At 70.8% G+C, this 51,452-nt stretch carries 50 protein-coding genes and 3 pseudogenes (1 of these 53 only partly in view); 29 read left to right on the plus strand and 24 right to left on the minus strand.

Annotation, left to right across the window (positions count from 1 at the left end; all coding sequences use genetic code 11):
- Positions 1-506, minus strand: the 5' portion of a protein-coding gene (locus IE107_RS28690) for a TIGR03084 family metal-binding protein (protein WP_189547253.1). It extends 292 nt beyond the left edge of the window; 506 of the gene's 798 nt are visible here — the first part of the coding sequence; the start codon lies at positions 504-506; the stop codon falls past the left edge of the window.
- A gap of 174 nt (positions 507-680) precedes the next feature.
- On the opposite strand from IE107_RS28690, the gene IE107_RS28695 reads away from it, so the two are divergent.
- Complete coding sequence (locus IE107_RS28695) at positions 681-1,199, plus strand: hypothetical protein (protein ID WP_189547254.1); 519 nt, start codon at positions 681-683, stop codon at positions 1,197-1,199.
- A gap of 28 nt (positions 1,200-1,227) precedes the next feature.
- Here the strand turns inward: IE107_RS28695 and IE107_RS28700 are convergent, their stop codons facing one another.
- Both IE107_RS28700 and IE107_RS28705 read right to left on the minus strand, forming a co-directional pair.
- Positions 1,228-1,656: a DUF3592 domain-containing protein gene (locus tag IE107_RS28700; protein ID WP_189547255.1), complete on the minus strand. Its 429-nt coding sequence runs from the start codon at positions 1,654-1,656 to the stop codon at positions 1,228-1,230.
- A gap of 81 nt (positions 1,657-1,737) precedes the next feature.
- On the minus strand, positions 1,738-2,706 hold the full coding sequence (locus IE107_RS28705; protein WP_189547256.1) for an EamA family transporter: 969 nt from the start codon (positions 2,704-2,706) through the stop codon (positions 1,738-1,740).
- Between the two features lie 150 nt (positions 2,707-2,856).
- Between IE107_RS28705 and IE107_RS28710 the strand changes: the two genes are divergently transcribed.
- The 3 genes from IE107_RS28710 to IE107_RS28720 all read left to right on the plus strand — a co-directional run bounded on the left by IE107_RS28710 (position 2,857) and on the right by IE107_RS28720 (position 7,748).
- A complete protein-coding gene (locus IE107_RS28710) occupies positions 2,857-3,786 on the plus strand; it encodes a LysR family transcriptional regulator (RefSeq protein WP_229867304.1) in 930 nt (309 codons plus the stop codon).
- Positions 3,787-4,356: 570 nt separating this feature from the next.
- The gene (locus IE107_RS28715; RefSeq protein ID WP_189547258.1) at positions 4,357-6,756 is read left to right on the plus strand and encodes an SdrD B-like domain-containing protein; all 2,400 of its coding nucleotides are present in this window, start codon (positions 4,357-4,359) and stop codon (positions 6,754-6,756) included.
- A 311-nt stretch (positions 6,757-7,067) separates the two neighbouring features.
- Positions 7,068-7,748, plus strand: coding sequence for a hypothetical protein (locus IE107_RS28720; RefSeq protein WP_189547301.1), 681 nt, complete (start codon positions 7,068-7,070; stop codon positions 7,746-7,748).
- Positions 7,749-7,755: 7 nt separating this feature from the next.
- Here IE107_RS28720 and IE107_RS28725 read toward each other — a convergent pair whose 3' ends face one another.
- Positions 7,756-8,967, minus strand: a complete 1,212-nt coding sequence (locus IE107_RS28725; protein WP_229867312.1) for a right-handed parallel beta-helix repeat-containing protein — start codon at positions 8,965-8,967, stop codon at positions 7,756-7,758.
- A gap of 212 nt (positions 8,968-9,179) precedes the next feature.
- On the opposite strand from IE107_RS28725, the gene IE107_RS28730 reads away from it, so the two are divergent.
- Entirely contained in the window at positions 9,180-10,337 is a 1,158-nt protein-coding gene (locus IE107_RS28730) for a Dyp-type peroxidase (protein ID WP_189547260.1), read from the plus strand.
- Between the two features lie 266 nt (positions 10,338-10,603).
- On the opposite strand, the gene IE107_RS28735 is transcribed toward IE107_RS28730, so the two are convergent.
- The 3 genes from IE107_RS28735 to IE107_RS28745 form a co-directional block, all read right to left on the minus strand.
- Positions 10,604-10,795, minus strand: coding sequence for a hypothetical protein (locus IE107_RS28735; protein WP_229867313.1), 192 nt, complete (start codon positions 10,793-10,795; stop codon positions 10,604-10,606).
- Between the two features lie 236 nt (positions 10,796-11,031).
- Positions 11,032-11,505, minus strand: coding sequence for a hypothetical protein (locus tag IE107_RS28740; RefSeq protein WP_189547262.1), 474 nt, complete (start codon positions 11,503-11,505; stop codon positions 11,032-11,034).
- 17 nt (positions 11,506-11,522) lie between these two features.
- Positions 11,523-12,755, minus strand: a complete 1,233-nt coding sequence (locus tag IE107_RS28745; protein ID WP_189547263.1) for a helix-turn-helix domain-containing protein — start codon at positions 12,753-12,755, stop codon at positions 11,523-11,525.
- Between the two features lie 242 nt (positions 12,756-12,997).
- On the opposite strand from IE107_RS28745, the gene IE107_RS28750 reads away from it, so the two are divergent.
- The 7 genes and pseudogenes from IE107_RS28750 to IE107_RS35365 form a co-directional block, all read left to right on the plus strand.
- Complete coding sequence (locus tag IE107_RS28750; protein ID WP_189547264.1) at positions 12,998-13,147, plus strand: hypothetical protein; 150 nt, start codon at positions 12,998-13,000, stop codon at positions 13,145-13,147.
- Positions 13,144-13,350, plus strand: coding sequence for a hypothetical protein (locus IE107_RS28755; RefSeq protein ID WP_189547265.1), 207 nt, complete (start codon positions 13,144-13,146; stop codon positions 13,348-13,350). The genes IE107_RS28750 and IE107_RS28755 overlap by 4 nt, the downstream gene beginning before the upstream one ends.
- A gap of 76 nt (positions 13,351-13,426) precedes the next feature.
- Positions 13,427-15,334 (plus strand): nucleotidyltransferase domain-containing protein, encoded by a 1,908-nt coding sequence (locus tag IE107_RS28760; protein ID WP_229867305.1) that lies wholly within the window; start codon positions 13,427-13,429, stop codon positions 15,332-15,334.
- Complete coding sequence (locus IE107_RS28765) at positions 15,331-16,413, plus strand: hypothetical protein (RefSeq protein WP_189547266.1); 1,083 nt, start codon at positions 15,331-15,333, stop codon at positions 16,411-16,413. Before IE107_RS28760 ends, IE107_RS28765 begins: the two co-directional genes overlap by 4 nt.
- The gene (locus IE107_RS28770) at positions 16,410-17,201 is read left to right on the plus strand and encodes an SDR family NAD(P)-dependent oxidoreductase (RefSeq protein ID WP_189547267.1); all 792 of its coding nucleotides are present in this window, start codon (positions 16,410-16,412) and stop codon (positions 17,199-17,201) included. Before IE107_RS28765 ends, IE107_RS28770 begins: the two co-directional genes overlap by 4 nt.
- A gap of 27 nt (positions 17,202-17,228) precedes the next feature.
- Positions 17,229-17,660, plus strand: a complete 432-nt coding sequence (locus tag IE107_RS35360) for an NUDIX hydrolase (RefSeq protein WP_229867306.1) — start codon at positions 17,229-17,231, stop codon at positions 17,658-17,660.
- A 29-nt stretch (positions 17,661-17,689) separates the two neighbouring features.
- Positions 17,690-17,848: pseudogene (locus tag IE107_RS35365) on the plus strand (DUF397 domain-containing protein); the annotation flags it as partial.
- A 57-nt stretch (positions 17,849-17,905) separates the two neighbouring features.
- On the opposite strand, the gene IE107_RS28780 reads toward IE107_RS35365, so the two are convergent.
- Positions 17,906-18,904 (minus strand): MarR family transcriptional regulator, encoded by a 999-nt coding sequence (locus tag IE107_RS28780; protein ID WP_229867307.1) that lies wholly within the window; start codon positions 18,902-18,904, stop codon positions 17,906-17,908.
- 358 nt (positions 18,905-19,262) lie between these two features.
- The gene (locus IE107_RS28785; protein ID WP_189547268.1) at positions 19,263-22,112 is read right to left on the minus strand and encodes an FAD-binding and (Fe-S)-binding domain-containing protein; all 2,850 of its coding nucleotides are present in this window, start codon (positions 22,110-22,112) and stop codon (positions 19,263-19,265) included.
- A 306-nt stretch (positions 22,113-22,418) separates the two neighbouring features.
- On the opposite strand from IE107_RS28785, the gene IE107_RS28790 reads away from it, so the two are divergent.
- The 8 genes from IE107_RS28790 (at position 22,419) to IE107_RS28825 (ending at position 29,852) form a co-directional block, all read left to right on the plus strand.
- A complete protein-coding gene (locus IE107_RS28790; RefSeq protein ID WP_189547269.1) occupies positions 22,419-23,957 on the plus strand; it encodes a sensor histidine kinase in 1,539 nt (512 codons plus the stop codon).
- Positions 23,954-24,397 carry a roadblock/LC7 domain-containing protein gene (locus tag IE107_RS28795; RefSeq protein WP_189547270.1) on the plus strand — a complete coding sequence of 148 codons (444 nt, stop codon included), beginning with the start codon at positions 23,954-23,956 and terminating at the stop codon, positions 24,395-24,397. Before IE107_RS28790 ends, IE107_RS28795 begins: the two co-directional genes overlap by 4 nt.
- Complete coding sequence (locus IE107_RS28800) at positions 24,394-24,759, plus strand: DUF742 domain-containing protein (protein ID WP_072485746.1); 366 nt, start codon at positions 24,394-24,396, stop codon at positions 24,757-24,759. Before IE107_RS28795 ends, IE107_RS28800 begins: the two co-directional genes overlap by 4 nt.
- A complete protein-coding gene (locus IE107_RS28805) occupies positions 24,740-25,393 on the plus strand; it encodes a GTP-binding protein (protein ID WP_072485747.1) in 654 nt (217 codons plus the stop codon). Before IE107_RS28800 ends, IE107_RS28805 begins: the two co-directional genes overlap by 20 nt.
- Entirely contained in the window at positions 25,390-26,670 is a 1,281-nt protein-coding gene (locus IE107_RS28810) for a cytochrome P450 (RefSeq protein WP_189547271.1), read from the plus strand. The genes IE107_RS28805 and IE107_RS28810 overlap by 4 nt, the downstream gene beginning before the upstream one ends.
- Positions 26,667-27,875 carry a cytochrome P450 family protein gene (locus IE107_RS28815; protein ID WP_189547272.1) on the plus strand — a complete coding sequence of 403 codons (1,209 nt, stop codon included), beginning with the start codon at positions 26,667-26,669 and terminating at the stop codon, positions 27,873-27,875. The genes IE107_RS28810 and IE107_RS28815 overlap by 4 nt, the downstream gene beginning before the upstream one ends.
- A 96-nt stretch (positions 27,876-27,971) precedes the next feature.
- Positions 27,972-29,090 (plus strand): phosphoserine transaminase, encoded by a 1,119-nt coding sequence (gene serC, locus IE107_RS28820; protein ID WP_189547273.1) that lies wholly within the window; start codon positions 27,972-27,974, stop codon positions 29,088-29,090.
- A 150-nt stretch (positions 29,091-29,240) separates the two neighbouring features.
- Positions 29,241-29,852, plus strand: a complete 612-nt coding sequence (locus IE107_RS28825; RefSeq protein WP_189547274.1) for a Uma2 family endonuclease — start codon at positions 29,241-29,243, stop codon at positions 29,850-29,852.
- Here IE107_RS28825 and IE107_RS28830 read toward each other — a convergent pair whose 3' ends face one another.
- Positions 29,853-30,257, minus strand: a complete 405-nt coding sequence (locus IE107_RS28830) for a DUF4259 domain-containing protein (protein ID WP_189547275.1) — start codon at positions 30,255-30,257, stop codon at positions 29,853-29,855.
- Between the two features lie 87 nt (positions 30,258-30,344).
- A complete protein-coding gene (locus IE107_RS28835; RefSeq protein ID WP_189547276.1) occupies positions 30,345-31,337 on the minus strand; it encodes a YncE family protein in 993 nt (330 codons plus the stop codon).
- Between IE107_RS28835 and IE107_RS28840 the strand changes: the two genes are divergently transcribed.
- Positions 31,336-32,082 (plus strand): GDSL-type esterase/lipase family protein, encoded by a 747-nt coding sequence (locus tag IE107_RS28840; RefSeq protein WP_229867308.1) that lies wholly within the window; start codon positions 31,336-31,338, stop codon positions 32,080-32,082. The two genes, IE107_RS28835 and IE107_RS28840, sit on opposite strands and share 2 nt — an antisense overlap.
- Before the next feature lie 6 nt (positions 32,083-32,088).
- Positions 32,089-32,214, plus strand: a pseudogene (locus IE107_RS35370) (histidine phosphatase family protein); the annotation flags it as partial.
- A gap of 12 nt (positions 32,215-32,226) precedes the next feature.
- On the opposite strand, the gene IE107_RS28845 reads toward IE107_RS35370, so the two are convergent.
- From IE107_RS28845 to IE107_RS28870, 6 genes are all read right to left on the minus strand, one after another.
- Positions 32,227-32,850 (minus strand): helix-turn-helix domain-containing protein, encoded by a 624-nt coding sequence (locus IE107_RS28845; RefSeq protein WP_189547277.1) that lies wholly within the window; start codon positions 32,848-32,850, stop codon positions 32,227-32,229.
- A 35-nt stretch (positions 32,851-32,885) separates the two neighbouring features.
- Positions 32,886-33,476, minus strand: a complete 591-nt coding sequence (locus IE107_RS28850; RefSeq protein ID WP_189547305.1) for a TetR/AcrR family transcriptional regulator — start codon at positions 33,474-33,476, stop codon at positions 32,886-32,888.
- 359 nt (positions 33,477-33,835) lie between these two features.
- Positions 33,836-34,486 carry a hypothetical protein gene (locus IE107_RS28855; protein ID WP_189547278.1) on the minus strand — a complete coding sequence of 217 codons (651 nt, stop codon included), beginning with the start codon at positions 34,484-34,486 and terminating at the stop codon, positions 33,836-33,838.
- Positions 34,487-34,605: 119 nt separating this feature from the next.
- Positions 34,606-35,190: a cysteine hydrolase family protein gene (locus IE107_RS28860; protein WP_189547279.1), complete on the minus strand. Its 585-nt coding sequence runs from the start codon at positions 35,188-35,190 to the stop codon at positions 34,606-34,608.
- A gap of 69 nt (positions 35,191-35,259) precedes the next feature.
- Entirely contained in the window at positions 35,260-35,877 is a 618-nt protein-coding gene (locus IE107_RS28865; RefSeq protein WP_189547280.1) for a hypothetical protein, read from the minus strand.
- Between the two features lie 23 nt (positions 35,878-35,900).
- Complete coding sequence (locus IE107_RS28870) at positions 35,901-36,884, minus strand: hypothetical protein (RefSeq protein WP_189547281.1); 984 nt, start codon at positions 36,882-36,884, stop codon at positions 35,901-35,903.
- Positions 36,885-37,077: 193 nt separating this feature from the next.
- On the opposite strand from IE107_RS28870, the gene IE107_RS28875 reads away from it, so the two are divergent.
- Together IE107_RS28875 and IE107_RS28880 are read left to right on the plus strand one after the other, a co-directional pair.
- Complete coding sequence (locus IE107_RS28875; protein WP_229867309.1) at positions 37,078-37,356, plus strand: type II toxin-antitoxin system Phd/YefM family antitoxin; 279 nt, start codon at positions 37,078-37,080, stop codon at positions 37,354-37,356.
- 4 nt (positions 37,357-37,360) lie between these two features.
- Positions 37,361-37,639, plus strand: coding sequence for a type II toxin-antitoxin system RelE family toxin (locus IE107_RS28880; protein ID WP_189547282.1), 279 nt, complete (start codon positions 37,361-37,363; stop codon positions 37,637-37,639).
- A 92-nt stretch (positions 37,640-37,731) separates the two neighbouring features.
- Here IE107_RS28880 and IE107_RS28885 read toward each other — a convergent pair whose 3' ends face one another.
- Entirely contained in the window at positions 37,732-39,663 is a 1,932-nt protein-coding gene (locus IE107_RS28885) for a serine/threonine-protein kinase (protein ID WP_229867310.1), read from the minus strand.
- A gap of 286 nt (positions 39,664-39,949) precedes the next feature.
- Positions 39,950-40,444: a cupin domain-containing protein gene (locus IE107_RS28890; RefSeq protein WP_189547284.1), complete on the minus strand. Its 495-nt coding sequence runs from the start codon at positions 40,442-40,444 to the stop codon at positions 39,950-39,952.
- A gap of 422 nt (positions 40,445-40,866) precedes the next feature.
- Here IE107_RS28890 and IE107_RS28895 point away from each other — a divergent pair, with 422 nt between their 5' ends.
- Positions 40,867-42,939 carry a peptidoglycan recognition protein family protein gene (locus tag IE107_RS28895; protein ID WP_229867315.1) on the plus strand — a complete coding sequence of 691 codons (2,073 nt, stop codon included), beginning with the start codon at positions 40,867-40,869 and terminating at the stop codon, positions 42,937-42,939.
- Positions 42,940-43,153: 214 nt separating this feature from the next.
- On the opposite strand, the gene thpR is transcribed toward IE107_RS28895, so the two are convergent.
- Entirely contained in the window at positions 43,154-43,729 is a 576-nt protein-coding gene (gene thpR / locus IE107_RS28900) for an RNA 2',3'-cyclic phosphodiesterase (RefSeq protein WP_189547285.1), read from the minus strand.
- A 101-nt stretch (positions 43,730-43,830) separates the two neighbouring features.
- On the opposite strand from thpR, the gene IE107_RS28905 reads away from it, so the two are divergent.
- Positions 43,831-44,415 carry a Uma2 family endonuclease gene (locus tag IE107_RS28905; protein ID WP_189547286.1) on the plus strand — a complete coding sequence of 195 codons (585 nt, stop codon included), beginning with the start codon at positions 43,831-43,833 and terminating at the stop codon, positions 44,413-44,415.
- A 75-nt stretch (positions 44,416-44,490) separates the two neighbouring features.
- Here the strand turns inward: IE107_RS28905 and IE107_RS28910 are convergent, their stop codons facing one another.
- Both IE107_RS28910 and IE107_RS28915 read right to left on the minus strand, forming a co-directional pair.
- Entirely contained in the window at positions 44,491-45,825 is a 1,335-nt protein-coding gene (locus tag IE107_RS28910; RefSeq protein ID WP_189547287.1) for an MFS transporter, read from the minus strand.
- 95 nt (positions 45,826-45,920) lie between these two features.
- Positions 45,921-46,361: a MarR family winged helix-turn-helix transcriptional regulator gene (locus IE107_RS28915; protein ID WP_189547288.1), complete on the minus strand. Its 441-nt coding sequence runs from the start codon at positions 46,359-46,361 to the stop codon at positions 45,921-45,923.
- Positions 46,362-46,506: 145 nt separating this feature from the next.
- Between IE107_RS28915 and IE107_RS28920 the strand changes: the two genes are divergently transcribed.
- Entirely contained in the window at positions 46,507-46,722 is a 216-nt protein-coding gene (locus IE107_RS28920; protein WP_189547289.1) for a ribbon-helix-helix protein, CopG family, read from the plus strand.
- Here IE107_RS28920 and IE107_RS28925 read toward each other — a convergent pair.
- Positions 46,715-48,169, minus strand: coding sequence for an NCS2 family permease (locus IE107_RS28925; RefSeq protein ID WP_189547290.1), 1,455 nt, complete (start codon positions 48,167-48,169; stop codon positions 46,715-46,717). The two genes, IE107_RS28920 and IE107_RS28925, sit on opposite strands and share 8 nt — an antisense overlap.
- A 187-nt stretch (positions 48,170-48,356) precedes the next feature.
- Here IE107_RS28925 and IE107_RS28930 point away from each other — a divergent pair, with 187 nt between their 5' ends.
- Together IE107_RS28930 and IE107_RS28935 are read left to right on the plus strand one after the other, a co-directional pair.
- Positions 48,357-48,677, plus strand: coding sequence for a DUF2530 domain-containing protein (locus IE107_RS28930; RefSeq protein WP_189547291.1), 321 nt, complete (start codon positions 48,357-48,359; stop codon positions 48,675-48,677).
- A gap of 111 nt (positions 48,678-48,788) precedes the next feature.
- Positions 48,789-51,269 carry a cation-translocating P-type ATPase gene (locus tag IE107_RS28935; RefSeq protein ID WP_189547292.1) on the plus strand — a complete coding sequence of 827 codons (2,481 nt, stop codon included), beginning with the start codon at positions 48,789-48,791 and terminating at the stop codon, positions 51,267-51,269.
- A gap of 84 nt (positions 51,270-51,353) precedes the next feature.
- On the opposite strand, the pseudogene IE107_RS28940 reads toward IE107_RS28935, so the two are convergent.
- Positions 51,354-51,452: pseudogene (locus IE107_RS28940) on the minus strand (calcium-binding protein); the annotation flags it as partial.

The following is a 51,452-nucleotide window of genomic DNA, read 5'->3' on the forward strand; positions in this document are numbered from 1 at the left end:
ACCCCGATCCGGGCGACGTGCCGCAGCCGGGCGGTGGGGGTCCTGGTGACTCCGAGGGCGTCGGCGATGTCCTGGCCGTGCGCCCAGGTCTCCATGATCCGGGCGGTCGCCATGGACGCGACGCTCATCGGCGGCCCGTACCAGGGGATGCGCGTGCCCGCCGGAGCGTCCCGCAGCGCCGCCTCCAGCCGCTCCCGCCCGCCGCGCCACCGCGCGAGCAGGGCCTGAGGGGCCAGGGCGGCGGTGATCTCCTCGGCGCCCCGGTCGACGAAGGACTCGGGCGCCTCCATGGCCCTGGCCGCCTCCCCCGCGAAGGCGTCGGCATCGGTGGCGGCCAGCAGCGCGACCTCGTCGGCCCAGGTGAGATGGGCGATCTGATGCGCGATGCTCCAGCCGGGCGCGGGCGTCGGCACGGCCCACTGCTCGGCGGTCAACCCCCGCACCAGTACGTCGAGTTCATCGCTCTCGTCGCGCAGATCGTCGATCACGGCTGCGACTTGGGACACGGTGCGCTCCCCTCGGGGCGTGGCGGTGTGCCCAGGATCATGGCAGCGGAGCAATAAACAAGCAAGCATGCTTGCATTATTTTCCGCAGTATCCCGTTACGCCCCCGGCGGGCGCCGCCCCTGCGGCATTACGCTCGTCGCCATCGACGACACGACGCACGGGGGGCGACGCACATGGAGCGTTCGAGAGGGCCGAGTCGTCGCACCTGGCTGTCGCTGGGCATCGGCGCCGTGGCGGCGGCCGCGGTCGGGGGGACGGTGTACGCATCCGCAGACGGCCCCGTGCCGGACCGCGAGCGGGTACGGACGGATCTCGCCCCGCTGCGGCGCAGGTTCGGCGAGGCGGGGCGGCTGAGCGGGGCGCACTGGCTGGCGTACGACCGGGACGCGGAGGGCCGTTCGTATCTGCCGAGCCCGGACCCGCGGTACCGGGTGGTGGGTACGGCCCGGCTGCCCGCCGGGACCGCGGCCCGGACCGTGGCGGACCCGGCGCACGCCTTCGGACCGGCCGCACCGCACGGGGTGCCGGACGTGCTGGCCGGGTTCCTGCCCGCGCACGCGCGGTGGATGACCAGCGCCTCCTATGACGCGCTGCTCCTGGGCCCCGGCCCGGTGGACGACCTGACGCAGGGGCGGTTCTTCCTCGACGCGGCGACGGACAGCCTGTACTTCGACACCGTCAACCCGGAGTGAGGCCGAACGCGGCAGAGGGCCCGGCGGATCAGGCGACCACGGCGATGACGACCGCCGAGATCGCGGCGAAGACTGCGCCCACCCCGGTGATCACGGTCCTGGCGTGGCGCATACCGAAGGACGGGGCACGGGTCGTCGCGCCCTCGGGGTTCGCGGCGCTGTAGTGGACGGTCACGAAGTCGCCCTTGGCCGGCGTGAGGCGGGACCGGCGCTCCTCGAAGCTCACTGCGCGCCCGTCTCCGGTACGGAACTCCAGGGTGGGGTGGGTGTACAGGACGGGGCCGCCCTCGGGGCTCTGGACCTCCTCGGTGCGCAGGGAGATGCACCGGGCCTCGGCGGTGAGCCCCTCGGCCCAGGCGGCCCGGAGCCGTGGGCCCTGGAGCTGCCGGTCCAGGTTCCTCCCGAACATCACGGCCGCGCCCATGGCGACGACGAAATAGACGGCGGCGACGACCATGGGCTCCCCCGGCGGGATCTCGCGTGACGGGCCGCCATGATCCCGCGTCCGGGGCGGGCCGACAAGGGCCCGCCCCGGACGTCAGGCGCGTTCCCTCGGCCCCGCGCGCCGGGCCTGACTGCGTACCGCGCCCATGCTCGCCCCGATGACGAGCGCGATCGCCAGCGCGTCGGTGGTCGTCAGGGCCTGGCCGAGGATCAGGAAGCCGGCCGTGGCCGCGATCGCCGGTTCCAGGCTCATCAGTATCGCGAAGGTGGGCGCGGGCAGGCGGCGCAGCGCCATGAGTTCGAGGGTGTACGGAAGCACCGAGCTCAGCAGCGCCACCGCCGCGCCCAGCGCCAGCGTGGACGGGACCAGCAGCTTGGAGCCCGACTCCATGACGCCGAGGGGCAATGAGAGGAGCGCGGCGACGACCAGGGCCAGGGCCAGTCCGTCCGCCTGGGGGAAGCGGCGGCCGGTGCGGGCGCTGAAGGCGATGTACGTCGCCCACATCGCGCCCGCGCCGAGCGCGTAGGCGGCGCCGACCGGGTCGAGGCGGTCGAAGCCGCCCCCGCTCAGCAGCACGACGCCGCCCAGCGCGAGCCCGGCCCAGACCAGGTTGCTCAGGCGGCGGGAGGCGAACACCGAGAGGGCGAGCGGGCCCAGCACCTCCAGGGTGACGGCCGCGCCCAGCGGAATGCGGTCGGCCGCCTGGTAGAAGAGCGTGTTCATGCCGCCCATGGCCAGCCCGAAGGCGAGGACCGTGCCCCAGTCGGCGCGCCGGTAGCCGCGCAGCTTCGGGCGGCAGACGACCAGCATGACGAGCGCGGCCACGGCCAGGCGCAGGGTGACGACGCCGAGCGCTCCGGCCCTCGGCATCAGCAGGACCGCGACGGCGGAGCCGAACTGGAGGGAGAGGCCGCCCGCGACCACCAGCGCGACCGGTGCGAGCGCCGTGCCCCGGCTCCTGGGGACCGCGGGGCCCAGGGCGGAGGCCGCCTCTGGTACGGCGACGGCCGCGGCCCGCTCCACGGCCACAGCGGCCCCTGCTGCACTGCGCTGGTCGTCCACCTGCGGTGTTCCTCCCGAATCCGATAGTTCAACCCAATGAACCATTCGATTGAAAATACTGCACTGCGCTCGTGCGGTACGTCCCCTTACGGTAGGTACCTCCGCGTGCCATGTGAAATGTCGATCGCGCTCCGGTTATGCTCCCCGCGCATGAGCATCGGGCGATCCGGGGAAAGCGCTGGTCGCGGTATCGAAGTGCGGCATCTGCGCGCCTTCCTCGCCGTGGCCGACGAGGGCAACGTCACCCGTGCCGCCGCCCGCCTCCGCCTCACCCAGCCCGCGGTCTCCCGCACCCTCGCCGCCCTGGAACAGCACCTCGGCGTCCGGCTCGTCGACCGGTCCACCCACCATCTCGCCCTCACCCCCGAAGGCGTCGTCTTCCGCGACAAGGCCGCCGCCGCGGTCGCCGCCTTCGACGAGGCGCTCGACTCCGGCGGACTGCGTCACTGGCCGCTGCGGCTCGGGCACGCCTGGTCCGCGTTCGGCCCGTACACCACGCCGCTGCTGCGCCGCTGGCAGGAGCTGTATCCCCGGACCCCGCTCGAACTGCTGCGGATCGACGACCGCACCGCCGGACTCACCCGCGGCGAGGTCGATGCCGCGCTGCTGCGCGGGCCCGTCGAGGCGCCCGGCCTCGTCACCGAGGTGCTGTTCGAAGAGGAGCGGGTGGCGGCGGTGGCGGCGGACGGGCCGCTCGCGGGCCGCGCCACGCTCCGGCTCGCCGACCTGGCGGACGAGACCGTCGTCCTCAACACCGTCTCGGGCACCACGACCGTCGACCTGTGGCCACCGGACGGCCGGCCCGCCGCCACGCTCACCGTCGCCAACACCGACGACTGGCTGACCGCCATCGCGGCCGGCCGCGGCGTCGGGGTCTCCGCCGCGTCCACCGCCGGCATGCATCCGCACTCCGGCGTCGCCTACCGCCCGCTCGTCGACGCACCCTCCGTACCCGTACTGCTGGCCCGGCGGGACGCCCCCGGCCATCCGGAACTGCCCGTGCTCGCCGCCCTCGCCCACGAGATCGTGCGACAGGGCATCGCACCACCAGCGGCCGGGGATCTTGCGCAGGGAGGGTGACCGGTCCGGTTCGCGTGCTGCACGATCGACGTGGATTCGACCATCAGTTCACCGGTCGCACATTCGTCCGATCGCCATTCTCCGAGCGCTCGGAGATTATCGCTGATCCCGATGAATGGGAGGGGTTCTGCTGGTGACGGCGAGACCCCAGCGGATAGGCTGTCGCGCGCTGCTCGCGACAGCGGTCGGCAAGGTCAGGGGTGGGGGCGAAGGCACCGTGATCGAGCTGCAGAAACACGCAACCCAGGGCAGCCCTGCCCGAGGTCGTGAACGCGCGTTTGCTTTTCCTGGCCTGCGGCGCTTACAACTCCCCCACAGCGATCACCACAAAGCGGTCCACGCAATAGCAGTGGGCCCTTTTTCCTTCCGTGACGTTCGCGACCGGCGTCCGCGCCCGGGGTCACGAAGGGGATGTGCAGCGAGAAGCGGGTGCTTCGATTTCACGACAAGAGAAGTGTGGAGTGTGATGCCATGAAACGACTCGGCAGAGACTCGCGCCGGTTGGCCTGGAGGCTTGCGGAGCCGCCGGCGCGCATCGCGTTATCTGTTCTTTTACTGGCAGGCGGCGCCGTGGGAGCGACGGCCGGACCGGCCGCCGCTTCAACCACCGACGGCACGCTGACGGTTGAGGTGCTGCGCGACTTCTTCGGCACCGGCGTGGTCAACGCGACGATGGACGTGCCGCAGCGGGGCATGAAGGTGAAGATCTCCGACCCCGCCGGGCACGAAGTCACCGGCGTCACGGATGCCACCGGAAAGGTCGTGGTGTCGCAGTCGACCGTGCTGAGCGGCGGCCGGTACCGCGTCGACGTCAGCATCCCGGCGCCGTACAACGGCTATCTGCGGGCGGCGCCCGCATCGACGGCGGAGAACCACTTCGACAGCTTCACGTCGTTCGTGGATGTGTCGGAGGGAAAGAACGCCTCGGTGGTGACGGGGGTGTGGGATCCGGCCGACTACGCGCTGCCGGACTCGCGGTACTTCGTGCCGGTCCACAACGGCCCCAACGGGAAGGACAACCGGGCGCTGGTGGCGTTCGGGACGAAGACCCGGGGCACGTGTCCCACCGATGTGGCGTGCCCGACCACGCTGGCCACGCAGGACCAGGTGGGCACGACGTTCGGGTTGGCGTACGACAAGGACCGGACCCGGCTGTTCCAGAGCGCGTTCGCCCGCCGGTACGCCCCGTACGGGCCGCAGGGCGGGGGCGCGATCTACACGGTGCCGGTCAACGGCTCGGGTGCGCCGAAGCTGTTCGCGCAGGTGCCGGGCGCCGCGGTGACGCAGCACGACACCGCCAACATGATCAAGGATGCCGGGTTCACCAATGCGCCGGGCAAGGAGAGCATCGGTGGCCTGGCCCTGTCGGAGGACGGCTCCACGCTGTACGCGGTGAACCTGCGGACCCGCAGCCTGGTGAGCTTCGACGCGACAGGGGCCACCGCCGCGGCGCCCAAGTCGACGGTCCCGATCCCGGACCCGGGGTGCGCGAGCCCCGACGACTGGCGGCCGTTCGGTCTCCAGACCCACAACAACACGCTGTACGTCGGCGGCGTGTGCAGCGCGGAGAGCACGCAGCAGCGCGCGGACCTGAAGGCCTTCGTCGCCACCTACGACGGCAAGCGGTTCACCACGGTGCTGAGCCACTCGCTCACGGACAAACGCGGCAGCGTCTTCGGTTCCGGCGACAAGGCCACCCACTGGAACCCGTGGAACACCAGCCTGGACACGTGGGACGACCGGAAGTCGGGCAACGTCTTCATCGATCCGCAGCCGGAGCTGGCCTCCCTCGCCTTCGCCCGCGACGGCTCGATGATCCTGGGATTCCGCGACCGGTTCATGGACGTGCTCGGTTGGGGAGGGCTGGGCCCCCGCCCGGGGGACACTGCGGAAATGGGCATGTCCGGTGGTGACATCACCATGGTCTGCGCCACTCCCACCGGTGAATACCAGTGGGAAGGCACCGGGAGCTGCCCCAACCACGCCACCCCCGCCAACAGTGGCGGCCAGCCCGCCGATGTCGTCGAGTACTTCCCGGGCGACTCCTTCGCCGGCGCGCACCAGGAGACCGCGCTGGGGTCGGTGGCCTACATCCCGCAGCAGCAGTGGGTCGTCAGCACGGAGTTCGACCCGGTCGTCAACGTCGCGACCTCGGGAACCGGGTACCACGACATCTCGACCGGTGAGGGTCCGGGCAACAACCCGACCGCCAACGGGTTCCAGTTCGTCAGCGGGGACCAGGGCGGGTTCGGCAAGGCCGGCGGGCTCGGTGACATCGCGTACGCGGCGGCGAACGCGCCGATCCAGATCGGCAACGTCGTGTGGTTCGACGGCGACCACAACGGGATCCAGGACCCGGGGCACGTACTGCTGCCGGGGGCGACGATCAACCTGCTGGACGCGGACGGCAAACAGGTCGCCACGACCAAAACCAATGCCGCCGGCGAGTACTACTTCGGTGGTGTCGGCGCCGAGTACGAACTCACGCCGGGGGCGAAGTACACGGTGCAGTTCGACGTGTGCACCGCGGACACCAGCCAGGTGCCCGAGCAGCCCCCGGCGAGCGAGTTGAGGTTCACACTCCCGCGGGCCGGTGCCAACCGTGCGCACGACTCCAATGTGACTCCGCCGACCAGCGGATCGTTGTGCAACGGCTACGCGCCTGTCACGGCGCCGGACAAGCCGGGCGGGGTCGATCACACGATCGACGCCGGGGTGTACATCCCGAAGGAAACCCCGACCCCGACTCCGACTCCCACACCGACACCGACTCCGACTCCGACTCCGAAGCCGCCCGCGGCCTCCACGCCGCCTGCCAACCACCCGGCCCCGGCCGGTGGAGGCGGGGGTTCGCTGGCGAGCACCGGTACGCCCGGGCTGGCGGAGATGATCGGCATGGTCGGTCTGCTGGTGGGTGCGGGCCTGGTCATCGCGTTCGTGACCCGGAATCGTCGCGCCCGGCAACACTGAACGAACCGCACAACGGTGATCTGCCCGTCCACGATCCGGACGGTGCGGACGGGCAGATCACGTCTCGGCCGGCCCCACGAGGGCCGGCCTCGGCGTGGTCTGCCACCGGACTGCCGAGTGCCGCCGCGAGCCCGCGGCCGCCGGACGGTGTGGTGATCGAAAGGATGAATCGGAGAGTGTCAGCGTCGAACCGCGTGCGGAGCGCGAGAATCCGGCAAGCCCCACCGGGCCGTCCGGCTGACCGGCGCCGATGGCCACGGTCGCGCCGGGCCGCGGCCGTCATCGGCATCGCGGCCGTCGTGGTGGCCGCGGTGGCCGCGTTCCTGGTCGCCGACGGCGGCTCCGGCGCCGACGGTCCGCGCCCGCTGACGACGGATGAGGCGAGCCGGCTGGCGATCACGCGATTCCGTAACTACCAGGCACAGGGCCGCGCGGTGACGATCACCGTGCCGGGCACCGCCGGCGGGCTGACCGTCACCGGGTCCGTCGACTACCGGCGCAAGGTCGGTTACGGCGTGGTGCACGGCACCGCGCGCAACAAGTCCAGCGACGGGCTGATCCGGTGGACGCCCACCTCGGTGCACGTCCGCCCGATGACGGACGCCCCGGCGCACGCACCCGCGTCGCCGCCCCGTTCGGGCTGGTTCGACCGTCCGCTGCTGTCGACCGGCAGCGCGCTGGACACCTCCCTGTCCATCGCGCTCGGTCTCGGCGGCGACCGGCCGGACAACGCCGAACTGCTGCCGCAGAACGGCGCCGCCTGGTGGGGGCGGGAGTTGGTGGACGGGCGCCGGGTGGACGTCATGACCGGGCCGTCCTCCCCCGACCGCTCCGGTACGGCGGGCAACGTGCGCTACTGGATCGGCTCCGACGGCACCATGTACCGGGTCCGCGTCAGCGTGGCTTCGCAGCCGGAGCCCGTGGTCATCGATTTCGACACCCACAAGTACGTTCCGGTCAAGCCGGTACCCGGAACCACCCCGACCCGGTAGCCGCCGTTCAGGACGTCTGCACCCGCGCGTTCGCGGCGAGCAGGGACGCCGACGGCAGCCGGATGCCCTCCGTCTTCGGCAGGGCCGGGACGGGCGGGACAGCGGTGGCGCCCGCGGTGGCGGCGTCGGGGAACTGCGGCTGCGGAGCAGGCGCCGCGACCTCGGTGAACGGGATGCCACCGGGCGCAGTCGGCGCCGCCCACGTGCCGGCCGACGAGGACGACCCGGCCGGAAGCGGGCAGGCCGCAGTCGTCGCGAGCCGGGCGGGCACGGTGGTGCGCAGATCGTTGTCCCGCAGGCAGTTGCCCCGTCCCCGCGTGGCGGTGGGGAACGTCCAGCCGACGTCGACGCCGTTGCCGGTGAACGTGTTGTCCACGATCTGGTTGCCGACCGGAGGTATGTCGGCGGTCGCGGTGATCACCAGCCCGGCGTTGCGGTTGCCGGCGATGCGGTTGCGGATGAACCGGTTGTCGCTGCCGCCGTCGATGCCGGCGCCGATGCCCCACCCGCCGTCGGCCTGCTCCGGGGTGGCCGTCTGCTGGTTGACGGCGATCAGATTGCCCGCGATGACGGAGCCCTTCTGCGGAAGCAGTTTCTCCTGGTGGTTGGAGTTGGTGGTGAGTCCGACCCGGTTGCCGACCAGGCGGTTGCCGACCACGTACATGTCCTCGCTGGCGTTGGTGCCTTCGTAACCGACCGCGTTGAGTTCGGCGACGTTGTCCCGCACCACGATGTTGCAGGGCTTGCACTGGCCGACATAGATCCCCGAGTCGGCGCTGCCCGACGCGTACGAGTGCTCGATGACGCCGTTCTGGGCGGAGAACGCGTAGATGCCGTACAGACCGTTGCGGGTCGCGGTCACGTGGGAGACCAGGAACGACTTCAGGAAGGTGACGGGCTCGTCGCCGGTGTCGTAGCCGCCGCTTCCCCCCGGCAGGCCGGCGACCGCCTTCGCGGAGCCGGTGACCAGGACCCCGTTCTGCGTGTTGTTCTCCACGGTCAGGTTCTCCACGGCCACCCCGGGCGCCGACACGACGACGCCGTTCGGCTGCTGCAACCGCCCGTCGATGACGACCTTGTCCCGGGACGAACCGCGAAGAGTGACGCGCGCCGTGTCGATCTTCACCGACTCGTGGTACACGCCCGGCGCGACCAGCACCAGGTCACCTGGCCGAGCCAAGGACACCGCATCCGAGATCGTCGGGGCATCGGCAGGCACTCGGATCGTCACATGCGCACCGGCCGGACGCCGGCCCTTGCCCGATTCGCCATCGTCGCCGCAGCCGGTCACCAGTGTCAGCGCGCCCACTACCGCCGCCAACACGCGAAGAGCTAATCGAGGCATGATCCCAGTCTGGCATGCCGCCCAATTCCGCGCCAGAATGGCAGGGTTGACCGGTACGCGCGATTCGGGTGTGGCACTCTGCCCCCATGCGCCGAGCCGATCATCACCCGTCACGCCGCACGTTCCTCGAAGTCGCCGGCGCCATGATGGCCGCCGGTCTGACCGCCGGGTGCACATCGGACTCCGCCCGGCCGGGCCGGCACGCCCCTGCCCCAGGGGCCACGCCCATGCCGGTTCCGGCGACGGGCCGCCATCAGGCAGGCATCACGCTCCCCCGGTCGGCCCAGCCCAACCTGCTCGCCGTGGTGGCCGACCTCGGTGCCACCGTGGCTCCCGGCCCGTTACTGGCCGAACTCGGCCAGGCCATCCGCACACTCACGGCGGGGACCGACACGCGGCTGCTGGGCCTGCCGCCGGGCGACCTCACCGTGACCGTCGGCGTGGGCCCCCGGCTGGTGCGCACGGCTGGTGCCTCGCTGCCCGGCGCGGCCGACCTCCCGCGATTCTCCCGCGAGCGGATCGCCCCGCAAGCACGCGGCGGTGACCTGCTGATACAGATCTGCGCCGGCGACGCGCTGCTCCTACCGGTCGTCGCCGCCGCGCTTCTGGACCAGGCCGGTGACCGCGTCCGCGAACGCTGGCGCCAGTCCGCACGCCGCGGTACGAACGTGTCCGTCGGCAACGGCCTCACCGCGCCACGCAACCCGCTCGGTTTCATCGACGGCATCGTGGGCCCGCACACGACCGCCGAACAACAACGCGACCTGTGGCTGGCGGGGCCCCCCGCAGTCGCCGGCGGCACCCTTGCCGTGCTGCGGCGCATGGAACTCGACCTGCCGCGGTTCGCCGCCCTGTCCGTGGCCGAACAGGAAGCGGTCTTCGGGCGGCGCCGGGCCAGCGGCGTCCCCCTCTCCGGCGGCACCGCCGCCTCGGGCCCGGAACTCGGAGCCAAGACACCGGACGGGCGCTATCTCGTCCCCGCGGACGCCCACGCGCGCAGAGCGCACGCCACCGTGGTCGGGGTCGGCCTCATGCTCCGCCGCTCCTACAGCACCGAGGAGCCCGCCCCCGGCCTGCTCTTCATCAGCTTCCAGAACGACCTGCGGACCTTCACCGCCACCCTCACCCACATGGAGGCCTCCGACGCACTGCTGCCCTTCACCACCACGACCGCCAGCGCGACATTCCTGATCCTCCCCGGCTTCGACCGGCAACACCCGCTCGGTTCCCAGCTATTCGGCTGATCACGATCAACTTGAGGGGGAGACCGCGATGCCTCACATTCCCTGTCGGTCTGCATGCGCCGACGCACAGTCGTACGTCTTCGACTCCCTGGGAGTCATGGGCTGTTGGCAGCGGCCGCACATCATCGGCGGGCCGCCCGCCACACGCGGTTGAGGCGAACCGCGGCCGGACACGGCGCGCACCGGCAGGCAGTGCACGCAGGTATGGCCGAGGAGCGCGCGGTACGCGGCGTCGCCGCTCGGGCGGACGGTCTTCGTCAGGGGGATCACATCGGCATGTCCTTCCGACAGGAACGGGGGAACCAGTGAACGGTGGATTCGAACACGCCGATCGCTCTGGGGCCGAGGTCGACGGCAGTCTCGGCGGACAGGGGGACGCCGCAGAACACACAGCGCACGCCGCGCTGCTGGGCATCCGACAGCGACACGACCGGGGGAAGCTCCCGTGGAGCGTCCACGGCGGTCAACGGAGCACCTCCGCAGGGGTCTCAAGCCGCTGGCGGCTGGGACGACTCGGCAGCCGCCTGCTCCAGCGCCGCGCAGTCCGCCGCCGAGAGGACCAGACGGGGTTCGGTACGGCCGAGATGGGCCAGGGCGAGGCTTTGGTGGAGCGGTACAGCCAGCCGCCGGAGTGACGCGTCACCCACACCATGAGGCGGTCCCAAGTAACGGCCCCGTCCGGCGAAGTACAGATTTAGCGGCTCGCACCCTCGGGCCACAGGATGCGTACCGGCACGCCCGTGCGCTCCGCGTAGCTCACCACGTCGGCGGTGCCGCCGAAGCCCCAAGCAGGCTTCCCGTCCCACACGGCCAGCAGATCGTCCGCCAGGCCGACGAGGATCTCGCTGCCCGCCATGTGTGCGGCCGAGTTGGAGTCCGTCATGCCGGTCTGGTGGACCTCGGCCGCGTGGCTCATCAGCCTGTCGTACACCGGCCAGTGTTCTCCGGGGAGGCTCTCCCGATATCCGTCGGCCGGCACGACGACTTCCAAGCGTCCGCCGTGCGCGAGGACGTACTCGGCGAACCACGCGTCGGGTCCGTCCGCGATGCAGGAGACGCCGACCAGTTCGTCAGCGTCGTAGGACTTGACGGTGACCTCCAGGAGTTCGCGGACGCGCCGTTCCACATCGGCGTTCAGTCCGCGGTGACCAGTGACTCCCACACGCATTGCTTGCCCTCCTTCAGCTACAGGTAGACGTCGTGAAGACGCTCGTCGAATTCCCGGACGACCTTGGGCGGCGACCCGGTGCGGTAGGCGCGCCTGACCGCTCGGGCCCGGTCCACGATCCGCCCGGAACGGTACTGGAGACCAGTCCCCAGTGCACGGGTCGCCTGAGCAAACGCGGCTTCCACGCGGCCCGCCGCCAGGTGCCCGGCCGCGATGTCGAGGACGAGCAAGGCCCGCTGCTTCGCATGACCGGTGGCGAGCGCTTCCGTGTCGGCGTTGAGTACCCAGCCCGGAAGTCCCAGCCGGGCACCGCAGGTGACCCGGGCCGCCGCGACCTTCGCCTCGTTGAACGTGAAAACCCATGGCCACGGGGGCTGTTCCGCAGACTCAAGCTTCTGGGCCAGGGACCGGCTCGTGGTCAGCGCACGGTCGGCCTCGCGTTCGTTCCCCGCCGCCGCATGGGCCAGCGCCTCCACCGACGTGAGCCACACGTCCGCCACGGCCGGACTGCGTTCATCGAGGAGCCTGCGGGCCCTGCGGGTCAGATTCAGGGCTTGGACGCCGTTGCCCGCGTCGGCCTCGAACTGGGCGAGGCTCCCGGCCTGGTACGCGGCCAGCAGCGGGTGACCGGCGGCTCGTGCGGCCGTGATCGCCAAGCCGTACCGGTTCCGCGCCGAGCCGTGATCGCCCATGTCCCAGGAGAGCCAGCCCAGCAGACTCGCCGCCTCGCTTCTGACCGCCGCCAGGCGGGCCCGGTGCCTGTCGTCCGGCGCCGCCCCGGCGAGGCTCTCGACGAGCCGGAGATGCGAGCGAACGGCTTCGGCAAGCTCGCGGGACGGGGTCGACGCGTCCAGGCGCCGGTACGACGCCGTCCCGAGTCTCAAGGTGGCGGCTTGACCGGATGCTTCGCCACCGGGGTCGGGGAAGACGGAGAGAGCAGGGGCGACAACTACGGCGACCGCCCCGCCAAGAAAGTTGCGTCGTTCCACGTGCTCGAACCCATCTCGTGCTGATTCCGCGAGACCCAGCAGCGACCTCGGGATACTCAGGTGTGCGGCCACCGCCGTCAGCACATCCGTCGCGTACGAGCGCACTCCACGTTTCTCCAGGCGCGAGATCGCCGACTGAGACAGTCCGCACGCCTGACCTAACTGGGTCTGCGTCATGCGCGCATCCGTGCGCACCAGCTCGATGACCTTGCCATAGTCCCTCGCCCGGGACGCTTCCCTGGCCTTGGGCGAAATGCTCAACGTCCCCCCTCATCATGGGTTTCAACCCCATCAGGCACGTACCCGTACCCGCATTGCGCATAGCCGTATGCGCATATCGCGTCGCAGATGGTCCCACGAGCGAGTTTCCTCATTGACTGGTCACACGCCCCCGGAGGTTGAAGGACCCTCCGGACGGCTCCCCCGAGGCAGCGGGCCGCGTCGCGTCCCGTCCGTTCGCAATGTGCGGCCCGTTGTACCAACTTGACCCGCAGGAGCGCGCGATGCCCACGTCCCTCCCCCGCGACCCGGACGAGCAGCCGGAGTACGGCGTCCCGAGTCCGGACCTTGTGGCCCGCGCCGCCGAGGGCTTCGAGAGGTTCCTCGCACGGGCTGAGAACAACGTCGCGGCCGACGAGGAGAACCCCCGGTGAGCGGCGTCGGGTCCTTCTTCCACGAGGACGAGCACCCGTGGCTCCACAAGAGGGTGCGGGACGTTGCGAGCCGGGGCGAGGGCCAGCTCACCGCGATCGTCCATGAGGAGACAAACGGGCGCACCGTCAGGGTCGCCCACATCCGTCCCGCATCCGGGATCGAGTGGACGACGGCCGCCGACAACATCCAGCTCATCCCCTGACCAACCAAAGAAACTCACGTACGGCCGATGCCCTCCCCTCGGTGTTCGGCCTTCCGCGGAAGTGGAGGAAGAGGTCATGGAACAGCCGCAGCACGTCCCCTCGGAGGCGACGATCGCTTTCAGCGGTGCGGACAACGTCGGGAAGACCAAGCAGATCGGAATTCTCGCCCGTCGGCTCGGGTCGCAGGCGCAAAGTGGCGGCGCCCTGGACGAGTTCGACCCTCGCTGGGCCCGCATCAAGAAAGAGGGCATGGGTATCTGGTGGTTCGAGAAGGGCCCGATCGAAGAGGTCGCCGACGTCCTTGCCAGCTCGTACATCACCAGGGCGAAGCAGAAGGTCACGGCGCAGGTCCGATTCCTGGACCGGGGCATTCCGATGCTGGAAGCCTCGCTCGCGGGGACCGTCGGGGTGCGCGAACGGCTCGACGTAGCCCACGCGGCCGATCGGGTACGAGAACTGTTGTCGCCTTTCCAGGACGACATCGCCGCCGTCGAGGCTGCTGAGGACGGCGTCGTACTCATTCACGACCCGGACCCGGTGATCGGCGCGCAGCGCAGTCTCTCGCACGAGACGAGCGTCACCCCGCCCTATGTCACCTACCAGGGGCACCTTCACGCCCACATCAACCGCCTGGTCGACGAGGATCGCTTCCGTGTGAGGATCGTCGTCGGAGACCGCCGGGTGGTCGCGGTGCAGGACGCCATCCGGCGGAGTCTCCACGGCGCACACCCGTTCCTTCCCGCCCGCGCGCTGCCCGGGGTCCACGTCATCGCGCTGGGTGGTCTGTCCGAGAGCGGGAAGAGCACGGCCGGCGAGTACCTGCGTCTGCGGCACGGGTTCGGTCGGCTCAAGATCGGCCACCTGCTGGCCGAGTCCGCCCTGCACGCAGGCATCGCCGACCCGTACGCGCTCGCGCCGGTCGTCCAGGCGGAGTTGATCGTGGACGGCCTCGACCGGTACTGCGCGGCACACCATTTCCTTGACCGGGTCACCATCGAGTCTCTGCACGATTTCGAGTCGACGGCCGAGCTGCGCCGGATGCTGGGCAACCAGCTCCGCATCCTGTACGTGGACACTACGCAGCGCGTGCGGCGCGAACGCGGAACCGCCGGGCCGGATGACGTCGTCGAACGCGACAAGGTGAAGGAAGGGCGCGGAGCTGCCCGGATCATCGATCTGGCGACTGACGTCATCGACAACGACGGAACACGCCTGGCGCTCGAACGCCGCCTCGACCGCATCGCGCTCGCCCAGCGCTGGCTGCTTCGCCGCCCCGTCACCGCGCCGGTCAACTCACTCGGCCTGCCCGTCCGGCTTGAGGCGTACCTGTCCTCCTTGCTGGACCGCATCGGCCAGGAACCCGGCCTGATCGACCTGCTCGTGGTCACCGGCAGCGGTGCCCGCGGCAAGTACCAGCACGGCTGGAGCGACCTCGATGTGTTCGCAATCGCCGAACACGGCAACCTGCCTGCCTTCCGGAAGATCCTCGCCGGCCTGGAGGAGGATCTCGGCGGGGTGAAACTGGGCCTGACGGTGCTCAGCCGGGACGAATGCCGGACCGGTGCCGTCACCTCGCGGCTCCTGCACGTCCTCACGCTCATCGGTACCGGGTCGCTGACCCCGCTGTGGTGCAGCGCCGACCTCGACCTTCCCGCCCCCGGCGTCGCGCATGACGTGGAAGCGAGTGTGAAGGCCGGCGTGCAGGCGGCCGTCGAGATCCGGCGTCAGCTCCTCCGGGGTGCCCCCGACCTGCGGTCGTTGTTCAAGGTGACCGCGCTCCTCGCGAAGATCATGCTGCGGTTCGAGGGCGCGGAGTGCCCTTCGGACGACGATGCCTTGGCGCTGTTTCTCCAGCGTGAGCCGGGCAACCATGACGACACGCGGCGCGGGGCCCGCACCGATCCGGCAAAGGCCGAGGCGCTCGCCCACACGGTGCTGGGGCACTGGTTGAGCACCCTCTCCTCTCCCCCGGCAGACGTATGAGCGCGGCAGGCAGCGTGTTCCGCAAGACGCTCCGATCGGGCACGGTCGATGCCGAGGTGCGTGGGTGGGAAGCGGTCGCTCCGTACCTGCGAGTGCCGCGTCTCCTCGGCGTCGACGCAGCAGCCCACGAGGTGGTGTACGAGGACGTCTTCGGCGATGGCGGCGGATGCTCGCTGCTCCTCGGTGACGTGATCGGTCTCGCGGACCTCGACCCGGCGCAAACCGGCCGAGTGATCGCTTTGATCGACGCCGTCTGTGACGACCTCCAGGCCGCCGCTGCGGCCACGGGTTGCCGGAGCCCCTTGTCCTCCTGCGTCCCAGCCCTCTACCAGGACCGCATCCGGCCCGGCGGACGGATCGGGAGCTGGTACCTCCGCAATCCCCCAATGGTCTCTCTCGGAAGAGGCCACGTCATCTCTGTGCGCGAGCTGGCCGCGTACGAGATCGTGGTCAACGGCGTGGTGGTACGGCTGGACCTTCCAGAAATCATGAGGGACGCCCGGGAACTCCTTGCGGGGGACGGCAGGTGGGTCACGGCCGTCACGCAGGGAGATCCCACGGAACCAAACATCGCCGACCCCTTGTGCTGGCTGGACTTCGAGTACGCCGGGCGCAACACGCTGGCCGGCGAGATCGCCACCTTGCTGTGGTACTTGCTCTCCATGGGCGGATGGCTCGTCCCGGTCATCCAGCCCGAGGTCTACGCCCGTACGCTGCGGCTCGCCCTGCGACCGGTGGCCACTCCCCGCATCGAGCAGCACGCCCTCTCCATGACCACCCGATGGCTGGAGGTCACCTACACCTGGGACGTCGGGGCCGGCCGCCACGCCGCTGTCCACCGCCTCGTTGAGCGCATCCACGTCGATCTGGCCGCCACCGCCGGAATCGAGCCCGACCAATTTCTCCGCCGGATCCGCGGCTTCCTCGCCGCGCGCATACTCGGCGTCTTCGCCCCGGCCACCCTCTCCGACGGCGCCCTGCTCCTCATCCTGGCCAAGCTCGCCGAGTCCCAGTCCCCCGCAACCACACTCGAAGACTTCGCCCGAACCACAATCACCGCCGAAAGGGGCCGACGATGACCCTGTCCGTCCTTGAACTCCCCATCCTGGCGCAGCCCCTCCGGGGCCGGGTGGCCCTCGTGACCGGCGGTGCGACCGGCATCGGTGCCGCGATCAGCCGCGCGCTGGGTGCGGCCGGTGCCTCCGTCGCGGTCAACCACCTCGCGCAGCTCGACGACGCGCGCCACGTGATCAATGGCGTCCGCCGCGGCGGCCGCACGGCCATCGAGATCAACGCGGACCTGACGGACCCGAACGCCGTCGCCCGGCTGGAGGATCAGGTACGCGCCGAGCTCGGCAGCATCGACATCCTCGTCAACAACGCCGGGGCCTACCCTCGTGTCGAATGGAAGGACACCGGCGAGGCCCAGTGGGCGCAGGCCCTTGATGTCAACCTGACCATCCACTACCGGGTCAGTCAGGCGGTCACGCCCGGCATGATCCGCAACCAGTGGGGGCGTGTCATCAACATCGGCAGCGTCAACGCCCGCGTCGGACGCCGTGGCCTCACTGCTTACAGCACCGCCAAGGCCGGACTGCTCGGCTTCACGCGCTCCCTCGCCCGCGAACTCGGCCCCGACGGCATCTGCGTGAACACCGTCCTACCCGGAGCCATCCAGGTCGGCACCCAGGACGTGTCCAACGACCAGCACCGCACCGCCCCCCATGACCAGGTCCGCCGCCAGTGCGTACCCCGGCGAGGCCGCCCCGAGGACGTCGCCGCCGCGGTGGCGTTCCTCGCCGCGCCCTCCGCATCGTTCATCACCGGCCAGTCGTTGCACGTTGACGGTGGCTGGCACCTCCACTGACCCGACAAGCACCGAAGGAAGCACCCCGTGACCGAACGCGTCCGCGCCATCCTCACCACCCCATCCCACACCCTCCTGCTGATCAAGCGCATCAGGCCGGGCGTCCCCGTCTACTGGGTCACCCCGGGCGGCAAGGTCGAGACGTCCGACGTCACCCACGAGGACGCCCTGCGCCGCGAGATCAAGGAGGAGATCGCCGGCGAGGTCGAGCACCTGCGTCTGCTGCACGTCCTAGAGGACGACGAGGACCGCCAGCACTTCTACCTCGTGCCGATCAGCACTTGGTCGTTCGAGGACCGCACCGGCCCCGAGTTCAGCCAGGAAGGCCGCGGCGAGTACCTGCTCGAAGAGGTCCCCTTGACCCACGAAGCCCTCGACGCCGTCGACCTCAAGCCCGAGGAGATCCTCCCCATCCTGCACCAGGCCCTGGACAAGGGACTCCTCACCCCGGCTCTCTAGCTCCGTACTTCGCGGGTAGCTCGTTCACAAGCGGCGGTGAAGGGCAGTGCATCGAGTGGGCGCCCGACCACGCGCGCACGACCGGTGAGTTCCTGGTCTGTGACAGCAAGAACCCGAACGGCCCGCACCTGACCCTGACCCATGACGGGTTCACCGGCCTCGTGGAGTTCGCCAAGCACCACGGGTGACCCGCTGACCAACCGACCCCTGAGTCACCGGCCCTCGCCGCGCGGCGAGGGCCGTTGTCATACCTCCGGGTCGGGGTCGGGTTGGCGGCAGGGCCTGCACAGGCCGTCGCGGAACGCTTCGGGCCTTCCCGGGACGCCACATTCGGTGCACTCGACCATCAGGCGGCGTACGGGAGTTCCCGGCACGGACGGGGCTGCGGCGGGCAGGCGGGGCGGGAGCTTGTCGCGGAGGCGGCGGCGGACAAGGCCGAAGGGCGAGTCGACGGACGCGGGAAGACCGGCGGTGAGGGCGCGCGTCAGGTAGTCGGTGTCCACCCCGCGCGTGAGCCACTCGGCGGCCGCCTGCTCCAGTGCCGCACAGTCCGCTGCCGAGAGGGCCAGGCGGGGTTCGGTGCGACCGAGGCGGGCCAGGGCGAGGAAGGCGGGAGAGGGCTGCCGGTCCGCGACCGGCCCCGGCCCCGCCTCCGGCCGCGCCCCAGGCTCCGCCTCCGGCTCTGCGGTGCGCTGCTGCGGCACTGTCGTGACGGGCGGTTGCGCCGGTACGTGCAGGGACGCGGGCGCGGGTGCGAGTGCAGGTGCCGGTACGGACGTTTCGGCCGGGGCGCCCACCCCGGGCGCGGCAGGCACTGCGGCCTCCGCCGGTGCGGAGCGGCGCTCCTCGGCGGTGAGGAAGGTGTCCCACCACTCGTTGTCACGGGCGCACCGGGACCAGAAGGTGCGGGTGACCCAGCGGACTTGGCCGCCCTCACCGCTCAGGCACCGGACGTGGCGCAGATGACCGGCCACGCCCAGGGCCCGCAGAGCGCTGCCGACGGCCATCTGCCCGTACAGCGGCTGGCTCCTGGCCAGCGACTTGATGTCCATCGCCGCACCGTCGGGCAGCGCGTCGACGAAGCCCGCGATGTGCCGCTCACGTTCGGGTAACAGCGCGAAGTCGCCCTCGCGGTGCGGGCGTTGATCCGGAACTGATCGCTTGCCGTAACCGGGCCTCGCCGTCGGGTGGGAGCGCGAGGATGCGGACGCGCGCGGGGCAGGGCTAAGGTTTGAAACAGCCACGGGATCGGCCTCTCGATCTTGGGGTCAGACCCCGGCCGGTGCGCTAACACCGCGTCGGGGTCGTTACGTTCGGCACCGTAAACAGCCGCGACTTCGCGCCGCAAGTCGGTCACGATTAGTCATACTTGCTGGCCGTGACGGGTCGGGGAGGGTGGGGAGGCTTCCCCAACCCCCTTCATTTACCCACCGGTTGTACAACACCGCTCGAATCCCGACACCCGGAACCCGGCTCCCGGAACCCGAAGCTCAAGACCCGGACCCGGGCCTCTCCGCGTACGCACGAAAGAGTGAACGGGACCTCCGCGAAGCTCGAACCCCGGCTCCCGAAGCTCGGGTTCCGGCCGCCCCGCCCAGCTCCTCAACCGCAGGAAGTACCCGGTTCCGGCGGCAGCCCCTCCGCCAGCAGTTCCGCCATGTGCCGTGCCCGCACGCCGCCCAGTTGTTCCAGCTGGGTCCGGCAGGAGAAGCCGTCCGCCAGGAAGGCCGTTCCCGGTTCCGATGCCCGTACCGAGGGCAGCAGGCTCTCCTCCGCGCAGGCCGCCGATACGTCCCAGTGGCCCCTCTCGAAGCCGAAATTTCCGGCCAGGCCGCAGCAGCCGCCGCTCAACTCACCTGTCAGTCCAGCCCGTTCGCGCAGTCGGCGTTCCGCCGCGTCGCCCAGGACCGCGTGCTGGTGGCAGTGGGTCTGGCCGGTGACCGGGCGGTTCAGGCGGGGTGGCCGCCAGTCGGGGGCGTACTCCTCCAGGTACTGGGCCAAGGTCCTTACGGATGCCGCCAGTTCGGCGGCCCTCGGGTCGTCGGGAAGGAGTTCGGGCAGGTCCGTGCGGAGGGTCGCGGCGCAGCTCGGTTCGAGGACGACCACGGGGGCGCCGAGCATGCCGCCCATCCGGTCCAGGGTGCGGCGCATGACCTTGCGGGCCCTGTCCAGCTGGCCCGTGGATACGTAGGTGAGGCCGCAGCAGACCGGCCGGCCGGGGAGCAGCGTCCGGCGTCCCGCCGACTCCAGGACCCGGACCGCTGCCCGCCCCACCTCGGGCGAGAGGTGGTTGGTGAAGGTGTCGGGCCAGACGGTGACCACGTGGCCGTCGGCGGGGATCGCCGTCCCCTTGCCCCGGTGCCGGCCGAGCCACCGGGTGAACGTCTGCCGCGCCAGGACGGGGATCGTGCGCTGCGGGGCGATCCCCGCCAGCCGCTTGGCCAGGGCGGCGAGCGGGCGCATCCGGGCCAGGGCGTTGAGGGCGGGGGCGAACGGGGCGGCCAGGCGCAGCCACAGCGGCAGCCGGCCCATCGAGTAGTGCGCGGCCGGGCGCAGTCGCCGCCGGTAGTGGTGGTGGAGGAACTCGGCCTTGTACGTGGCCATGTCGACGCCCACCGGGCAGTCGCTGCGGCAGCCCTTGCAGGACAGGCAGAGATCGAGGGCGTCCCGTACCTCCGTCGAGCGCCAGCCGTCCGTGATCACGCCGCCCGCCCCGCCCGCCCCGCCCGCGAGCATCTCGTGCAGCAGCCGGGCCCGGCCCCGGGTGGAGTGGGCCTCCTCGCCGGTCGCCCGGAACGACGGGCACATCACGCCGGTGCCCGCAGGCCGGGCCGTACGGCATTTGGCGACGCCCACGCAGCGGCGCACCGCCGCGGAGAAGTCGCCGCCGTCGTGCGGGTAGCCGAACGCGACGTCCACCGGGCGCTTCGGCAGCACCTCGAAGCGGAGGTTCTCGTCGAGCCGGGCGGGGCGGGCGAGGATGCCGGGGTTCATGCCGCCGTCCGGGTCCCAGATGTCCTTGTAGCGGGAGAAGAGGGCGACCAGTTCGTCCCCGTACATGCGCGGGAGCAGTTCGGCGCGGGCCTGGCCGTCGCCGTGTTCGCCGCTCAGTGATCCGCCGTGCGCGACGACCAGGTCCGCGAGGTCCTCGGAGAAGCGGCGGAAGCGGGCCACGCCCTCGGGGCTCAGCAGGTCGAAGTCGATCCGGACGTGGATGCAGCCTTCGCCGAAGTGCCCGTACGGGGTGCCGCGCAGCCCGTGTCCGGCGAGCAGGGCGCGGAAGTCGCGGAGGTAGGGGCCGAGGCGGGCGGGCGGTACGGCGCAGTCCTCCCAGCCGGGCCAGGCCTCCGTGCCGTCCGGCATCCGGGTCGCGGTGCCTGCCGCGTCCTCCCGGATGCGCCACAGGGTCCGCTGCCCGGCCGGGTCGGTGACGACCGTGCCGTGCAGCGCGCCGGCCGCCCGCAGGACGCGCTCGGCGTGCGCCCGCGCCTCGGCCGGGGTGGCGCCGCCCGTCTCGACGAAGAGCCAGGCTCCGCCGCGCGGCAGCCCGGCCGGTTCGCGTACGAGATCGGCGGCCATGCCCTCGACGGTGAGCGGATGGTGCGGGAGCAGGCCGGGGGCGGCTTCGGCGGCCGCGGCCTCGTCGGCGTAGCCGAGTACGGCGAGGGCGCGGGCGGCCGGGGCCTCGACCAGTCGTACGGTCGCCTCCGTCACCACGCCGAGCGTGCCCTCGCTGCCGCAGAAGGCCCGGGCGGGATCGGTCCCGCGCTCGGGCAGGAGGGCGTCCAGCGCGTATCCGGAGATACGGCGCGGGAGTTCGGGGAATCCGGTGCGCAGCAGAGCGAGGTGGGTGCGGATGAGCTCGGGGAGGCCGGTCAGGGCCCCGGGGACCGTTCCCCGGCTCAGCCGCAGGGTGTCGCCGCCGTAGCGGGTCACGGTCAGGGCCCGTACGTTGTCGGCCGTGGTGCCCCAGGCGACCGAGTGCGCGCCGCAGGAGTTGTTGCCGATCATGCCGCCCAGCGTGCAGCGGCTGTGCGTGGACGGGTCGGGGCCGAAGGTGAGGCCGTGCGGGGCGGCGGCGGCGCGCAGCTCGTCCAGGACCACGCCCGGCTGGACGACGGCGGTGCGGGAGCCGGGGTCCAGTTCGGTGATCCCGCGCAGATGGCGGGTGAGGTCGAGCACGACGCCGGTGCCGGTGGCCTGTCCCGCGATGGAGGTGCCGCCGCCGCGCGGCACCACGGGGACCTCGTGTGCGCGGCAGACCGCGAGGGCGGCGGCCACGTCGTCGGCGTCGCGCGGGAAGACGACGCCGAGCGGTACGCGGCGGTAGTTGGAGGCGTCCATCGTCGCCAGCGCACGTGCGGTGGTACCGAAGTCGGCCTCCCCGCGGACCGCGGTGCGCAGGGCCTGTGCGAGTTCGGCGCGTTCCGTCGGATTCCGGTGGGCGGCCATGGGGCCCAGGATGCCGTTGATCGGGCCACTGGGCCGTCCGGCGCCGCCCGTTTCCCCTGAATACGTCAGTACGTCGGAATACGTCGGACGCGTAGTCACATACGTAACTAAGAACGCCACAAGATCTTCCCAAAGAGAGCGTCAATTCTCATATAGTGACCGAGACTTGTCTTGGAATTGTCAGCTCCAGTTGCCGTATTCACGCCGGCAGTTCCGAACTGTCCCGATCTGAACCGTTCGATCTGTCCGATCTATCCCGCCTGTCCGTTCTGTCCGTCCGTACCCGTCCGCCTCCAAGGACTCCCATTGAGCCCCTCATCCCGGCCGACCGCAGTGGCCCTGCTGATATCGCTGGCCGTCACCGGATCCCTGTGCCTGTGGGCGGTCGTCGCCGCCCCCGACTCGGTACGGACCGCGCTGGCCTGGGGGGCGGGCGCCACCGCCGTGGTGCTGTCCGCCGCCGTGGCCGTCGCCGTCCAGGCCCGTGCCAACGCCGGACGTCTGCGCGCCCGGCTCGCCTCGGAGACCCAGCGGTTCACCGGTGAGATCAGCCGCCTCGTGTCCGCCTCGGCGGCCGAGGGCCAGCGGTTCACCGCCGAGACCGCCCGGATCAAGTCCGCGGCGGCGGCCGAGACGGCACGCCTCAGGTCCGCTGTCGAGGCCGAGACCGCGCGGCTCACCGCGCAGGCCGCCGCCGAGACCGAACGGCTCACCGCCGAGACCGAGCGGCTCAGGGCCCGCGCGACCCGCAGCGAGACCGAGCGCTCCGCCGCGGTCGCCGCCTGCGCCAACGCCGCGGGCCGGATGCAGGCCCTGGCCACCAGCATGCTCGCCGACCTGCGTGACATGGAGCACCGGCACTCCGCCGAGGACGTGCTCGGCGATCTGCTCCACCTGGACCACCGCACCGCCCAGGCGGGCCGGCTCGCCGACTCCATCGCCGTACTGACCGGCGCCCGCTCCGGGCGGCGCTGGGCCAAGCCGATCGTGATGGAATCGATCCTGCGCGGCGCGATGGGCCGGATCAGCGGCTACCAGCGGGTGCGGCTCCACTCGACCAGCGATGTCGCGGTCGCCGGCCACGCCGCCGAGGGCGTCATGCACGCGCTCGCCGAACTCCTCGACAACGCCGCCAACTTCTCGCCGCCCACGGCGGAGGTCCATGTGTACGTCGAGGAGGTGCCGGCCGGCATCGTCCTGACCGTGGAGGACAGCGGCCTGGTCATGAGCGATGTGCAACTGCGCCGCGCCGAGCGCGCGGTGTCGGCCACCGACCAGGACCTGACAGGGCTCTCCGGCACCCGGCTCGGCCTCGCCGTCGTCGGCCGGCTGGCCCGCAAGCACGGTCTGACCGTCTCCTTCCGGCCGTCGGCGCGCGGTGGCACGGGCGCGCTGATGATGCTCCCGCAGGAGCTCCTCACCCGGGCCCCCGTACCGGCCCCGGAGCCGGCCCGGCCGGTGTCCGAGCCGGAGCCCACCCACGGCACCGCGCCGGCGGGGACGGGAACAGCAGCGGTCGCGCCCGACGCACGGCGCCCGCAGCACGCCCCGGCCACCGCCGGACCGGCCACCCCCGCCCCGGCGGACTCCACCCCCGCGGACTCCCCCGCGGCCGAGACCACCGGCCACCTCCCCCGGTTCGGCGAGAGCGGGCTGCCCAAGCGCCCCCGCGGCCGTACCCTCGCCGCCGCCGAGGCCCGCGCCCACGCCCACGGCGACGGCGACGGCGCCGCGACCCCCCGGCCCCGCACCTCAGACCCCAAGGAACAGGCAGCCCGCTTCAGCAGCTTCCGCCAGGCTGTCCGGCCCAATACCCCGCACCCGGAAGAAGGCAACACCCGATGACCGCCACCACCGACGAGAAGCTCAACTGGCTGCTGGAGGGGCTCCTGGAGCGCACCCCCGGCACTCGTCACGCCCTCGTCCTGTCCAGGGACGGCCTCAAGCTGTGCCGCACCCCCGAGCTCTCCGTCGACCAGGCCGACCAGCTGGCCGCGATCTCGGCCGGCATCCAGAGCCTGTCCCACGGCGCCTCCGTCGAGTTCGGTGACGGCAGCGGCGGCGTACGGTCCGCGATGGCCGAGTTCTACGGCGGAGTGCTGTTCATCGTCGAGGCGGGCGCGGGCGCCCATCTCGCGGTCGTCGCCTCCGAGGACTCCGACGTCGGCCTCATCGGCCACAACATGAGCGAGCTCGTCGAGCAGCTCGGCGAGCACCTCAGTGCCCCGCCGCGCTCCCCCGCGGCCTCCGGGATCAGCGCCGCCGACGCCGACGCGGCCGTATGACCCGCCCCCGCCGCCCCGGCCGGGACGACGATCCGGACCGGCTGTACACCCTCACCGGGGGCCGTAGCCGGTCCGACTCGGACGCGTTCGACCTGGTGACGCTGGTGGTCTCCGAGTGCGAGCCGACCCCCGGCATGCAGTCGGAGCACGTCACGATCCTGCGGATGTGCCAACTGCCCACCGCAGTCGTGGAGATCGCGGCGGGCCTCGGTCTGCCCGTCAGCATCGTCCGGATCATGCTGTCCGACCTGCTGGACACCGGACGGATCAGCGCCCGCCACCCCCGTACTGCCCGTGTCGCGGACCGGCTCCCCGACCCCGAGATCCTGGAACAGGTGCTCGTTGGACTCCGCAACCTCTGACCGTGCCGCCCTGCGGGCGACGGCCGACAACGGACTGAAGATCGTCGTCGTCGGCGGCTTCGGCGTCGGCAAGACCACCATGGTCCGCTCCGTCAGCGAGATCCGTCCGCTGAACACGGAAGAGACCATGACCCGCGCGGGCGAGGCCGTCGACCACCTCGACGGCGTGCAGTCGAAGACCTCCACGACCGTCGCCTTCGACTTCGGCCGGATCTCGCTCGACGAGCGCTCCGTGCTGTACCTCTTCGGCGCCCCCGGCCAGGAGCGCTTCTGGTTCCTGTGGGACCGGCTGTTCTCCGGCACGCTCGGCGCCGTCGTGCTCGTCGACACCCGCAGGCTCGCCGACTCCTGGTACGCGATCGACCGGCTGGAGCACCACGGCACGCCGTTCATCGTGGCCTGCAACGACTTCGGCGGCCCGCTCCACACCGAACAGCAGATACGCGAGGCACTCGCCCTCTCGGACGACGTTCCCCTGGTGGAGTGCGACGCCCGGGACCGTTCGTCCAGCAAGTACGTACTGATCACGCTGGTCGAGTACCTCCACACCCTTTCGCAGGGCGGGGCTGCCGCCCGGTCCGCCGCCACCCGTCCGGAGACCGCGCCGGAGAAGACCCCGGAGCCCACCTCGTGACCCAGCCCCCGGCCCCGCCCTCCGGCTGCCCCGTCTCCCAGGGCCGCCAGCCGCTCTCCGGCCCCCGGTTCCAGACCGATCCGACCGGGCTCTACCGGGAGATGCGCCGCGACCACGGGGCCGTGGCCCCGATCGTCCTCGACGGCGACATCCCGGCCTGGCTCGTGATCGGCTACCGCGAACTGCACCAGGTCACCGGCGACCCGGTGCTGTTCAGCCGCGACTCCGACCTGTGGAACCAGTGGGACCGCATCCCCGACGACTGGCCGCTCCTGCCGATGATCGGCCGCAAGCAGCCGTCGATCCTGTACACGGTCGGCCCCCGGCACACCGAACGCGCCGCGATGATCAGCGACGCGCTGGAGGCCGTCGACCCGTTCGCGCTCAAGCGGTACGCGGAGGAGTTCGCCGACGCCCTCATCGACGAGTTCTGCGCCACCGGCGGCACCGAGATCATCGCCGAGTACGCGATGCTGCTGCCCGCCCGCGTCCTGGCCAAGATCTACGGCTTCAGCGACACCGTCGGCCACGCGCTCGTCGGCTCGCTCAACGACATGATCGACGGCCGGGAACGGGCACTGGCCGGCCAGCAGCACCTCGCGTCCTCCATGTTCCAGCTGCTGGCCGACAAGCACGCTGAACCGGGCGACGACGTCGCCTCGCGGATGATCGCCGACCGCGGCCACTTCACCGACGAGGAGATCGCCCAGGACCTGATGGTCATGATGGCTGCGGGCCACCAGCCGACCGCCGACTGGATCGGCAACTCGCTGCGGCTGATGCTCACCGACGACCGGTTCGCCGCCTCTCTGTCGGGCGGCCGGCACAGCGTCGCCGAGGCCATGAACGAGGTCCTGTGGGAGGACACCCCGTCGCAGAACATCGCGGGACGCTGGGCCTCGCGCGACACCCGCCTGGGCGGCCGCCACATCCAGGCAGGCGACCTGCTGGTGCTGGGCATCGCCGCCGCCAACGCCGACCCGCAGGTCCGCACCGACGGCTCCGAGATGACCGGCGGCAACAACGCGTTCCTCTCCTTCGGCCACGGCGAGCACCGCTGCCCGTTCCCGGCCCAGGAGACCGCCGAGGTCATCGCCCGTACCGGCATCGAGGTACTGCTCGACCGGCTCCCGGACATCGACCTCGCCGTCCCCGCCGAGCAGCTCACCCGGCGCCCGTCCCCGTGGCTGCGGGGCCTGACCAACCTGCCGTTGACCTTCACACCCACCCTCGCCCTGGGACCCGCCGCGGGAACCGACACCGGAGGCCAGAGATGACCCGGATCGCCCTCGACCCCTTCGTCACCGACCTCGACGGCGAGAGCGCCCGGCTGCGGGCCGCGGGCCCGCTCGCCGAGGTGGAACTGCCGGGCGGGGTGCACTGCTACGCGGTCACCCACCACGCCGAGGCGCGGCAGCTGCTCACCGACAGCCGGATCGTGAAGGACATCAACGTCTGGAACGCCTGGCAGCGCGGCGAGATACCGATGGACTGGCCGCTGATCGGCCTCGCCAACCCGGGCCGCTCCATGCTGACGGTCGACGGCGCCGACCACCGTCGGCTGCGCACCCTGGTCGCGCAGGCGCTGACGGTGAAGCGGGTGGAGCGGCTGCGGGCCGGCGTCGAGGCGCTGACCGCGGCGAGCCTGGACCGGCTGGCCGCGCTGCCGAAGGGCGAGCCGGTCGACCTGAAGGCGGAGTTCGCCTACCCGCTGCCGATGAACGTGATCAGCGAGCTGATGGGGGTGGACAGCGCGGACCACCCGCGGCTGAAGGAGCTGTTCGAGAAGTTCTTCTCGACGCAGACGCCGCCGGAGGAGGTCCCGCAGATGATGGCGGACCTCGGCGAGCTCTTCACGAAGATCGTCGACGACAAGCGCGAGAACCCGGGCGACGACCTGACCAGCGCCCTGATCGCGGCCTCCGAGGACGGTGACCAGCTCACCGGCGAGGAGATCGTCAACACCCTCCAGCTGATCATCGCGGCCGGTCACGAGACCACGATCAGCCTGATCGTGAACGCGGTCGTCGCGCTCCAGACGCACCCCGAGCAGCGCGAGCAGGTGCTCGGCGGCCAGGTGCCGTGGGAGAACGTGATCGAGGAGACCCTGCGCTGGAACACCCCCACGTCGCACGTACTGATCCGGTTCGCCACCGAGGACATCGAGGTGGGCGACAAGGTCCTGCCCAAGGGCGAGGCACTGATCGTCTCCTTCGGCGCGCTAGGCCGCGACGAGGCGCAGCACGGTCCGACGGCCGGTGACTTCGACGTCACCCGCTCCCCCAACCGCCACATCGCGTTCGGCCACGGCCCGCACGTCTGTCCGGGTGCGGCGCTCTCCCGGCTGGAGGCGGGCGTGGCACTGCCCGCGCTGTACGAGCGGTTCCCGGAGCTGAAGCTCGCCGTACCCACGTCCGAGCTGCGGAACAAGCCGATCGTCACCCAGAACGACCTGCACGAGCTGCCGGTGGATCTGGGCTGACCGCCGGTACCCGTACGCCGTCCACGGGCCGGAGCGGGCGTCTCATCCGACGGACACGGTGCTCGGCCGTGTCCGGGAGGCATTACGCTCCGGTTCGTGGCCGATATCCAGATTCCCGCTGACATCAAGCCCGCCGACGGACGCTTCGGCGCCGGTCCTTCCAAGGTGCGGACGGAGGCGCTCGACGCGCTGGCCGCCACCGGTACGTCTCTTCTCGGTACGTCCCACCGCCAGGCCCCGGTCAAGAACCTGGTCGGTGCGGTGCGGCAGGGCGTGCGCGACCTCTTCTCCCTCCCCGAGGGCTACGAGGTGATCCTGGGCAACGGCGGCTCCACCGCCTTCTGGGACATCGCGACGCACGGGCTCATCGAGACGAAGTCCCAGCACCTCAACTTCGGCGAGTTCTCGTCGAAGTTCGCGAAGGCCGCCAAGCTCGCCCCGTGGCTGGCCGACCCGACCGTGATCGCCTCCGACCCGGGCACCCACCCGGATCCGCGGGCCGAGGCCGGCGTCGACGTGTACGCCTTCACGCACAACGAGACCTCGACCGGTGTCGCCGCGCCCGTGAAGCGCGTCGCGGGCGCCGACGAGGGCTCCCTGGTCCTGGTGGACGCCACCTCCGGTGCGGGCGGCCTGCCGGTCGACATCACCGAGTCGGACGTCTACTACTTCGCCCCGCAGAAGTCCTTCGCCTCCGACGGCGGCCTGTGGATCGGCGTCTTCTCCCCGGCGGCCCTGGAGCGCGCCGCGCGCGTCCACGCCTCCGGCCGCCACATCCCGGAGTTCTTCTCGCTGCCCACGGCGATCGACAACTCCCTGAAGAACCAGACGTACAACACCCCGGCCCTGGCCACGCTGTTCCTCCTGAACGAGCAGCTGACCTGGATGAACACCCAGGGCGGCCTGGACTTCACCACCGGCCGCACGGCCGCCTCGGCGCAGAACCTGTACGGCTGGGCCGAGGAGTCGAAGTACGCGACCCCGTTCGTCACCGACCCGGCGAAGCGCTCGCAGGTCATCGGCACGATCGACTTCTCGGACGAGATCGACGCCGCCGCCGTCGCCAAGGCCCTGCGCGCCAACGGCATCGTCGACACCGAGCCGTACCGCAAGCTGGGCCGCAACCAGCTGCGCGTGGCGATGTTCCCGGCGATCGACCCGTCGGACATCCAGGCCCTGACCGCCTGCATCGACTACGTGATCGAGAAGCTGTGACGACGTAGTACCCGTATGAGGAAGGGCCCCGCGCGTCAGCTCGGGGCCCTTCCTCGTTCACTCGGCCGGGTGGCGGAACGACCTTCGGTCCCTGGCGAACGGATCGGCCTACGATGATGACCTCGACATCACCCCTTCAGGAGGCCCGCAATGTCTGCAGCAGCAGTCGAGCACCCCTGTGACGGTGAGCCGGAGTCGCTGCTCGCAATGGCCAACAGGCTCGCGGAGCAGAACCCGGGTTGCCGTGTCGAGATCATCGGAGGCGTCATCACCGTGGCCCCACCCCCGGACGGCCCGCATGCCAACGCGCTGACCACGCTCATGATTCCCTTCCTGGCCGCAGGCCTTCACGGCGAGGAGACCTGCGTCCTCCAAGGGATCGGTTTGTGGCTCCCCGGTGGCCCCGAGGATTTCGCCATCCCCGACCTGGCGATCGTCGACGCCGATTTCGACGAGCACCTGATCGAGAACAACTGCTACGACCCCGCCGTCTTCCGCCTCGTGCTGGAGGTCACCTCCAGCAACTACAACAGCGACCTGCGCAACAAGGTCGCCGCCTACGCCGAGGCCAAGATCCCGGTGTACGTGATCATCGACCGCAAGCACGGCCGGGTGCACGTCCTGACCGAGCCCATGGGCGGCGGTTACGACAGCCACCAGGTGTACGCCCCCGGGCAGACCGTCACCCTCCCCGAGTCGATCGGCGCCCCGGTGACCCTCGATGTCGACGAGCTCATCCGGGCCGGCCGCCCCCGCGCCTGATCAGCCGGCCGCCGCCACCAGCACCTCCCGGAGCCGGGCGATGCCCGGGGCCCACTCCTTGTCCCCCGCCTCGTCCCACAGCTCGCGCAGCTCCGAATTCTCGCCCAGCACCGCGTCGAGCGCCTTCACCGCGAGGGGGCGCAGGTCCGTCGGCAGGACGGGCAGCGGCTTGTCGGGGCCGTACGCCGTGGTCACCGGCTCGCCGCCCGGACACTGCGAGGCGACCAGTGCGGCCGCCGCGACGGCGGGAGCGCCCTCGTCACTGTCCAGATAGTCCGCCTCGATCGCGACGACCAGGGCATCGCGGATCACCGCTGCCCGCCCGGCCTCCGGCGCGTCGTCGATCGTGCCGGAGAAGTCCGCGGCGGTGTCGTTGTCGAAATGACCGATGTCCCAGGTGCCCACGAGGTGCCCTCCGCAAGTGTTGTGCCTACGTGCGCCACTCTCGCACCGACCACTGACAACGGCGGGCCGACTCGGTTCCCCGCCGGCTCAGTTCCCCTTCCGGCGCCTCCCCATGAACACCAGGAACCCGATGCCGGCGAGCACCAGCACACCGGTCAGGGTCGTCCCCTTCCCGTCACCGGCACCCCCGCTCCCCGCCCCGGCGGACGCGGCCGAGGAGTCGCCGCCCCGGGACGGCGACTTCCCGTCGCCCCCGTTGCCGCTCTCCACGTCCACCCGCTCCACGTCGCTCTGCTCCCCCTCCGAGCCGAACATCAGCGCCGAGCCGTCCGCCGTGTACGTCACGGACTCGGCCTGCCGCTGGATCGGTGCCCGGACCGCGTGGTCGGCGCCGAGCCGGCCGTTCTCGAAGACGTAGCCCCGGGCGCTGAAGTACGAGCGCAGCACCAGCTCCTTGCCGTCCGGCGAGAACGCCCCGTCCGTCACCCACGGCACCTCACCCACCCGCCGGAAGACATTGGCGGCCCCGGTGGTCAGCTTCGCCGGGCCCTCGTACAGCCCGCCGCCGTCCTCGTTCTTCGACGCGATGTAGACGCGCCCGGTCACGGGGTGGACCATCAGCGCCTCGGCGTTGCGCGGGCCGTCCGCGTACTTCACGTCGAACTGGGTGGCGGAGACCGTGGCGTCCTTCAGCTCCTTCGGCTCCGGGAAGCGGTAGATCCAGACGTGGTCCCAGCTGCCGTTCAGGTTGTCGCCGATGTCACCGACGTACAGATTGCCGTCCGGGCCGAGGGAGATGGCCTCGACGTCGCGGGGTTCGCCCACCCCCTTCATGGTGATCGTCGCGACGGTCTTCCCGGTCCGGGAGTCGACGGCGTAGACGTACGGCCCGTCGTCGCTGTCGTTGTGCGTCCAGTAGATGCCGGGGTGGGCGCGGCTCGCGGCGAGGCCGCTGGACTCGGTGATCCGGGGGTCCTCGATCGTGAAGCTCCGGTCGGCTCCGTCGTCGGCCACGGCCGGAGCCGCCCCGGTGAACAGGAGCAGCGCGGCGGCTCCGGACGCAGTCAGGTACGAACGCATGGCACAAGTGTCCATCGTCACGTCGCAGGTGGCGGGAGAGATCCGCAATGATGACGCCATGCGGTTCACGTTTGTCGGCGATTCCATGACCATCGGCTGCGCCGGCGACTTCACCTGGCGCTACCGGATGTGGCAGCACCTCACCTCCACCCTCGGTGCGCCGTTCACGATCGTCGGGCCGCACAGTGCGCTGTACGACACGGCGGCGGGCGCCCCGGTCAGCCACGAGTACGGCGCGCCGGACTTCCCCGCCTGGGCCCGCACCCATCTGGCCGGCTGGGGCGAGGGCTGGCTGCACATGGCCCCGGTGATCGCCGGCACGGTGACCGGACACCGCACGGACGTCCTGCTCGTCTCGCTCGGCCTGATAGACCTCGGGTTCTACACGGACAGCGACCAGACCGCCCTGAACGCACGGGCGTTCATCACGGCGGCGCGCACCGCCAACCCGCACGTCAAGATGGTCCTCATGCCCGTGATACCGAACATCCGGGCCGAGTCGGACGCCCCGTTCGCCGCCGAGTGCGACCGTTTCAACGAGCTGCTCGCCAAGGCCGTCGCCGACCTCGACGACCCGATGTCCCCGGTCCTGCTGGCCTCCCGCCCTCCGGGGTACGACATCCACGAGGACACGTACGACGGAACGCACCCCGGCCCCACCGGCGAGCACGCGCTGGCGGGCGCGTTCGCCGACGCGATGCATCAGGCGTGGGGGCTGGGCGGCCCGTACACGCCCCATTCCTGAGCGGGCAATGCCTCGCTGACGGTGATCCGCTGCGCCCCCGACCGCCCGGCGTCGGTCCTGGTCTCCAACGACATGCGGCATCTGCCCGACGAGCTGTGCTGGACGGGGTTCCCGCCGAAGCTCCGGGTCTGAGCCCGGGACTGCCTACCGGTTGCCCGAAGAGGGCCGGGCCCGCACATGCATCCGCTCCCCCTGCTGCCCGAACAGGCTGAGGAATTCCACCGGCTCGGGCCCGGCGCTGGCCCAGGCGTGCGGCGTACGCGTGTCGAACTCGGCGGCCTCACCGGCCGTGAGCACCAGATCGTGCTCGCCCAGCAGCAGCCGCAACCGCCCCGCCAGCACGTACAGCCACTCGTATCCCTCGTGCACCCGCTGTTCCAGCGGCCCCGTGGACCCGCGCCCGCCGGGCAGGATCTGCTTGTACGCGTGCAGCCCACCGAGGTGCCGGGTGAGTGGTACGAACGTCATGCCGTCGCGGGTGAAGGGGCGGAAGTGGACGCGCGGGTCGCCGGTGGCCGGGGCGCCGACCAGCTCGTCCAGCTGCACCCCGTACGCCTTCGCCAGCGGCAACAGCAGTTCGAGGGTCGGCTTGCGGCCGCCGGACTCCAGGCGCGAGAGGGTGCTCAGGGAGATCCCGGTCGTCTCGCTGAGCTGCGCCAGCGTCGTGCCGCGTTCCTGGCGCAGGGCCCGCAGTCGCGGTCCGACGCCCGTCAGAACGGTCGTGATCTCGTCGTCAGGTTGTTCCGCTCGCTCCGCGCCGTCTGCCATGGGCCCATTATTTGCCGACCCGGCAACCGGACGCGTCAGGACGACAGGATCATGGCCAGCGAGAGCCGGGTCAGCTCGTCGGTCAGCCACTCGGCGTCGACCTGGCGGGGCCGGCGGCCGTGGTGGGCCATGAGTTCGTCCACCGAGTGGTTGAGCACCGTGACGGTCACCGTGTGGTCCCTGGCCACCGCCTCGCCCCGGCGCACGGCGCGCTCGGCCTCGGACGTCAGGAACTCGATCCACATGGCCCGCCAGGTCGCGAGGTGGTTGTCCACCTCGCGGCTCACTCCGAGCACCTCGACGAACGCCACCCGGGCCGCGCACCGGTCCTCGGTGACCGCCTTCACATAGGCATCGAAGAGCAGCCGGACCCGTTCCTCCGTCGAGCAGTCCTCCATGCCCTCCGCCATCAGGGCGTTCTCGGCCGCGCGCAGCCCATGGGTCGCGACCTCGTCGTAGAGCGCCATCAACAGCACCTCCCGGGAGAGGAACTCCTGCTGGAAGACGTGGACGGGCACCTTCGCGCGGGCGCACAACTCCTCGATGCCCGTGTTCGCGTACCCGTACGCACCGAACAACTCGCGCCCTGCCCGCAGGAGCCGGTCCCGCGCCCCCAAGAGCTCCATGGCCTGCCCCGCCGTCCCGTTCCGCCGGATCGCCACGACACCCGTCATCGGTCCTCCTTCGTCGTCCGTACCGCTGCCCCCACTCTTCCCGCTCCGTGCGGTCGGCGGTGGGTCCGCCACGCACTGCGGACTCCATCACTTCCCGGGCTCCCCCGCCTCGGGAACTCCTCAAGAAACACCCCTCGGGGGGCGCGAGACCTGCCCCTTCACGCCTCGGCGCAGGCGCCCCCGCCCTCGAATCGGGCCCGTGCGGCCGGGGTTGCTGCTTCGTCCGGCGGACGCACCGCGGCCGGTGAAGCGTGCGCTTCACCGGCCGCGGTGGTGTGTGCATGGGCATGACACCTTCCGGCGCCGGCCGGTCAGGCCTTGCCGGTGCAGATCGCGTCGTAGGGCCGACCCGGGCTCGGGAACAGCTCCAGGGGCTTGCTCCCGGCCGGACACTGCTCGGCCTTCTTCGTCAGGTCGAGCACCTTGCTCACACCGCTGCCGCCGCTGCCGCAGGCGACCTCCTTGGCCTGGTCGTCCACGCAGTCGCCCTTCACCAGCTGACCGCCGCCCGCACCGGCGTCACCGGGGTGGTCGCCGCTCAGGTTGCGGCCGCAGATGGTCTTGCTGGGGATGCCGGACTTGGCGTCGCCGCCGGAACCGAAGGAGACCTTCACCGAGATGATCGCGTCCGTACCGGCCGGGCACTGGATGGAATCGGAGAAGATCGCGCCGTCCTTGATCTCCAGTGCCTTGATCGTCGCCTTGGAGTCGCCGCAGTCCAGGGGCTGGTAGGCGTCCTTCGCGCTGCTGTCGGGCCCCGCGCAGTCGCCGACCTTCCAGTCCTTGGCCGCGTGGGTCCCGTCGCTCGACTTGTTGCAGGCAGTGGCCGCACCCAGGACGAGCGCGACGGCCAGCACCGCCTTCGAGCCGTTCAGAAGAGCCTTGCGAGAGCTGCGTCGCGGGGAGGAATCGGTACTGCTTCGGCTGCCGCTGTGGGGGCGCGTGCTGCCGTTGACTCTCATACTGCTCCTCGGAGTTCGGGTATGGGGCGCGGCCCGCACGGCACTCGGCGTGGCCCGCGCATGGTGGGGCGCGCGTGATGACGACAGGACCGGGCGCCGCGGTTCCCGCTCCGGCGGATTCATCCGTCCTGCGGGCCCGGCGCGGCGAACTCCACGTCCGCGGCGCGCGCCACGACCTCCAGATCACTGCCGAGGGCCCATTCGGCGACCCGTGAGACGGTGGCGGCCGGGACGGGTCCGCTGATCCCGGGCGCGGCCGGGATGTCGTGCGTCGCGTGCGCGTCGTGCGGCATGACGACCCGATACCCCAGCTCCAGCGCTGTACGGGCCGTCGCCTGTACGCACATCTCGGACATCACGCCGCAGATGGCGAGCGCCCGCACCCCGGAGTCCCTCAACAGGCCGTCCAGCGGCGTCCCGTGGAACCCGTCGTCCCTGAGCTTGCGGATGACGGCCTCGGTGGGCGAGTCCTCGACGGTGTGGTGGAGCTCCCAGCCGGGCGTACCCGGCTCGTCCCCCGCCCCGGGCGGCCCGTCGTTCTGCACGTGCACGACGAGCGCCCCGCCCTTGCGCGCCCGCGCGATCAGCTCCGCCGTCCGTTCCACGAGCCGGTCCGCCTCGGGCACCGCCCGGTCACCACGGACCGCGTCCGCCTGGACGTCCACAACGAGCAGTGCCTGTACGGGAAGTGCGCGATTGGTCATGGTGTCATCTTGTCTGCCGGCGCCGGTGTGCCTCCACATGTTTTGAATCGGACGGAAGGTGCCCCCGCCCTATTCGCTCAGCCCCACGACGCCCCAGCCCCGCCGGGCGGCCTCGGTGAGAACGCGGCCCCATTCCGTCAGCAGGCGGGCGAACGCGTCGAAGTCACCGCCCCGGCCGTCGGGAACGGCGGAGTACCCGGTGAAGGCCTCGCGCAACCCGTCGAGCCGCGGCCGTGCGCCCTCCCAGGTCACGGCCAGCTCCCGGACGGCGGCCGGTGAGCGTGCGACCAGCAGGCCGTACGAGACTTCCGGGTCCTCGGAGAAGAAGTCCCGGTCCGTCTCCCCCGACTCACCGTCCATGCCGCCCCAGATCAGCCCGAGCAGGAGGGCGTCCAGCCCGGCTCGCAACAGCGGATCGGCGTGGTCGCGGACGCGCTCCCAGTAGTGGGTGGCCCAGAAGTGCGGCTTGTACGAGCCGAGGGTGTGCAGGAACTCGTAGACGGCGAAGCGGGTGCTGTTCGGACCCTGCGGCCGATTCCAGTCGCCGTCGACCACCGGGGCGTCGTGGTCCCACAGGCCTGTCTCGTCGGCGTACCAGGCATTCCTCAGCCGCAACAGCCGTTCGCGCTCGGGCACTTCGCCCAGCCATGACCAGTCGGCGATCATCACCGTGATGTCGAGCCCCATGGCGCGAGGCTACCGGGCACGGGTCAGGTCGCGGCCCCGTCCGCCTCCGCGGCGAGTGCTGCGACGCGCTCGCGCCACGGGGTGTGGGGCGGGTCGTCCTCGTACGCGGCCGCCTGGGCGCGGTAGAACTCCCAGGCCGCCTCCCGGCGGCACGGGCCGCAGTGGGTGTCGTCCTCGTCGACGGTCCGGAAGACGTGGACCTCGCCCGGTCCGGCGCAGGTGACGAGTTTCGGGACCGGGGCCACCGGCACGGGGACAGCGGGCTGCGGAGGCTCCGGCAGCTTCTCCAGGAGGCGGTGGCGCAGGAACCCGACCGCCGATCGCACCCCGTCCGGAGGCAGTTCACTCGTCAGCGCCCTGCGCAGATCGGCGGTGGTGATCCCGCGACGGATCCACTCGGCGGCGAGTCCGGCCAGCCCTCTGGCCTCCCGGACACCCAGGTGGAGTTCGGGATTCGCATGGCGGAGCGAGAGCAACACGCGTTCGCCCTCCGCCGCTTCGTGGCCGCACTCGGCACCGGTCGCCTCGGCGGCAACCGCCTCCGGCCCGGCTTCGGAGGGTGGGCGGGAGAAGTTCTTCTCTCGTTCTTCGTCCACCGGTTGTAAGTCGCCGACCATCCGACCCCCCGGACGACCGACCGCCGGATTCCGCGTACTCGGACGGGCAGCCACGACGACCAGCCCGTCCCGGGCCCGGCGCGCCTGTTCCTTCGTCAGGGGTGTGTTGGCGAAGAGCTGGTCGGTGACCCAGAATCCCCGGTCGCCCTGCCGTCGCCACTCGTGCACGAAGCCGTTCTCGACGAGCTGTCGCTTGGCCTTCTGGTACGCCCGCCCGGTGATGCCGAGCTTCCGCGCGTGCTCGCTGAGCGCCCGCCCGGATCGACCTTCGGGGAGTCCCTGCACATACAGGAGGAGGATCTTCGCGTCGCTGCCCAGACGCGGATGACGCACGACGTCGTGCGAGGCCTTCGTGTAGCGCCGAGAGGGCGCGATAGCATGCCAGAGCATCTCTGGTGGACCTGTTCTTCCACTCGCGGTGAAGGCCCTCGGATCGGTGTTCGTAGCACCACCGGGGGCCGCCCCATGCATGCATATGCACGGAGCGTGATGTCGCGATCACCGTACCGCATGATTGAAGCCCCTCGTCCCGCGTTTGCGCATATTCATCGCGTAACAGATGTACACCTGATACATTCGCGATATGAGTGAGCCTGTCATCGAATCCATGGCGGAGGTTCGCCGTCACCTCGCCGATGTCATAGACCGTGCGCACCGGGACGACACCCCGACGATCATCACGCGCCGCGGCAGGCGTGAAGCCGTGCTGGTCGACATCGACGAGTACCTGCGCCTGAAGCAGGCCGCCGAACAGCACGAGGACGAGTGGCTGAACCGGCTGGCCGACGAGGCCGAGTCCGAGGGGCTGGACGGTTCGGTCTCCCTGGAGGAAATGGCCGCGCTCCTCCGATCGGCGCCCTGACCGCATGGGACACGTCACGCGATTCACCTCGCACGCACAACGGGACCTGCTGAAGATCCCTCGCCAGGACGCGCCGCGCATCCTCATCCGGCTCAGCGAGCTTCAGAAGGCGCTGGACACAGGCGATGTCGCGGCCTTCGACGTCAAGGCGCTCCAGGGTCATGCCGATCGCTGGCGGCTGAGAATCGGCGACTACCGCGCCGTCTACACGATCGAGGATGGTCGGCTGATCCTCTGGGTGCTGACGGTCGGGCAGCGCCGCGAGGTCTACCGCGGCCGGTAACAGCATTCGGCGGCCCGGCCCCCGGCCGACGCCGCGTGGGTGGTCGACCGCTGAACCGGGCGGGCGGCCCGAGCGGCCCGCGGATCAGGGTGTCAGGACGGGCACTCCGTCAGCTTCGGCTTGTTCGGCGGGGTCTTCCTGTTCAGCAGCGGGGCGAGGTGGTCGGCGTACAACTGCTCCCAGACCCCGTCGGTCATGATCTTCTTCAACGCCGAACACACCTCCCCCTTCAGCCCCTTCTCGTCCGGCTTCATGGCGACGCCGTAGCCCTCCGCGCCCGGACCGCTGTCCAGCCGCTTCAGCTGGGAGGGGTTTTTCTCGACGAACCCGGCGAGGATGACGTCGTCCGTGCTCACCGCGTAGACCGACGAAGTCGGGTCCAGGAGATCGCGTACGCACCGGTCGTAGCCGTTCGGCAGCGACGCCGTCATGTGGTAGCCCGCCTTGGGCAGCCATGACTCGTACGTCGAACTCCTCGCGGTACACACCTCGAACTGCTCGTTCCGCAGCATCCTGGAGTCGTCGATCGACGCCGTCTTCGCCTTCTTGCGGACCATGAAGCTCCGGCTGGCCACGTAGTACGGGCCGGCGAACGCGACGCTGTAGTCGGGTGCCTTCGCGTGCTTGCGCTCCGGCGTGATGCTGTAGGTGGCGATGACCAGATCCACATCGCCCTTCTGCAGTATCGTGCTGCGGTTCTCGCTGCTCACGGGCTCGAAGGTGACCCGGTCGCGGCTGTAGCCCATGTCGTGCGCGATGGCGTAGGCCACGTCGATCTCATAGCCGCGGTACGTGCCGTCCTTGGCCTTCTCGCTCAGTCCGGGCTGGTCGGCCTTGACGCCGACCTTCAGGATCGGGTGCGACTCGATGTACGGAGCCGACTCGGAACCCCGGCCCGGCCGGGCGCTCGTGCCCGCCTCGCCGTCCCCCCGCATCCGGTCCGCGGCGAACCATCCGAGACCGGCCAGCAGAGCCCCGCACACCACGGCCGCCGAGAGTTTCTGCCATCCCGGAACGCCCTTCTTCGGCTGCGGGGGCGGCGGAGGCGGAGGCGGTACCCGCGGGAGGACGGGTGGGGGCGGGGACTCGGGCTCAGGTACGGGGTCCGGTACGGGGCCCGGTACGGGGCCCGGTACGGGGCCCGGTACGGGGCCCGGCTTCGCGGCGGAACCGCGGAGGATCCTCCGCAGCATCTCCTCCGCCCTCTCGGCGCTCAGCCGCCGGCGCGGATCCTTGTGCATCAGCCGGAGCACGACCTCGGCCAGGTCCCCGCCGTGTTCCATCGGCAGCGGGTCGGACTGGCAGGCGGCGACCAGGACCTCGTACTCGTTCGGCCGGTCGAAGGGGTGCCTGCCCTCGACCATCTCGTACAGCGTGACACCCAGCGACCACAGGTCGGAGGCGGGGGTCGCGGCGCTCTCCTGCGAGGTCTGGGCGAGCAGCTCCGGCGCCAGGTACTTGAAGGTGCCGATGAGCTCACCGGCCCTGGTGAGCGGAACAGCACCGTCGAAGGTCGCGATCCCGAAGTCCGCCAGGATCGCGAAGTCCTCCTTGGCGAAGAGGATGTTGGCCGGTTTCACGTCACGGTGGACCACCCGCGCCTCGTGGACCGCCCGCAGACCGCCCAGCACCTGGAGGCCGATCGCGGCCGTCCGCCGCACCGGAAGCCGCTGCTCCGCGCGCATCAGGTCCGCCAGCGAACGCGCGTCGAGCAGGTCCATCACGATCCAGACCTGGTTACCGGACTCGACCCGGTCGTGCACCGCGACCACGTTCGGGTGCCTGATCTTGGCGATGGCCGCGGCCTCCCGGCGGGCCCGCTGCATCATCTGCTCCTGCGTGGCCGCCCCGACGGCGTCCCGGCCCAGCAGGCCCTTGACCGCGACATGGCGGTCCAGGCGGGTGTCCAGCGCCTCCCAGACCTCGCCCATGCCGCCGCGCCCGAGGCTGTGCAGCAGCTCGTAACGGCCGTCGATCACATGGTGCGGTGCGGGGGCCGCCGCCCGGCCAGGCGACTCGGACAACGATGGATCCGACACCGAATCCGTGTCCGGCCACGACTGCGCGTGTTCGGTGGAGTCGCTCCGAAGGAAGTCGTCCGACCGGCCGCCGTCGGCGCCACGGTCTTCGCCCTGCCCGTGGTCCGCATCACGCCCGGCCGTACCCTCGCTGTGCATGCGACCCCCTGTGGACTACATGGAGGCAACAGACTAGACGCTCGGCCAGGTACCGGAGTGGCCCTTAGCACTTGCGATTCGGTCACTTCCGGGGCGTCTTCCGGACCACCGCCGGGCCCCCCGCCGCCCGCGCTCACCCCTCGGCGAACCGCTCTCCGCACCGGCTGCAGAACACCGGCTCCGGGTCCTGCGAGAGCCGGCCGCACGCCGGGCAGACCCGGTCCAGCATGCAGGGCGCATCGCCGCCTTCGTACGACACGGCGGGGGCGGCCGCGGACCTGATCGTGAGGCCGGGGCGGCGGCGGTGAACGGTCAGGTAGACGAGGCCGTCCGGGCCGGCGGCGAGGGCGCGGCGGGAGGTCCGGGGCAGCCAGGCGACGGTGGCGGGCGTCAACTCCAATGAGTCGTCCCCCGCCTCGATCCGGCCGTTGCCCGCGATGACGACCAGAAGGACGTCCAGCACGTCCTCCTGGTGCGCACCGACCTCGCCGCCGGGCGGCAGACGCACCAGGTTGGCATCCAACTCACGGCCTTGCTCGGCCAGTTGCCACAACGCGCCGCGTCGGTCGCGGGACACGTCGCGGAGCAGCTCGTCGAATACTGCCAGAACGCGCGGTACGGAAGTCACGGCACTCAGGCTACGTCGCACGGGGGCGGTGCCGGGCTGTCGTACCGGCATGGGAAGCTGTGGCTCCGCTGTGTGCGCGCGCCGGCACTCGTACCCCCCACTGGTCACCTGTGACCTGTGCCGTCGCTTGTCGCAGCGGGTCATGGCACAGATATCGAAGACGATCCTTGGGGTACGACTTGAGATCGAAGCGCAGAATCCCGAACCAGCTCTTCTCGAAGCGAAGAATCTGGATCACGGCCGCAGTGGCCACATCGGCGGTCGCCGGTGTCCTGGTCTTCGAGGGGGTGACGGGCAACTCCTCGGTGGACACCGACGCCAAGTCCGGCCCGACGAAGACCGATGTGCGCGGCACCTCGCTTAAGGTCGGCGGCGACGGCACGTCCGCCGTTCTGGCACAGCGGGACACCGCACCGTTCAGCATGCTGGGCGTCACCTGGACCGACCCCGCGGCGAAGATCACCGGAGCCGTCGAGGTCCGCACCAAGTCCGCTTCCAGCGGGAACTGGACGTCCTGGATGCCGCTCGAAACCGACCTGGACGGGCGGGCGGAGACCGGCCGGTCCGGCGTACGGGGAAGCACCGAGCCCCGCTGGGTGGGGCCCTCCAACGGTGTGGAAGTACGGATCAACGCGGGCGGCAAGGTCTCCACGAAGCTGCCCGCGGGGCTGCGGCTGGACACCGTGGACCCGGGCCGGGGCGGCTCGCTCGCCGCGGACCCGGCCGCCTTCGCGGCCGACCTGCCCGCCGAGGACCCGTCGGCCACGCCCACCACCGAACCGACCGACCCGGTCCCGTCCGACCCGGCCACGCCGGGCGACGGCACGGAACCGCCCGTCGAGCCCACGCCGTCCGACCCGGCGTCACCGACCCCGTCCGAACCGGCCACCCAGGAGCCCACCGGCCCGGCGAGCCCGAGCCCCTCGGCGTCGTCGAGCTCCTCCCCGGCCGCGACCCTGCCGCCCGCGCCGCCGTCGACCGTGCCGAAGCCGCCCATCACCTCGCGGGCCGGCTGGGGCGCCGACGAGTCGATCAGCCCGGAGGCACCGGAGTACACCGACACCGTCAAGGCCGTCTTCGTCCACCACACGGCCGGGACCAACACCTACTCGTGCGCCGACTCCGCGGCCGTCGTGCGCAGCGTGTACGCGTACCACGTCAAGAGCAACGGCTGGAAGGACATCGGCTACAACTTCCTGGTCGACAAGTGCGGGACGATCTTCGAGGGCCGTAAGGGCGGTGTGGACCGGCCGGTGTTCGGTGCGCACACCTACGGCTTCAACCGGGATTCGGCCGGCGTCGCGGTGATCGGCAGCTACACGGACGCGGCCGCGCCCAGCGCGGTGACCACGGCGGTGGCCCGGATCGCCGCGTGGAAGCTCGGCCAGTACAAGGGCGACCCGGCGGGCAGCACCGTGCTCACCGCGGGCGCCACCGGCAGCAACCTCGCCGGCACCAAGTTCACCGCCGGGACGCAGTACTCCTTCAAGCAGATCTCCGGCCACCGCGACGGCTTCGCGACCGAGTGCCCCGGCACCAAGCTGTACGGGCAACTGCCCACGATCCGCAGCCTCGCCGCGGGCCCCGTCACCGGGCTGGCCGTCAAGTCGGTGACCGGCGCCGGGCTCTCGGGCACGACGTACTACACCAGGTCCGCGGTCACCGTGGGCTGGTCGGCGAGCACCCCGAGCGTGTTCATCTCCAAGTACGAGCTGCTGGTCGACGGCAAGTCCGTCGCCACCACCGCGGGCACGGCCACCTCCGCGTCGGCCACCCTCGCCCTCGGCTCGCACCAGGTCCAGATCCGCGCCACCCACCAGTCGGGCAAGGTCACCACGTCGGCGTCGGCGACCGTGGTCGCCGAGCAGACGGCGCCCTCGTTCTCCACCAAGCCGAACCTGGCACTGCGCACCGGCACGGTGAACACCACGGCCGTCCCGCTCACCCTGAAGTGGAAGGCCACCGACGCCGCCTCGCTCAAGGAGGTCCGGCTCACCGCACCGGTGGCCAAGACCTACGGCCCGACGACCACCAGCGCCTCACACACCGCCAAGTCCGGCGCGGCGACCACCTGGTCCATGAAGGCGTACGACCAGGCGGGCAACACGGCCACCGCCTCGGTCGCCGGTACGCCGGTCATCGTGCAGGAGAGCTCGGCGACCAGGTCCGGTACGTGGACGACGCGGTCCTCGTCGAGCTACCTCGGTGGCAAGTCGTACTCCAGCTCCTCGAAGGGTGCCGCGCTGAGCTGGACGTTCACCGGCCGCTCGGTCGCCCTGGTGGCCTCCCGGGCCACCACTTCCGGGCAGATGTACGTCTATGTGGACGGGGTGAAGGTGTCCACGGTGGATCTGAAGTCCAGCACCACCAAGTACCGCGACGCGCTGTGGACGAAGAGCTGGTCGTCCAGCGCCAAGCACACCGTCAAGATCGTCGTCGTCGCCACCTCGGGCCGGCCGACGGTCACCACCGACGGCATCGTGTACCTGAAGTAGCCGGTAACCGGCAACCCGCACGACGCACTGCCCCCGGCGCTCCGCCGGGGGCAGTCGCATGCCGGTCACCCTGCTCCACCAGGGCCTCTCGCCCCGGCCGGGTCACGCCCCGGCGGCGGCCGCCACGGCGACGACGACGAACATCAGCACGAGCACGGCCGCCATGATGCGGTTTCTGGTCTTCGGATCCACCCTCCGAGCCTAACCGCCGGTCTCAGTGCCCCAGCGACCAGGATGCGACCACCTCGTACCTGGGCCGCTCGCCCGGTACCCCCGAGTCCGGCAGATTGCTGCGTACGAGGGCCATCTCGCCGACCTCCCAGCCGGTGCCCTCGAAGCCCGCGAGCGCCTCGACGCAGGGGCGCAGGTCGGCCTCGGCGCGGCGGCTGCGGGCGAGGGTGAGGTGCGGGCTGTAGCGGCGGTGCTCGTCCATCGGGATGCCGGCGCGGCGGGCGGCGGCACCGGCGCGCTCGGCGAGCAGCCGCAGCGTGTCGAGCGCGCCCGCGGCCCCCACCCAGAGCGCCCGCCCGCCGAACCGGCCGGCGCCGTGGATCCGCAGCGGGAAGGGCTCGGTGCGGCGGGCGGCCCGGGAGAGGCGCTCCTCCAGTTCGGGCAGCAGTTCCTCGTCCACGGGCCCGAGGAAGGCCAGCGTGAAGTGCCAGGCGGGCACACCGGTCCAGCGAAGGTGCCGGGCCTCGGGCAGCGCGTGCAGCGGGGCGATCGCACGGCGCAGTTCCTCGACGGCGGGGGCGGGCGGCAGCACGGCAACGAAGAGTCTGAGACGGCTCATGGGCCGAGTGTCGCACCGTACCGGCGTGTCCAGGTCTCCGTACGTATCGTTGTACTACGCGGGCTGCCCGCGCCCGCACGGCAGCGGGGAGGAGCGCCACGGTGACCGTCGTAGAGACCGACAGGATCGACATGGCCGACAGCAGCGACAAGCGCACTCTGGACATGATGTTCGAGTGGCTTGAGCCCACCCCCGAGGGATTCAAGGTCGAGATCGTCGAGGGGAACATCTATCTGTCGCCGCAACGGGACACCCACTGGGAGGTCATTTTCGACATCGTCGAACAGCTCCGTGCCAGGTACCCGCGGAAGCGGTTGAAGTCCGACGTGCGTATCGACTTTCCGGGACGCCTCAATGGCTTCGCCTCCGACGTCGTGGCCCTGTCCGAGGAGGCCACCAAGGACGCGAGCGGCCGCTGGCGCTACCAGGACATCGAGTTGGTCGCCGAGGTGATCTCCAAGGACACCGCCGCCAACGACTACGGATCGAAGAAGGCCACCTACGCCACCGCCGGTGTACCCGTGTACCTCATCGTCGACCCGTACACCGGCACGTGGCACCTCCACACGCTCCCGAAGGAGGACGAGTACCGCAGCGTACTGAGCCTCGACTTCGGCACCCCGGTCGACCTCACCTCGACCGTGGTGGGCCTCACCCTGGAGACCGGCGACTTCCCCCGCGACTGACGCTTCCCGGCACGCGGCACGGCCTCACCGGCGAGCACCGGTCGGGGCCGTGCCACATGCCTCGTCGAACGACGCTCACGCCGCCGTGGCCAGCTCCTCCCGGGGGACGAACCGGACGTGCGGGCGGCCGGGCCGCAGGTCGACGCGGAGGCGCAGGCCGCCGACGCGGGCCAGCACGATGCCGACGCCGACTGCGGCCACCAGCGAGAACGCGCCGCCGACGGCCATGCCCGTACGGACCCCGTAGGCGTCGCTGATCCAGCCGACGATCGGGGCGCCCACCGGCGTACCGCCGGCGAAGACCATCATGTACAGGCTCATGACCCGGCCGCGCATGGCCGGGTCGGCGGCCATCTGGACGCTCGTGTTCGCGCTGATGTTGGTCGTCAGGCCGATCATGCCGATCGGGACCAGCAGGATCGCGAAGAGCCAGACGGACGGCGACAGGGACGCGATGATCTCCAGCAGACCGAACGCCGTACCCGCGGCCACCAGCATCCGCAGCCGGGAGGAGCGGCGGCGGGCGGCGAGCAGGGCACCGGCGAGGGAGCCGGCCGCCATGAGGATGTTGAAGAACGAGTACATCCCAGCGCCGCCGTGGAAGATCTCGTCCGCGAAGGCCGTGAGCCAGATCGGGAAGTTGAACCCGAACGTGCCGACGAAGCCGACCAGGACGATCGGCCAGATCAGCTCGGGGCGGCCGGACACGTAGCGCAGGCCCTCCCGCAGCTGGCCCTTGGCCCGGGGGACGACGGTGGTCCTGTGCAGTTCGCCGGGACGCATCATCAGCAGGCCGATGAGCGGGGCGGCGAAGGACAGGCCGTTGAACATGAAGGCCCAGCCGCTGCCGACCGTGGTGATCAGGACACCCGCGACCGCCGGGCCGATGAGCCGGGCCGACTGGAAGTTCGCCGAGTTGAGACTGACCGCGTTGCGCAGCTGGGCGGGTCCGACCATCTCGGACACGAACGACTGGCGGGCGGGGTTGTCGACCACCGTCACCATGCCGAGCAGGAACGCGATGAGGTAGACGTGCCATACCTGGACCACGCCGGAGAGCGTGAGCACCGCGAGGGCGATCCCGCACAGGCCGAGCGCCGCCTGGCTGACGAGGAGAAGCTTCCGCTTCGGCAGGCGGTCCGCGATGACACCGCCGTAGAGGCCGAACAGAAGCATGGGAAGGAATTGGAGGGCCGTGGTGATACCGACGGCGGTGGCGGACCCGGTGAGGCTCAGCACGAGCCAGTCCTGCGTGATGCGGGACATCCAGGTACCGGTGTTGGAGATCACGGCGCCCGTGGCGAACAGGCGGTAGTTACGGATCTTCAGCGACGAGAAGGTCCCGCCGGGCTTGCTCTCGTGGGTGGAAGTCGGTGCGGGGGCGGAGTCTGCTCCGGATCCCGAACTCAAAGGGGTTCGCCTCCTCGGGCATATACATTTCGCTGACTGACGAGGTGCGGCGGTACGGGAGGCGCGCCGGCTGTGGTCCGGCGCGGCCCGCCCCGCTACAGGTGGGCGAGCTTCTCCAGCACGGGCGCCGCCTTGCGGAGCGTCTCCCACTCGTCCTCGTCCAGGCCCTCGGCGAGGGCGGTCAGCCAGGCGTTCCGCTTGGAGCGGCTCTCTGCGAGCATGGCTTCCGCCTGCTCGGTCTGGCTGACCACCTTCTGGCGACGGTCATCGGGGTGCGGTTCCAGTCTGACCAGTCCCTTCGCTTCGAGCAGCGCGACGATGCGAGTCATCGACGGAGGCTGCACATGCTCCTTGCGGGCCAGCTCGCCCGGTGTGGCCGAGCCGCACCGGGCGAGCGTGCCGAGCACGGACATCTCGGTGGGGCTCAGCGACTCGTCGACGCGCTGGTGCTTGAGGCGCCGGCTGAGCAGCATCACGGCGGAGCGAAGGGAGCTCACGGCGGCCGCACTGTCGCCGTCGTGGATCAGGTCAGGCATGTTTATTAGCGTAACTCATTACCTACCCTAAAGACCATTCGTGTGACACGCGCGAGAGGCACTTCACCCAATCGGTCACCCGAACGAGTGAGTCGGATCCGTAAAGTGACGCGAAACGACCCGCTGGGCCGTAACCCTGCTTGCCATGGGATCGACTGTGCTCAGCCTGCGGATAGACGGTGAGCTGCTCGACCGGATCCGGCAGCACGCCGCCAAACGCGGAATGAGCGTCCAGGACTATGTCGTCCGGACGCTCATTCGCGATGACTTCGACGAGCGCTTCAAGGCGGCCGTCGACGAGACGGAGAGGTTCTACGGCCCCGAGGGGACCGCGGGGATCAGGGCCGAAGAGGTCACGTGAGGCCGAGGGCCGGCATCGCGTAGTAGAAGACGAAGACCGCCGACACCACGTACATGGGCACCGGCACCTCGCGCCAGCGTCCGGCCGCCACCCGCAGCACGGAGAAGGCGATGAAGCCGATGCCGATGCCGTTGGTGATCGAGTACGTGAAGGGCATCATCACCATGGCGAGGAACGCCGGGATGGCGAGCGTGTAGTCGCTCCAGTCGATGTCCCGCACCGAGCCCGAGATGATCAGGAAGCCCACTGCCAGCAGCGCGGGCGTGGCCGCCTGCGAGGGGACCATGGTCGCCAGCGGCGTCAGGAACAACGCCACCGTGAACAGCAGGCCCGTCACGATGCTCGCGAAACCGGTGCGGGCGCCCTCGCCGACCCCCGCCGTGGACTCCACGAAGCAGGTCGTGGCGGAGGAGGAGCTCGCACCGCCCGCGGCGACCGCGATGCCGTCCACGAACAGCACCTTGTTGATGCCGGGGAAGTTGCCCTCCGGGTCGGTCAGCTTCGCCTCGTCGCCGACACCGAGGATGGTGCCCATCGCGTCGAAGAAGCAGGACAGCAGCACGGTGAAGACGAACAGGATGCCGGTGAGCACGCCCACCTCGCTGAAGCCGCCGAACAGGCTGACCTGACCGATCAGCCCGAAGTCCGGGGTGGCGACCGGGTTGCCCGGCCACTGCGGGACGGTCAGCCCCCACGCCCCGGCCGGCAGGTCCGCGACGGCGTCGATGATCAGCGCGACGACCGTCATCGCCACGATGGAGATCAGGATCGCACCCGGCACCTTGCGGACGAGCAGCGCGAGGGTGAGCACGGCGCCGATGACGAAGACCAGGACCGGCCAGCCGTTGAGGTGGCCGTCGCCGCCGAGCTGGAGCGGCACGGTGGTGTGCGCGGCGTCCGGGATACGGGAGACGAATCCCGAGTCGACCAGGCCGATCAGCAGGATGAAGAGGCCGATACCGATCGCGATGCCCTTGCGCAGCGAGGCCGGCACGGCGTGCATCACGCGTTCCCGCAGACCCGTCGCGACCAGCAGCATCACCACGATGCCCGCGAGGACGACCATGCCCATCGCGTCCGGCCAGCTCATCCGGGGGGCGAGCTGGAGGGCCACGACGGTGTTGACGCCGAGGCCGGCCGCCAGCGCGATGGGCACATTGCCGATGACGCCCATCAGGAGCGTGGAGAACGCGGCGGTCAGCACGGTGGCGGTGACCAGCTGTCCACTGTCGAGCTGATGGCCGTACATGTCCTTCGCGCTACCGAGAATGATCGGGTTCAGCACGATGATGTAGGCCATCGCGAAGAACGTGGCGAATCCGCCACGGATCTCACGGGCGACCGACGACCCCCGCTCGGAGATCTTGAAGAAACGATCCAGACCGCTTCGCGGCTCGGGGGCCGCCGGCTGCTTGGCATCGACCGGAGCGCTGGCCGAGGGGGACATGTATGACCTCAGTCGTGCGTAGAGGGAAGTGAAAGCGGCCAGCTTTGGACGTTTACACGAACAATTCGAGTCAGCCGTAAGCAGATTCAGTATGAATACATAGGGCGAAGATCGCTATCTCCGCGCGTAGACCCCTGGCCCGCCCGGGCCGCGGAGGCTTCGTACAGGGGCCCCATACACTGAGGTCATGGCGAAGTGGACACCGAAGCACGAGGCACCCGAGCCCCTGGAGGGGCCCGTCGTCGCCACCATCACCGGCGGCACGATCCTCTGGTTCGTCCTCTTCCTGGTCCAGCTCCCGTTCTACGGCTGGTTCGACGACCACGGCCACCTGTGGTGGCTGTGGACGTGCCTGGCCGGTGCGGGGCTCGGCCTGATCGGCATCTGGTACGTGCGGGGGCGCGACGCCGCGATCAAGCGGGCGGCCGCCGCGGCCGCTTCCACCGACACCACCGCTTCCCCCGGCACCGCCGCGTCGGCCGACCCCGGGAAGGGCGCCACCGCCTGAGGGTCCGGCACCGGGATCCGTACCACCGCAGGACCATTCCCCTCCTCCCCCGGTCTGATCTTCTGACCACCCAGTGGGTGAACCGAACCATCGCCACGTACCGTCGAAACCATGACGCAGCGGGCATCCCATTCCTTCGGTGAGCAGACTCCCGAAGCAACCGGCTCCACCGGCCACCCCGGTCCGGCCATGATCGACGCCGGGGCCGAACTCGACCCGGTCCACCCGGTGAGACTGCCCGCCCCGGTCGTGGACCCACGCGGGCTGACCGCGGCCGAGGTGGCCGAGCGGATCGCCCGCGGCGAGGTCAACGACGTACCCGTCCGCTCGTCCCGCTCGCTGCGCGAGATCGTCCGCGCCAACGTCTTCACCCGCTTCAACCTGATCATCGGCGTGCTCTGGCTGATCATGCTGGCCGTCGCGCCGGTCCAGGACAGCCTCTTCGGCTTCGTGATCATCGCCAACACCGGCATCGGCATCATCCAGGAGTGGCGGGCCAAGAAGACCCTGGACAGCCTCGCGGTCATCGGCGAGGCGAAACCCACGGTCCGGCGCGACGGGGTCGCGGCCGAGATCTCCACCTCCGAGATCGTCCTCGGCGACCTCGTCGAACTGGGCCCCGGCGACAAGGTCGTGGTGGACGGCACGGTCGCCGAGGCCGACGGTCTGGAGATCGACGAGTCGCTGCTCACCGGCGAGGCCGACCCGGTGCTGAAACAACCCGGCGACCCGGTGATGTCCGGCAGCTTCGTCGTCGCGGGCGGCGGCGCCTTCACCGCCACCAAGGTCGGCCGCGAGGCCTACGCCGCCCAGCTCGCCGAGGAGGCGTCCCGCTTCACCCTCGTCCAGTCCGAGCTGCGCACCGGCATCTCCACGATCCTCAAGTACGTCACCTGGATGATGGTGCCGACCGCGATCGGCCTGATCGTCAGCCAGCTCGTCGGCGAGAGCAACAACCTCAAGGACTCGATCGCCCGGACCGTCGGCGGCATCGTCCCGATGATCCCCGAGGGCCTGGTGCTGCTCACCTCGGTCGCCTTCGCGATCGGGGTCGTACGGCTCGGCCGCAAGCAGTGCCTGGTGCAGGAGCTCCCCGCCATCGAGGGCCTGGCCCGGGTCGACGTCGTCTGCCTGGACAAGACCGGCACCCTCACCGAGGGCGGCATGGACGTCACCGAGGTGCGGACACTGGGCGGGGCGGACGACCCGTACATACGCCGAGTGCTGGGCGCCCTCGGCTCGTCCGACCCGCGACCCAACGCCAGCCTCCAGGCCATCGTGGACGCCTGCCCGGACGACGGGCAGTGGCTGTGCACCCAGACACTGCCCTTCTCCTCGGCCCGCAAGTACAGCGGCGCCGCCTTCGACGAGGGCGGCGGCCGGGAGTCGTCCTGGCTGCTCGGCGCCCCCGATGTGCTGCTGCCCGAACAGGACCCGGCGCTCACCGAGATCGAGCAGCTCAACGAGCAGGGCCTGCGGGTGCTGCTGCTGGCCCGCGCCGAGGGTGCCCTCGACGGGCCGGACATCGCCGCCGGAGCCGTGCCGAGCGCCCTGGTCGTCCTGGAGCAGCGGCTGCGGCCCGACGCCGGGGAGACCCTGGCGTACTTCGCCGACCAGCGGGTCGCCGCGAAGGTCATCTCCGGCGACAACGCGGTCTCCGTCGGCGCCGTCGCCGGAAAGCTGGGGCTGCCGGGCGCCGAGCACACCCTGGACGCGCGCCGGATGCCCACCGACCCGGACGACATGGCCACGGCCATGGAGGAGAACGCGGTCTTCGGCCGGGTCACCCCGCAGCAGAAGCGGGACATGGTCGCCGCCCTCCAGTCCCGCGGCCACACCGTCGCCATGACCGGTGACGGTGTCAACGACGTGCTGGCGCTGAAGGACGCCGACATCGGCGTCTCCATGGGTTCGGGCTCCGAGGCGACCCGGGCCGTCGCCCAGATCGTGCTGCTGAACAACAGCTTCGCGACGCTGCCGTCCGTCGTCGCCGAGGGCCGCCGGGTGATCGGCAACATCACCCGGGTCGCCACCCTGTTCCTGACCAAGACCGTCTACTCGGTGCTGCTGGCGGTCCTGGTGGTCTGCTCCCAGGTCGACTACCCGTTCCTGCCGCGCCATCTGACCCTGCTGTCGACGCTGACGATCGGCGTCCCGGCGTTCTTCCTGGCCCTCGCCCCCAACAAGGAACGGGCGCATCCGCACTTCGTGCGCCGGGTCATGCGGTACGCGATCCCGTCGGGCGTCATCGCGGGCGTCGCCACCTTCGTGGCCTATCTGATCGCCCGGCACTACTACACCGGTCCGGGCTCCCTGGAAGCGGAGACCAGCGCGGCCACGCTCACGCTCTTCCTGGTCTCCATGTGGGTGCTGGCGATCATCGCCCGCCCGTACACCTGGTGGCGGATCGGCCTGGTGCTGGCCATGGGGCTGGCGTTCCTGATCGTGCTGGTGGTGCCCTGGCTCCAGGAGTTCTTCGCGCTGAAGCTGGTCGGGACGACGATGCCGTGGACCGCGGTGGGCATCGCGGTGGTGGCCTCGGCCTGCCTGGAGTACGCCTGGCGGCTGGTCAGCCGTCGCTTCCCGGCGTAGGGGCGGTCCTCGGTACGACGTGCGGTCCCCCGTCCCCCGTACGGGGGACCGCACGTCGTTGCTTCACGTCTCTGCTTCGCGTCTCTACTTCACGTCGACGAAGTCGCCGGCGGTGGTGACGGCCGGGGTCGTGGACGTACCCGCGAAGCTGTAGCGCCAGTAACCGTCCACCGAGGCCTTGAC

Source organism: Streptomyces gelaticus (genome assembly GCF_014649535.1).
Taxonomy (GTDB): domain Bacteria; phylum Actinomycetota; class Actinomycetes; order Streptomycetales; family Streptomycetaceae; genus Streptomyces; species Streptomyces gelaticus.

Bases quoted from the DNA above. Each gene is read 5' to 3' on its own strand.
- thpR (WP_189547285.1), bottom strand. From the start codon at position 43,729: ATGAGCCGTCTCAGACTCTTCGTTGCCGTGCTGCCGCCCGCCCCCGCC.
- IE107_RS28850 (WP_189547305.1), bottom strand. From the start codon at position 33,476: ATGGAGCTCTTGGGGGCGCGGGACCGGCTCCTGCGGGCAGGGCGCGAG.
- IE107_RS28840 (WP_229867308.1), top strand. From the start codon at position 31,336: ATGGCACAAGTGTCCATCGTCACGTCGCAGGTGGCGGGAGAGATCCGC.
- IE107_RS28785 (WP_189547268.1), bottom strand. From the start codon at position 22,112: ATGGCCGCCCACCGGAATCCGACGGAACGCGCCGAACTCGCACAGGCC.
- IE107_RS28895 (WP_229867315.1), top strand. From the start codon at position 40,867: ATGCTGGGCGTCACCTGGACCGACCCCGCGGCGAAGATCACCGGAGCC.
- IE107_RS28710 (WP_229867304.1), top strand. From the start codon at position 2,857: ATGAGCATCGGGCGATCCGGGGAAAGCGCTGGTCGCGGTATCGAAGTG.
- IE107_RS28925 (WP_189547290.1), bottom strand. From the start codon at position 48,169: ATGTCCCCCTCGGCCAGCGCTCCGGTCGATGCCAAGCAGCCGGCGGCC.
- IE107_RS28835 (WP_189547276.1), bottom strand. From the start codon at position 31,337: ATGCGTTCGTACCTGACTGCGTCCGGAGCCGCCGCGCTGCTCCTGTTC.
- IE107_RS28815 (WP_189547272.1), top strand. From the start codon at position 26,667: ATGACCCGGATCGCCCTCGACCCCTTCGTCACCGACCTCGACGGCGAG.
- IE107_RS28760 (WP_229867305.1), top strand. From the start codon at position 13,427: ATGGAACAGCCGCAGCACGTCCCCTCGGAGGCGACGATCGCTTTCAGC.
- IE107_RS28695 (WP_189547254.1), top strand. From the start codon at position 681: ATGGAGCGTTCGAGAGGGCCGAGTCGTCGCACCTGGCTGTCGCTGGGC.
- IE107_RS28920 (WP_189547289.1), top strand. From the start codon at position 46,507: ATGGGATCGACTGTGCTCAGCCTGCGGATAGACGGTGAGCTGCTCGAC.
- IE107_RS28750 (WP_189547264.1), top strand. From the start codon at position 12,998: ATGCCCACGTCCCTCCCCCGCGACCCGGACGAGCAGCCGGAGTACGGC.
- IE107_RS28870 (WP_189547281.1), bottom strand. From the start codon at position 36,884: ATGCTCTGGCATGCTATCGCGCCCTCTCGGCGCTACACGAAGGCCTCG.
- IE107_RS28880 (WP_189547282.1), top strand. From the start codon at position 37,361: ATGGGACACGTCACGCGATTCACCTCGCACGCACAACGGGACCTGCTG.
- IE107_RS28915 (WP_189547288.1), bottom strand. From the start codon at position 46,361: ATGCCTGACCTGATCCACGACGGCGACAGTGCGGCCGCCGTGAGCTCC.
- IE107_RS28740 (WP_189547262.1), bottom strand. From the start codon at position 11,505: ATGCGTGTGGGAGTCACTGGTCACCGCGGACTGAACGCCGATGTGGAA.
- IE107_RS28770 (WP_189547267.1), top strand. From the start codon at position 16,410: ATGACCCTGTCCGTCCTTGAACTCCCCATCCTGGCGCAGCCCCTCCGG.
- IE107_RS28730 (WP_189547260.1), top strand. From the start codon at position 9,180: ATGCGCCGAGCCGATCATCACCCGTCACGCCGCACGTTCCTCGAAGTC.
- IE107_RS28930 (WP_189547291.1), top strand. From the start codon at position 48,357: ATGGCGAAGTGGACACCGAAGCACGAGGCACCCGAGCCCCTGGAGGGG.
- IE107_RS28855 (WP_189547278.1), bottom strand. From the start codon at position 34,486: ATGAGAGTCAACGGCAGCACGCGCCCCCACAGCGGCAGCCGAAGCAGT.
- IE107_RS28860 (WP_189547279.1), bottom strand. From the start codon at position 35,190: ATGACCAATCGCGCACTTCCCGTACAGGCACTGCTCGTTGTGGACGTC.
- IE107_RS28795 (WP_189547270.1), top strand. From the start codon at position 23,954: ATGACCGCCACCACCGACGAGAAGCTCAACTGGCTGCTGGAGGGGCTC.
- IE107_RS28800 (WP_072485746.1), top strand. From the start codon at position 24,394: ATGACCCGCCCCCGCCGCCCCGGCCGGGACGACGATCCGGACCGGCTG.
- IE107_RS28845 (WP_189547277.1), bottom strand. From the start codon at position 32,850: ATGGCAGACGGCGCGGAGCGAGCGGAACAACCTGACGACGAGATCACG.
- IE107_RS28865 (WP_189547280.1), bottom strand. From the start codon at position 35,877: ATGGGGCTCGACATCACGGTGATGATCGCCGACTGGTCATGGCTGGGC.
- IE107_RS28875 (WP_229867309.1), top strand. From the start codon at position 37,078: ATGAGTGAGCCTGTCATCGAATCCATGGCGGAGGTTCGCCGTCACCTC.
- IE107_RS28935 (WP_189547292.1), top strand. From the start codon at position 48,789: ATGACGCAGCGGGCATCCCATTCCTTCGGTGAGCAGACTCCCGAAGCA.
- IE107_RS28825 (WP_189547274.1), top strand. From the start codon at position 29,241: ATGTCTGCAGCAGCAGTCGAGCACCCCTGTGACGGTGAGCCGGAGTCG.
- IE107_RS28700 (WP_189547255.1), bottom strand. From the start codon at position 1,656: ATGGTCGTCGCCGCCGTCTATTTCGTCGTCGCCATGGGCGCGGCCGTG.
- IE107_RS28765 (WP_189547266.1), top strand. From the start codon at position 15,331: ATGAGCGCGGCAGGCAGCGTGTTCCGCAAGACGCTCCGATCGGGCACG.